The 57208-nt window shown below is 66.2% G+C and carries 48 protein-coding genes, 4 tRNA genes, 1 pseudogene and 1 riboswitch (2 of these 54 cut by a window edge); of the genes and pseudogenes, 30 read left to right on the forward strand and 23 right to left on the reverse strand.

Going from position 1 to position 57208, the window contains the following annotated elements:
* The 4 genes from QFZ57_RS01280 to QFZ57_RS01295 form a co-directional block, all read right to left on the reverse strand.
* Positions 1–499: the beginning of a hypothetical protein gene (locus QFZ57_RS01280; RefSeq protein WP_306897378.1), read on the reverse strand. 2375 nt of this gene lie to the left of the window's left edge; the window shows 499 of its 2874 coding nt (coding positions 1–499); the start codon lies at positions 497–499; its stop codon lies beyond the left edge, outside the window.
* Positions 499–1236, reverse strand: a complete 738-nt coding sequence (locus tag QFZ57_RS01285) for an ABC transporter ATP-binding protein (RefSeq protein WP_306897380.1) — start codon at positions 1234–1236, stop codon at positions 499–501. The genes QFZ57_RS01280 and QFZ57_RS01285 overlap by 1 nt, the downstream gene beginning before the upstream one ends.
* Positions 1233–1838, reverse strand: a complete 606-nt coding sequence (locus QFZ57_RS01290; RefSeq protein ID WP_306628685.1) for a PadR family transcriptional regulator — start codon at positions 1836–1838, stop codon at positions 1233–1235. Before QFZ57_RS01290 ends, QFZ57_RS01285 begins: the two co-directional genes overlap by 4 nt.
* Before the next feature lie 121 nt (positions 1839–1959).
* Positions 1960–2943 carry an NAD(P)H-quinone oxidoreductase gene (locus QFZ57_RS01295; RefSeq protein ID WP_306897381.1) on the reverse strand — a complete coding sequence of 328 codons (984 nt, stop codon included), beginning with the start codon at positions 2941–2943 and terminating at the stop codon, positions 1960–1962.
* 109 nt (positions 2944–3052) lie between these two features.
* Here QFZ57_RS01295 and QFZ57_RS01300 point away from each other — a divergent pair.
* A tRNA-Ser gene (locus QFZ57_RS01300) sits at positions 3053–3140 on the forward strand.
* 429 nt (positions 3141–3569) lie between these two features.
* Positions 3570–8093, forward strand: a complete 4524-nt coding sequence (locus QFZ57_RS01305; RefSeq protein WP_306897383.1) for an ExeM/NucH family extracellular endonuclease — start codon at positions 3570–3572, stop codon at positions 8091–8093.
* A gap of 72 nt (positions 8094–8165) precedes the next feature.
* Here the strand turns inward: QFZ57_RS01305 and QFZ57_RS01310 are convergent, their stop codons facing one another.
* Positions 8166–10097, reverse strand: a complete 1932-nt coding sequence (locus QFZ57_RS01310; RefSeq protein WP_306897385.1) for an FAD/NAD(P)-binding protein — start codon at positions 10095–10097, stop codon at positions 8166–8168.
* Positions 10098–10181: 84 nt separating this feature from the next.
* Between QFZ57_RS01310 and QFZ57_RS01315 the strand changes: the two genes are divergently transcribed.
* From QFZ57_RS01315 to QFZ57_RS01330, 4 genes are all read left to right on the forward strand, one after another.
* Entirely contained in the window at positions 10182–12530 is a 2349-nt protein-coding gene (locus tag QFZ57_RS01315; RefSeq protein WP_306897387.1) for a prolyl oligopeptidase family serine peptidase, read from the forward strand.
* Positions 12531–12535: 5 nt separating this feature from the next.
* The gene (locus QFZ57_RS01320; protein ID WP_306897388.1) at positions 12536–13066 is read left to right on the forward strand and encodes a GNAT family N-acetyltransferase; all 531 of its coding nucleotides are present in this window, start codon (positions 12536–12538) and stop codon (positions 13064–13066) included.
* A gap of 101 nt (positions 13067–13167) precedes the next feature.
* Positions 13168–13256 (forward strand) — tRNA-Ser (locus QFZ57_RS01325).
* A gap of 150 nt (positions 13257–13406) precedes the next feature.
* Positions 13407–14888: an MFS transporter gene (locus QFZ57_RS01330; RefSeq protein ID WP_306897392.1), complete on the forward strand. Its 1482-nt coding sequence runs from the start codon at positions 13407–13409 to the stop codon at positions 14886–14888.
* Here the strand turns inward: QFZ57_RS01330 and QFZ57_RS01335 are convergent.
* Complete coding sequence (locus QFZ57_RS01335) at positions 14812–17013, reverse strand: RecQ family ATP-dependent DNA helicase (RefSeq protein ID WP_306897394.1); 2202 nt, start codon at positions 17011–17013, stop codon at positions 14812–14814. The two genes, QFZ57_RS01330 and QFZ57_RS01335, sit on opposite strands and share 77 nt — an antisense overlap.
* A gap of 140 nt (positions 17014–17153) precedes the next feature.
* On the opposite strand from QFZ57_RS01335, the gene QFZ57_RS01340 reads away from it, so the two are divergent.
* The 4 genes from QFZ57_RS01340 to QFZ57_RS01355 all read left to right on the forward strand — a co-directional run bounded on the left by QFZ57_RS01340 (position 17154) and on the right by QFZ57_RS01355 (position 20842).
* Complete coding sequence (locus QFZ57_RS01340) at positions 17154–18572, forward strand: phosphomannomutase/phosphoglucomutase (RefSeq protein WP_306628692.1); 1419 nt, start codon at positions 17154–17156, stop codon at positions 18570–18572.
* Between the two features lie 6 nt (positions 18573–18578).
* Positions 18579–19076 carry a hypothetical protein gene (locus QFZ57_RS01345; protein WP_373461163.1) on the forward strand — a complete coding sequence of 166 codons (498 nt, stop codon included), beginning with the start codon at positions 18579–18581 and terminating at the stop codon, positions 19074–19076.
* 15 nt (positions 19077–19091) lie between these two features.
* Positions 19092–19541, forward strand: a complete 450-nt coding sequence (locus QFZ57_RS01350; protein WP_306897397.1) for an RrF2 family transcriptional regulator — start codon at positions 19092–19094, stop codon at positions 19539–19541.
* A 140-nt stretch (positions 19542–19681) separates the two neighbouring features.
* Complete coding sequence (locus QFZ57_RS01355; RefSeq protein ID WP_306897398.1) at positions 19682–20842, forward strand: globin domain-containing protein; 1161 nt, start codon at positions 19682–19684, stop codon at positions 20840–20842.
* A 151-nt stretch (positions 20843–20993) separates the two neighbouring features.
* Here QFZ57_RS01355 and QFZ57_RS01360 read toward each other — a convergent pair whose 3' ends face one another.
* Complete coding sequence (locus QFZ57_RS01360; protein ID WP_306628696.1) at positions 20994–22826, reverse strand: phosphoenolpyruvate carboxykinase (GTP); 1833 nt, start codon at positions 22824–22826, stop codon at positions 20994–20996.
* A gap of 277 nt (positions 22827–23103) precedes the next feature.
* Between QFZ57_RS01360 and QFZ57_RS01365 the strand changes: the two genes are divergently transcribed.
* From QFZ57_RS01365 to QFZ57_RS01385, 5 genes and pseudogenes are all read left to right on the forward strand, one after another.
* Positions 23104–23180 (forward strand) — tRNA-Arg (locus QFZ57_RS01365).
* A 76-nt stretch (positions 23181–23256) separates the two neighbouring features.
* Positions 23257–24744: a dihydrolipoyl dehydrogenase family protein gene (locus QFZ57_RS01370; protein WP_306897400.1), complete on the forward strand. Its 1488-nt coding sequence runs from the start codon at positions 23257–23259 to the stop codon at positions 24742–24744.
* 34 nt (positions 24745–24778) lie between these two features.
* Positions 24779–25502 (forward strand): annotated as a pseudogene (locus QFZ57_RS01375) (ABC transporter ATP-binding protein).
* The gene (locus QFZ57_RS01380; RefSeq protein ID WP_306897402.1) at positions 25499–27535 is read left to right on the forward strand and encodes a YhgE/Pip domain-containing protein; all 2037 of its coding nucleotides are present in this window, start codon (positions 25499–25501) and stop codon (positions 27533–27535) included. The pseudogene QFZ57_RS01375 and the gene QFZ57_RS01380 overlap by 4 nt, the downstream one beginning before the upstream one ends.
* On the forward strand, positions 27532–28176 hold the full coding sequence (locus QFZ57_RS01385; RefSeq protein WP_306897404.1) for a TetR/AcrR family transcriptional regulator: 645 nt from the start codon (positions 27532–27534) through the stop codon (positions 28174–28176). The genes QFZ57_RS01380 and QFZ57_RS01385 overlap by 4 nt, the downstream gene beginning before the upstream one ends.
* A gap of 571 nt (positions 28177–28747) precedes the next feature.
* On the opposite strand, the gene QFZ57_RS01390 is transcribed toward QFZ57_RS01385, so the two are convergent.
* Positions 28748–29752 carry an EamA family transporter gene (locus tag QFZ57_RS01390; RefSeq protein WP_306897406.1) on the reverse strand — a complete coding sequence of 335 codons (1005 nt, stop codon included), beginning with the start codon at positions 29750–29752 and terminating at the stop codon, positions 28748–28750.
* 72 nt (positions 29753–29824) lie between these two features.
* On the opposite strand from QFZ57_RS01390, the gene QFZ57_RS01395 reads away from it, so the two are divergent.
* The gene (locus tag QFZ57_RS01395) at positions 29825–30748 is read left to right on the forward strand and encodes a LysR family transcriptional regulator (protein WP_306897408.1); all 924 of its coding nucleotides are present in this window, start codon (positions 29825–29827) and stop codon (positions 30746–30748) included.
* Here QFZ57_RS01395 and QFZ57_RS01400 read toward each other — a convergent pair.
* The gene (locus QFZ57_RS01400) at positions 30717–31244 is read right to left on the reverse strand and encodes a SixA phosphatase family protein (RefSeq protein ID WP_306628703.1); all 528 of its coding nucleotides are present in this window, start codon (positions 31242–31244) and stop codon (positions 30717–30719) included. The two genes, QFZ57_RS01395 and QFZ57_RS01400, sit on opposite strands and share 32 nt — an antisense overlap.
* A gap of 358 nt (positions 31245–31602) precedes the next feature.
* Complete coding sequence (locus QFZ57_RS01405) at positions 31603–32469, reverse strand: winged helix-turn-helix domain-containing protein (RefSeq protein ID WP_306628704.1); 867 nt, start codon at positions 32467–32469, stop codon at positions 31603–31605.
* Positions 32470–33254: 785 nt separating this feature from the next.
* Between QFZ57_RS01405 and QFZ57_RS01410 the strand changes: the two genes are divergently transcribed.
* The 5 genes from QFZ57_RS01410 to QFZ57_RS01430 all read left to right on the forward strand — a co-directional run bounded on the left by QFZ57_RS01410 (position 33255) and on the right by QFZ57_RS01430 (position 40058).
* On the forward strand, positions 33255–33995 hold the full coding sequence (locus tag QFZ57_RS01410; protein ID WP_306628705.1) for a response regulator transcription factor: 741 nt from the start codon (positions 33255–33257) through the stop codon (positions 33993–33995).
* Between the two features lie 13 nt (positions 33996–34008).
* Complete coding sequence (locus QFZ57_RS01415) at positions 34009–35499, forward strand: sensor histidine kinase (RefSeq protein WP_306897413.1); 1491 nt, start codon at positions 34009–34011, stop codon at positions 35497–35499.
* Positions 35500–35587: 88 nt separating this feature from the next.
* Positions 35588–36919: a bifunctional glycosyltransferase family 2/GtrA family protein gene (locus tag QFZ57_RS01420; protein ID WP_306897415.1), complete on the forward strand. Its 1332-nt coding sequence runs from the start codon at positions 35588–35590 to the stop codon at positions 36917–36919.
* Positions 36916–39018 carry an ArnT family glycosyltransferase gene (locus QFZ57_RS01425; RefSeq protein WP_306897417.1) on the forward strand — a complete coding sequence of 701 codons (2103 nt, stop codon included), beginning with the start codon at positions 36916–36918 and terminating at the stop codon, positions 39016–39018. Before QFZ57_RS01420 ends, QFZ57_RS01425 begins: the two co-directional genes overlap by 4 nt.
* 160 nt (positions 39019–39178) lie before the next feature.
* Positions 39179–39333, forward strand: a riboswitch (cyclic di-AMP (ydaO/yuaA leader).
* Between the two features lie 5 nt (positions 39334–39338).
* Positions 39339–40058 (forward strand): hypothetical protein, encoded by a 720-nt coding sequence (locus QFZ57_RS01430; RefSeq protein WP_306897419.1) that lies wholly within the window; start codon positions 39339–39341, stop codon positions 40056–40058.
* 77 nt (positions 40059–40135) lie between these two features.
* Here the strand turns inward: QFZ57_RS01430 and QFZ57_RS01435 are convergent, their stop codons facing one another.
* Genes QFZ57_RS01435 through QFZ57_RS01445 form a run of 3 tightly spaced genes read right to left on the reverse strand, consistent with a single transcriptional unit; the run spans position 40136 to position 42021 of the window.
* A complete protein-coding gene (locus QFZ57_RS01435; protein ID WP_306628709.1) occupies positions 40136–40525 on the reverse strand; it encodes a glyoxalase superfamily protein in 390 nt (129 codons plus the stop codon).
* A gap of 44 nt (positions 40526–40569) precedes the next feature.
* Positions 40570–41205, reverse strand: coding sequence for a uracil phosphoribosyltransferase (gene upp / locus QFZ57_RS01440; protein WP_043451999.1), 636 nt, complete (start codon positions 41203–41205; stop codon positions 40570–40572).
* Positions 41206–41217: 12 nt separating this feature from the next.
* Entirely contained in the window at positions 41218–42021 is an 804-nt protein-coding gene (locus tag QFZ57_RS01445) for a phosphatase PAP2 family protein (RefSeq protein ID WP_306897424.1), read from the reverse strand.
* Between the two features lie 55 nt (positions 42022–42076).
* Here QFZ57_RS01445 and QFZ57_RS01450 point away from each other — a divergent pair, with 55 nt between their 5' ends.
* Positions 42077–42583 carry a nucleoside deaminase gene (locus QFZ57_RS01450; protein WP_306628711.1) on the forward strand — a complete coding sequence of 169 codons (507 nt, stop codon included), beginning with the start codon at positions 42077–42079 and terminating at the stop codon, positions 42581–42583.
* Here QFZ57_RS01450 and QFZ57_RS01455 read toward each other — a convergent pair.
* The 4 genes from QFZ57_RS01455 to QFZ57_RS01470 all read right to left on the reverse strand — a co-directional run bounded on the left by QFZ57_RS01455 (position 42580) and on the right by QFZ57_RS01470 (position 46667).
* Positions 42580–43680, reverse strand: coding sequence for a glycosyltransferase family 4 protein (locus tag QFZ57_RS01455; RefSeq protein WP_306897426.1), 1101 nt, complete (start codon positions 43678–43680; stop codon positions 42580–42582). The genes QFZ57_RS01450 and QFZ57_RS01455 overlap by 4 nt on opposite strands.
* A 2-nt stretch (positions 43681–43682) precedes the next feature.
* Entirely contained in the window at positions 43683–44078 is a 396-nt protein-coding gene (locus QFZ57_RS01460; protein WP_306897427.1) for a 6-pyruvoyl trahydropterin synthase family protein, read from the reverse strand.
* Between the two features lie 4 nt (positions 44079–44082).
* A complete protein-coding gene (locus tag QFZ57_RS01465; protein WP_306628714.1) occupies positions 44083–45123 on the reverse strand; it encodes a zinc-dependent alcohol dehydrogenase in 1041 nt (346 codons plus the stop codon).
* A gap of 74 nt (positions 45124–45197) precedes the next feature.
* Positions 45198–46667: an HNH endonuclease signature motif containing protein gene (locus QFZ57_RS01470; RefSeq protein WP_306897430.1), complete on the reverse strand. Its 1470-nt coding sequence runs from the start codon at positions 46665–46667 to the stop codon at positions 45198–45200.
* 148 nt (positions 46668–46815) lie between these two features.
* Here QFZ57_RS01470 and QFZ57_RS01475 point away from each other — a divergent pair.
* The 7 genes from QFZ57_RS01475 to QFZ57_RS01505 all read left to right on the forward strand — a co-directional run bounded on the left by QFZ57_RS01475 (position 46816) and on the right by QFZ57_RS01505 (position 50806).
* Positions 46816–46905: transfer RNA gene (locus QFZ57_RS01475), tRNA-Ser, on the forward strand.
* Between the two features lie 198 nt (positions 46906–47103).
* Complete coding sequence (locus QFZ57_RS01480) at positions 47104–47247, forward strand: hypothetical protein (protein WP_306897432.1); 144 nt, start codon at positions 47104–47106, stop codon at positions 47245–47247.
* Positions 47248–47343: 96 nt separating this feature from the next.
* A complete protein-coding gene (locus QFZ57_RS01485) occupies positions 47344–47511 on the forward strand; it encodes a hypothetical protein (RefSeq protein WP_306628719.1) in 168 nt (55 codons plus the stop codon).
* A 67-nt stretch (positions 47512–47578) separates the two neighbouring features.
* Positions 47579–47770: a hypothetical protein gene (locus QFZ57_RS01490; protein ID WP_306628720.1), complete on the forward strand. Its 192-nt coding sequence runs from the start codon at positions 47579–47581 to the stop codon at positions 47768–47770.
* 883 nt (positions 47771–48653) lie between these two features.
* Positions 48654–49043 carry a cupin domain-containing protein gene (locus QFZ57_RS01495; RefSeq protein ID WP_306628721.1) on the forward strand — a complete coding sequence of 130 codons (390 nt, stop codon included), beginning with the start codon at positions 48654–48656 and terminating at the stop codon, positions 49041–49043.
* Between the two features lie 194 nt (positions 49044–49237).
* Positions 49238–49573 carry a hypothetical protein gene (locus QFZ57_RS01500; protein WP_306628722.1) on the forward strand — a complete coding sequence of 112 codons (336 nt, stop codon included), beginning with the start codon at positions 49238–49240 and terminating at the stop codon, positions 49571–49573.
* Between the two features lie 741 nt (positions 49574–50314).
* A complete protein-coding gene (locus QFZ57_RS01505; protein ID WP_306628723.1) occupies positions 50315–50806 on the forward strand; it encodes a DUF805 domain-containing protein in 492 nt (163 codons plus the stop codon).
* Positions 50807–50933: 127 nt separating this feature from the next.
* Here the strand turns inward: QFZ57_RS01505 and QFZ57_RS01510 are convergent, their stop codons facing one another.
* From QFZ57_RS01510 to QFZ57_RS01525, 4 genes are all read right to left on the reverse strand, one after another.
* Positions 50934–51092, reverse strand: a complete 159-nt coding sequence (locus QFZ57_RS01510; protein WP_306628724.1) for a hypothetical protein — start codon at positions 51090–51092, stop codon at positions 50934–50936.
* A gap of 68 nt (positions 51093–51160) precedes the next feature.
* Positions 51161–51784 carry a class I SAM-dependent methyltransferase gene (locus QFZ57_RS01515; RefSeq protein ID WP_306897437.1) on the reverse strand — a complete coding sequence of 208 codons (624 nt, stop codon included), beginning with the start codon at positions 51782–51784 and terminating at the stop codon, positions 51161–51163.
* Positions 51781–52656, reverse strand: a complete 876-nt coding sequence (locus tag QFZ57_RS01520) for a hypothetical protein (RefSeq protein WP_306628726.1) — start codon at positions 52654–52656, stop codon at positions 51781–51783. The genes QFZ57_RS01515 and QFZ57_RS01520 overlap by 4 nt, the downstream gene beginning before the upstream one ends.
* Before the next feature lie 363 nt (positions 52657–53019).
* Entirely contained in the window at positions 53020–53556 is a 537-nt protein-coding gene (locus tag QFZ57_RS01525; RefSeq protein WP_306628727.1) for a GNAT family N-acetyltransferase, read from the reverse strand.
* Positions 53557–53767: 211 nt separating this feature from the next.
* On the opposite strand from QFZ57_RS01525, the gene QFZ57_RS01530 reads away from it, so the two are divergent.
* Positions 53768–54388, forward strand: coding sequence for a Rho termination factor N-terminal domain-containing protein (locus QFZ57_RS01530; RefSeq protein ID WP_306897441.1), 621 nt, complete (start codon positions 53768–53770; stop codon positions 54386–54388).
* A gap of 101 nt (positions 54389–54489) precedes the next feature.
* Here the strand turns inward: QFZ57_RS01530 and QFZ57_RS01535 are convergent, their stop codons facing one another.
* On the reverse strand, positions 54490–56745 hold the full coding sequence (locus tag QFZ57_RS01535; RefSeq protein WP_306901497.1) for a gluconokinase, GntK/IdnK-type: 2256 nt from the start codon (positions 56743–56745) through the stop codon (positions 54490–54492).
* A gap of 55 nt (positions 56746–56800) precedes the next feature.
* Positions 56801–57208: the 3' end of a D-mannonate dehydratase ManD gene (gene manD, locus QFZ57_RS01540; RefSeq protein ID WP_306628729.1), read on the reverse strand. Its footprint extends 822 nt past the window's final position; only the last 408 of its 1230 coding nucleotides appear in the window; its start codon lies off the right edge, out of view; the stop codon is at positions 56801–56803.

Consider the following 57208-nt stretch of genomic DNA (forward strand, 5'->3'; position numbering starts at 1 on the left):
GGGGCGCCCGCCCGTCCAGGAGGCGGAACTTGCCGGTGAAGGCCGGGTTGAGCGCATCCACTTCCCTGCCCTGCAGTGAAACGAGCGCCTCCCCCACGCTGGTGGTCAGCGTAAGCATCCTCTGCGGCAGGACTTCGTAGCCTGCGGGAATGACATCGCGCGGATCGCTTGGCCGGAAGTCCGGATCAGAGCGGCCGGTACTGGAGGCGACCACGGCGTCGTTGAGTGGGTCCTGGAGCGAGTCCGCGTTGGGAACCGGCAGGACGCTGAACCTTGCCTGCGTGTTGCCCAGTTCGTAACGGGCAATCTCCCCTGGTGTCCGCTGCGAGCTCTGGTAGAGGGTGGCGGCCCCGGTCAACCCGGCCACGGGCAACATGATCAGAAGGATGATGAGGAGCGACCGCCCCTTGTGGCGGACGATGTCGCGGCGGGCCAGCCGCAGGGCAACCCGATAGCTGCCCCGGCGGCCTCGTGGCACCGGAGCCAGGTCCACCGGCATCAGAGTCCGGCCTGCGTCAGGAGCATCGTGGGATCGTGCATGGCGGCGGCCTGGTCAATCACGCGTCCGTCCCGAAGGAATACCACCCTGTCCGCCCAGGCGGCATGCCTGGCCTCGTGGGTGACCAGCATGACCGCTGCGCCGGCGTCGGCCCGCGCCCGGAGGACCTCCATGACCCCCTGGCCTGTTGTTGAGTCCAGTGCACCGGTGGGCTCATCGGCCAGGATCAGCCGCCGCTTCCCAACGATGGCCCGGGCGATGGCCACGCGCTGCTGCTGGCCGCCGGACATCTGGTCCATGAAGCGGTCTGCCAGTTCCGGGATTCCCACCTGCCGGAGCACATCCGCGGCCTGCCGCTGGGCTTTCCTGGCTGATGTTCCGTCAAGTTCCAGCGGCAGCGCCACGTTTTCCGCGGCGGTCAGCGTGGGGACGAGGTTGAAGTCCTGGAAGACGTAGCCTACGGCGCGGCGACGCAGGCGGGCCAGATCATTCAGGCCCAGGCCCGCCAGGGGCACGGATTCCACGTACACAGCGCCCGACGTCGGCCGGTCCAGACCGCCGGCAAGGGCCAGGAGGGAGGACTTGCCGGAGCCCGACGGGCCCATGACCGCCACGAACTCCCCCGCGGAGATGGTGAGGTCAACGTCGCGGAGTGCGGCGACCGCCGTCGCGCCTTCCCCAAACGTCCTGCCAACCTTGGCGAGTTCAAGGACCTGCTGCGGCCCCTGCACGCTCACCGGCGGCTGTCCGCGTTGAGCGGGGCGTCTTCCGTGGCCCCATTGGATGGTTTCCTGGCTGCAGCAGCGGCCGCGGCCTGCGCCTGCTGGACCATCCTGGCTTCGCAGAGGTCCAGCCAGCGGACTTCCGCCTCGGTCTGGAAGATCAGGGAATCGAGGACCAGCAGCCAGGCGGTGTCCGTGGCGCGCTGGTTTGCAGCCGTGTCGCGGCGCGCTTTCGTGTAGTCCTGCAGGGCCCTGATGGACGCCACCCGCTGGGCCTGGATAATTGCCTGGACATCCACCCCGGGCAGGGTGACGGCGAGCGCGAGCTTGATGGCGAGCTCATTGCGCGGCGGGTTGTTCCGCTCCACGGGGGCAGCAAACCAGCTCCGCACCTCGGCCTTGCCGGCGGCGGTGATGCTGTACACCACGTGCCCTTCGCCGTCGTCGCCTTCCCTGGCCACCAGGGCATCGCGTTCCAGCCGGTCAAGGGTGGTGTACACCTGCCCGATGTTCAGGGGCCAGGTGGCTCCGGTGCGGTTCTCGAACTCGACCCGCAGCTGGTAGCCGTAGCGCGGCTGGTCCTGCAGCAGGGCGAGGAGGCTGTGGCGAATGGACATTTTGCTCCCCCGGGCTGGTCACTACCGGTATGCACAGGCCCCCAAGACCCGTGCATACCGCGTATAGTCACCCTAGCGCCCCGGACAGCGGGATGCAATACCGGGTATGCAAGGCGGCTTGCTACATAACCAGGAGGACCTTGCCCACATGGTCGCCGCTGTCGAAATAGCGGTGGGCCTCAGCCACCTGGTCCAGCGGGAATGTCTTGGCAACCAGCGGGCGGATCCTGCCATCGGCCACCAGCGGCCAGACGGCGTCCCGGACAGCAGCCATAATGGCACCCTTTTCCGCCACCGGCCTGGGCCTCAGGGCAGTGGCCACCACTGCCGCACGCTTCTTCAGCAGCAGCCCCAGGTCCAGCTCGCCCTTGGTGCCGCCCTGCAGGCCGATCACCACCAGGCGCCCGTAATCAGCCAGGGCGTCCACGTTTTGCTGGAGGTACTTGGCGCCCACCACATCCAGGATGACGTCCGCCCCCTTGCCGGCGTTCTGCCGGCGAAGGCTCTCCGGAAAGTCCTCCTCGGCGTAATTGATGGCAATGTCCGCCCCGAGGAAGGCTTTGGCGGTGCTGACCTTCTCGTCGGTACCGGCCGTGGCAGCCACCCTGGCGCCGAACGCCTTGGCGAGCTGGATGGCCATGGTGCCGATACCGCCGGTGGCCCCGTGGATAAGGACGGTCTCTCCCGGCTGCAGCTGCGCCGTCATGACCAGGTTCGAGTAAACCGTGGCGGCCACCTCGGGCAATGAAGCCGCAGTGACCAGGTCCACCCCTTCCGGCACCCGCAGTACCTGCTCGGCCGGAACTGCCACCTGCTGGGCGTAGCCGCCGCCGGCCAGCAGGGCCACCACCTTGTCCCCCAGCGAGAAGGGCTTGCTGACGCCTGGCCCAAAGCCCGCAATCCGACCCGACACTTCCAGCCCGGGGATCTCTGAAGCGCCCGGAGGCGGAGGGTAGAAACCCCGGCGCTGCTGGACATCGGCCCGGTTCAGGCCGGCAGCCACCACATCAATCAACACTTCACCCTGGCCGGGCACCGGAGCATCCACGTCCCGGACTTCCAGCACTTCCGGGCCGCCCGGCTCCGATATGTAGACGGCTTTCATGGACCTCTCCCGTTCCTGACTCAAATCCTGGCTGCAACCAGTGTGCACCGGACAGCTTCCCCGGCCCTGTTTTGTTGCAGGCAAGTGCCTATGAAACACTACTAGCTGAGGAAGGTTGTCCGAGCGGCCGAAGGAGCTGGTCTTGAAAACCAGTGTGCGGTAACCCCGTACCAAGAGTTCGAATCTCTTACCTTCCGCAAGGGAACCCCTGGCAGCCGGCACCGGCCGCCAGGGGTTTTTTGCTTTAAGCGGCCAGCCCCGTCCTGCCGTGTTGCGGAGACGTAAATTCTTTGGAGTAACCCGCCGCCAAACCCAGGACCCAAAGCTACCCGCGGGTATCGTTTGTGATTGCCGGCACACCCCCGTGTTCGCCGGCGCCATCACTCCCGCCAACAGCACCTCCGGTTCGGGCTACGGAAGCCCCGGGCCGGAGGGCGGGCCGCTCCGCTGGGGAACGTCCCGCCGAATGCACGCGCTAGCCACCCTGCGTTCATTCAGTGCTGTTGTCATGAGCCGGACAACCACTTGACCAGGAGCAGGACCCGGGCCGCAGTCCGATCGGCACAACCCGGACGCACTCCACCGGGTCCCCCCACCAGGGGACACCTCAATGAAAGTAAGAGCGGATGCATCAAACACCTTGGAAGTTAGCGCTGGGCACAGCGCTGTCCGCGGGGCTCATCGCCACCCCGCTGGCAGCTGTCCCGGCGGCCGCGGAGGTCTCAGCCGCGGCCGGCACCTCCCCCGTTGTCATCAACGAGGCCTACCTGAGCGGCGGCAGCAGCGGCGCCGCCTACAAGAACAAGTTCGTGGAGTTGTACAACACCTCCGACGCTCCCGTTTCCCTGGCCGGCTGGTCCGTACAGTACCGCTCCGGCACCGGCACGGCGGCTCCAACCGGAGTGGCTGCCCTGCAGGGCTCCATCCCCGCCAAGGGCTACTACCTGGTTCAGGGCAGCAGCAATGGCGCCACCGGCGCCGACCTGCCGTCGCCGGACCTCGTTGCCGGCGCCCTCAACTTCAGCGGCAGCAACGGCACCATCGTCCTCGCCAAGCAGCCCACCGCCGTCGGCCTTCCCACCGGCTCCGTGGTGGAAACGGCAGGCGTGGCTGACCTGCTGGGTTACGGCACCTCCAACACCTTCGAAACCCGGGCCGCCGCGGCACCTGCGTCAAACACCGACGTGAAGAGCCTCAACAGGACCGCCGGCACGGACAGCAACAGCAACGCCGCGGACTTCACCCTCGGTGCCGCCATCACGCCAACGTCCTCCGGCGGCGCCGCTCCGGATCCGACGCCGGTCCCCACCCCCGACCCGGCAGCCAAAGTCATCGCTGAGATCCAGGGCACCGGGACGGAAAGCCCCCTGACAGGCGCCACCGTCACCACCACAGGCAAAGTCACCGCAGCGTTCGCCACGGGCGGGCTCAACGGCTACTACATCCAGACCCCCGGCACGGGCGGAGACCTGACGGCCAGCAGCCATGCCGCCTCCGACGGCATCTTCGTCTACTCCCCCGCCACCGTGGGTTCGGTGCAGGCCGGTGACTATGTGCAGGTAACGGGCACCGTGGCTGAGTACTACGGAATGACCCAGCTCAACGTCACCGCGGCGTCGGGCCTCGTCAAGCTCACCGAAGCCGCACCCGAGGTCAAGCCCACCATCTTCACCCTGCCCGCCACCGAGGCTTTCCGTGAGTCATTGGAAGGCATGCTGCTGGCACCTCACGGACCCCTGACCGTGAGCGACAACTACAGCCTGAACCAGTACGGCGAGATCGGCCTGGCCGGCGGGACAACCCCGCTGGTGCAGCCCACCGCAGTGGCGCCCTACGGCTCAGCGGAGTACGCCGCCGTCGTGGCTGACAACGCTGCCCGCGGCATCAAGCTCGACGACGGGTCCAGCACCAACTTCCTCAAGGACGCCGCCACCAAGGCCGAGGTCCTGCCGTACCTCACCACCACGGACCCCGTCCGGGTGGGCGCACCGGTCAGCTTCGCCACCAACGTGGTGCTGGGCTACGCCAACAACTCCTGGAAGCTCCAGCCCCTGACCCACCTGACCGGGGCCAATAAGGCGGCGGTCCAACCGGCCACCTTCGGGTCCACCCGTACTGTGGCCCCCGCAGCCGTGGGCGGCAACGTGAAGATCGCCTCCTTCAACGTCCTGAACTACTTCCCCACCACGGGCGACACCCTGTCCGGGTGCACGTTCTACGAGGACCGCGAAGGCAACCCGATCACCGTCCGCGGCGGCTGTGACGCCCGCGGTGCGGCCAACGCGGAGAACTTCAAGCGCCAGCAGGACAAGATCGTCGCCGCGATCACCAAGTCGGGCGCCGACGTGGTGACCCTGATGGAAGTCGAGAACTCGGCCCAGTTCGGCAAGAACCGCGACGACGCCCTGGCCAAACTCGTGGAGGCCCTCAACATCCCCACACCCGGCATCTGGGACTACGTCCGCTCACCGGCCAACGCTCCGCCGCTGACGGACGAGGACATGATCCGCACCGCGTTCATTTTCAAGTTGGCCGTTGCCGAACCCGTGGGTGAATCCATCATCCACAACGACACCGTGGCCTTCGCCAGCGCACGCAAGCCGCTGGCCCAGGTGTTCAAGCCCGCCGGCGGTTCTGACGACAAAAAGTTCATCGCCATTGCGAACCACTTCAAGTCCAAGGGCTCGGCGGCAACGCCGGACGACACGGACAAGGGCCAGGGCGCGTCGAACCTCGCCCGCACCGCCCAGGCCAAGTCACTGCTGGACTTCGCCAACTCCCTGCAGGCCAGCAAGGGCACCGACAAGGTGTTCCTCATCGGTGATTTCAACTCGTATGGCAAAGAAGACCCGATCAACCTCCTGACCGGCGCCGGCTACGTCAACCAGGACGACAAGGCACGCAACGCTGACGGCTCAGCCAGGCACTCCTATCTCTTCGGCGGCCTGGTGGGCTCCCTGGACCACATCCTGGCTTCCCCGGCAGCCAACGCCGTGGTCACCGGAGCGGACATCTGGAACATCAACTCCGTTGAATCCGTGGCGCTGGAATACAGCCGTTACAACAGCAACGTCACCAACTACTATGTCCCGGACCAGTTCCGTGCCAGTGACCACGACCCCGTGGTGGTGGGGCTGGACCTGCCTTCCGCGCCTGCCAGCGTCGACCTCAATTTCCTGAACATCAACGATTTCCACGGCAGGATCGACACCAACACGGTCCAGTTCGCCGGCACCATCGAGAAGCTGCGCGCCGCGGCCGCTCCGGGCGCTACCGCGTTCCTGTCCGCGGGTGACAACATCGGCGCCTCCCTGTTCGCCTCCGCGGTTGCCAAGGACCAGCCCACCATTGACGTTTTGAACGCCCTGGAACTGAAGGCGTCTGCTGTGGGCAACCACGAGTTCGACGGCGGCTGGGCGGACCTGCGCGACCGCGTCATCGCGGGCGGCACCAACGCCAAGTTCCCGTACCTGGGTGCGAACGTTTACAGGAAGGGCACCACCGAACCGGTGCTTCCGGAGTACACGGTGCTGGACCTGAACGGCGTGAAGGTTGCCGTCATCGGCACGGTCACCCAGGAGGTCCCGTCCCTGGTGACGCCGGCCGGCATCGCCGATCTCGACTTCGGGGACCCCGTGGATGCCATCAACCGGGTGGCCGCAAAGATCACGGCGGACAAGCTGGCCGACGTGATCATCGTGGAGGATCACGACGGCGCCGGCTCCGGCGTGGTGGAAGGCGCCACTTTGGAGCAGGAAGTGGCAGCCGGCGGGCCGTTCGCGAAGCTGGTCACCGAAACGTCTCCCGAGGTGGATGCGATCTTCACCGGCCACACGCACAAGGAATATGCCTGGGACGCACCCGTGCCCGGCGTGGCAGGCAAGACCCGGCCCATCGTGCAGACCGGCAACTACGGCGAGAACGTGGGCCAGATCCAGCTGACGGTGGACACTGCCAGCAAGCAGGTGACCGCGTACAAGGCCGGAAACGTCAAGCGCACCACGGATCCAGCTGCTGGCCTGCTTGCCGCTTACCCGCGGGTGGCCGCCGTCGACGCGATCGTCAAGAAGGCCCTTGCGGACGCCGCTGTTGTTGGCAACCAGCCCATCGGCTCGGTCACCAAGGACATCACCACCGCGTTCACCGCCGATGCCACCGGTACCGCCAAGCGCGATGACCGCGGCAGTGAGTCCACCCTGGGCAACCTGGTGGCCGACTCCCTGCTTGATTCGCTGAAGCCCGCCGACCTCGGCGGGGCGGAGATCGGCGTCGTCAATCCCGGCGGGCTGCGCAACGAGCTGTACTACGCACCGGACGGCACCATCACCTATGCCGAAGCCAACGCGGTGCTGCCATTTGTGAACAACCTGTGGACCACGTCCCTGACCGGTGCCCAGTTCAAGACCCTGCTGGAACAGCAGTGGCAGACCAACCCGGACGGCACGGTTCCCAGCCGCGCCTACCTGCAGCTGGGCCTGTCCAAGAACGTGAACTACACCTACGACGCGGCCCGTGCAGCGGGTGACCGCATCACCTCCGTGCGCGTCAACGGCGAACTGCTGGACCCGGCCAAGTCCTACCGGGTGGGCACGTTCAGCTTCCTGGCAACCGGCGGCGACAACTTCCGGATCTTTACCGAGGGCACCAGCACCCGGGATTCCGGGCTGGTGGACCGGGACGCCTGGATCGGGTACCTCCAGAAGAGCAGCCCGGTTTCGCCGGACTTCGCCCGGCGTTCGGTGGCTGTCACCAACACCACCGCCGCCGGGGTCAGGCCCGGCGAACCGGTCACGCTGGCGGTTTCCAAGCTGGACCTGACCTCGCTCGGCAGCCCGGTGAACACGGCACTGTCCGCTTCGTTCATCGACGCCGCGGGCACGGTGACCGAACTGGGCACCGTTCCGGTGGCCGCCGGCACAGCGTCCGTGAACCTCGCGGTTCCCGCAGGTGCGCCGGAGGGAATGGCCACGCTGGTGCTTACCGCCGTCGAATCCGGCACCGTGGTGAAGGTGGCGGTACTGGTCGGTGCGGAGACCCCGGCCCAGCCGGTCTGCGTCCCGCCGGTCAAGCCCGCCCGCCCGGCTGATGTGAGGGGCCAGGCGAACTACGGGCAGGCCATGGCCGCCTACCGCGCCTGCCTGCGCGGCTAACCCCAAGATGCGCCATCACTTTTGGTCCCTATCCTCTGGGTTTAGGGACCAAAAGTGATGGCGCATCGGCAGTTAAGCCCTGCTGAGGATGGCGGCCGCGATCTCGTCAGCATCACGGAGGGTGCGCTGGCCGCTGCGGTAGACGGGACCGCCGGGCTGAAGGGCCTCGGCGGCGATCGCGGTGCCCCACTGGGCCGATGACAACTGCAACCCCAGCACGTACAGGCCTTCCGTCACGGACCCGTTGGCGGCAACCGGGCGGTACGGGTGGGGCTCCACATCCAAACCCGTGGACTCGACGGGAGCGCCCTCTGCGGTCATCATGAGCCGGGGCCGCACCAGCCCGTCGGACAGCAACTGCTCCAGCACCGGTGAATCGTTGGCCGATACCCGGTTTCCCGGCGCAAGGGCCTCCACCATGGTCCGTGCCCTCACCGGCGGACCCGCAACCCAGGGCGAGGAAGCCGTGAACATCGCGGATTTCCGGTCCACACCGAACTTGGGGTCCGGCCCAACAAAGCTGACCACCCCGGCCCTCGCCAATGCGGCGAGCTGTTCGGCACGCAGTGCCGGCGGCCCGCTGGCCAGGCCCTCCACGAACGACTCAAACCAGCCACGCAGCCCGGCGACCCATGACTCATCGGTGATGCCGCCGTCGGCCACTGCCGTTTTCAGGACGGCCCGCCCGTGGTGCAGCGCGCCGATGGCCATCTTGACCGGATCGTCCTCGCCCAGCGCCGAGCGGCGCGCATCATCCAGCAGGAATTCCACCACCGCGGCGTCGTGCTCGGCACGGGAGGCGAACGTCCGGCCGGCCAGCGGAGCGGCCAGCCCGGGCAGATCCAGTCGGTGCCGGGGACCCACATGGATGGCCAGGACGCTCTCCACACTGTCTTCCCAGTTCGCGGCACTGTGCGCGTGCGGCTGCAGGGCTTCCTCCAACGCTGCGAGGAACACCTCCGCGTCGGGTACTGCGCCTGGCTGCGAGCGCACCAGCGTTGAGTAGTAGGCCCACAGGGCGTCGCGGTGCAGCAGTGGCCACAGATCGTGGTCGAACGAGGGGCGGATACCGGCCTTCGCCAGCCGCTCCAGGGCCGCCCCGGTGAGGTAGCGGAGCGTGATGGACGAGGCGTAGTAGCCGTTGAGGGCTGCTTTCGCACGGTAGGGGGTCCCGCGCCGGGAGGCCGCAATAATCAGCGGTTCCTGGCCGGATGGTTCGTACTCGAGCCGGCTGCCCGTGGACACGAACTTCCCGCCGCGGCCTTCGGTGAGCTGTCCCATCGTGTCAAAGAAGTTCAGGCCCATCCCGCGGACCAGGACCGGTTCGCCCGCGGGGATCCGGGCCCAGTCCACGTCCGCGGGAGCCGCAGGGGGAAAGTACTGCAGGCCCAGCTGCCCGGCTGCGGCCTGCAGCCCGCGCTGTTCCGGATTCAGCCGGGACGGGATGTGCCCCAGGGCCAGCACTGCTGCGTTGGCACGGATCGTGGCACCGGTGGCCAGGCCGACGTCGAACCTTCCGTCCCCCGCGGGACGCACCGACAGGGCGGACGTTTCGTGGAAGTCAACCGTGACGCCGCCGGGAGCGTTGGCCAGTAATTCCTCCAGGGTGCAGCGAAGGTAGCGGCCGTACAGTGCACGGCTGGGGAAGTCATTCGAGCCCAGTACCGCTATTTCCGCCCGTTCGTCGTCAGTGAGGGCCGGCAGCGGGTCCTGCTGCTGCCGCATCCGCCATTGATCGAAGGTGGTGCCGGCGACCGGTGCCGGCAGCGACGGGTCCTCGGGAATCAGCGTGGGATAGAAGGACTGGGTGTTCATGAGGAACAGCCGGGACTGCCTGGGCTGCCAGACATGCCCCGGGCCTGCCGGGTAGGGGTCCACGACGTCGATGTGCAGCCGCACGGAGTCCCCTGCTGCGGCGGTGTGGGCGAGCAGCCGCTCCAGCACGCTGGTGCCACGGGGGCCGCCGCCGATGATGACGGCCCGGTTGCTCTGCGATAATTCCACGGCATCCAGCGTACGGGCTGAAAGCGGAGTCTGCGCTGGACGCTTGACTTGCCACTCCTGGGGGATGTTGTTTGGATGGGGCGCATGACCACCACAGCAGCTGATCAAGCGTCCGTTCCCGGCCCCGGCCAGGACAACTCCGGCACCGCATCCCGGGAAACTGCACCGGTGCCCGTCGATGAGAATGTGTGGCTGGAGGACATCTACGGCGCGGAACAGCTGGCCTGGGTGAAGGAGCAAAACTCCCGTACCGAGGACCTGTTGGAGGACGCCGGCTACGCCGAACTGGAGACCCGGATCCTGGAAGTCCTGGATTCCACGGACCGGATCGCCATGGTGGGCAAGCGCGGCGACTGGTACTACAACTTCTGGAAGGACCAGCAGAACCCCAAGGGCCTCTGGCGGCGCACCACCTGGGAGAGCTACCTCACCGATTCCCCCGAATGGGATGTCCTGCTGGACGTTGACGAGCTGTCCCGGACCGAAGGACAAGAGTGGGTGTTCCACGGCGCCACCTTCCTGCGGCCCGCGGCGGGCGAGCCCTACCGGCTTGCACTGCTTGCCCTCTCCCCCGACGGCGGCGACGCGAACCGCTACCGTGAGTTCGACGTCGAGGCACGCGGCTTTGTTGATCCCGCCCGCGGCGGGTTCGACCTGCCGACGGCGAAGGGCAACGTGTCGTGGCTGGATGCCGATACGCTGCTGGTTGCCTCCACCGCGGACGGCCTGCCCAAGACCGCGTCTTCTTATGCGCGCACGGCGGTGACCCTCACGCGCGGCAATTCCCTGGCCGCCGCCCCGCGCCTGTTCGAGGTGCCGGAAGGCCACATGATGGCCGTCGTGGCGCATGATTCCACGCCCGGCTTTGAACGGACCTTCGCCGTGGACTACATCGACTTCTTCAACCGGACCAACTTCGTGCTGCGCGACGGTGACTGGACGGCGATCGATGTGCCCACCGACGTGAACGTCAGCGCTCACCGGGAATGGCTGCTGTTCCGCCCGCAACAGGACTGGGTCCTGGGCGGCACCACCTACCCGTCCGGCTCCCTGCTCGCCGCCAACTTCGAGGACTACCTCGCCGGAACCCGGCAACCCACCGTGCTGTTCACTCCCGATGACCACACGTCGCTGCAGTCGTGGAGCTGGACCCGCAACTTCCTGCTCCTCAACCTGCTCAGGGACGTTTCCTCGGAAATCCGGGTGCTTGACCCGTCCCGGCCCACCGGCAGCGCGGCCGGCGGCTGGGCGGCCACTGCCCTTGACGCCTGCCCGCCGCTGCATGACGTGAATGCCTATGCGGTGGACGACGAGGACGACGGGCCGGCTGACGGCGGCGCAGGCGACGACTTCTGGCTCATCGCCACCGGTTTCACCACCCCCACCACCCTGATGCGGGGCACGCTGGAACGGGACGGGTTGAAAGAGGCCCTGCCGGAGGGGGCCGGGCTGAACGGGGACGGGCTGAACGGGGACGGGCTGAACGGGGACGGGCTGAACGGGGACAGCCTGGAAAAGAACGACGCCGGGACGTCCGGCGTGGTGAGCCGGCACGCGACCATCAAGACCTCGCCGTCGTTCTTTGCCGACAGCGACTACCAAGTGGAGCAGCACTTCGCCGTGTCCGACGACGGGACCCGGGTCCCGTACTTCCAGGTAGCCCCGCGGGGGCTGGTTTTGGACGGGCAGAACCCCACGCAACTGTCCGGCTACGGCGGGTTTGAGGTTTCACGGACACCGGCCTACAGCGGCACGGTGGGCCGGTCATGGCTGGAGCGGCGGACCACACTGTCGGACGGAAGCGACGGGAAGGCCCCCCACTCCCGCGGCGGAGTGTACGTGGTGGCGAATATCCGCGGCGGCGGGGAGTACGGGCCCGCATGGCACCGGGCCGCGCTGAAGGAGAACCGGCACCGCGCCTACGAGGACTTCGCGGCCGTGGCCCGCGACCTCATCTCGCGCGGCGTCACCTCGCCGCGGCGGCTGGGCTGCGTGGGCGGCTCCAACGGCGGCCTCCTGGTGGGGAACATGCTCACCCGGTATCCCGAACTGTTCGGGGCCGTCTCCTGCGGGGTGCCCCTGCTGGACATGCGCCGCTACACCAAGCTCTCCGCTGGCCATTCGTGGATTGCCGAATACGGGGACCCCGACGTTCCCGAACAGTGGGAGTACATCAGGACCTTCTCGCCCTACCACCTGCTCAAGGACGCCGTGGAGTACCCGGAGACCTTCATCTGGACGGCAACCTCCGATGACCGTGTGGGACCCGTTCAGGCGCGGAAGATGGCAGCCCGGATGCTGGCCATGGGCATCCCCAACGTATGGTTCCACGAAGCACTGGAGGGCGGCCACGCCGGCGCCTCCGATAACCGGCAGGCCGCCGCCCTGCAGGCCCGCAGCCAGCACTTCCTGTGGAAGGCGCTGGCAGGCTGAGCGCCATGGACCGGGGGCTTGTGGTCCGGCGGGCCACTGCCGGGGACATTGAGCGGCTGGCCCGGGTCCATGTCCAGTGCTGGCAGGAGACATACCGGGGCATGCTGTCCGATGCTTTCCTCGCTGCGGTGGATCCGGCGGACCGGCTCCGGCTGTGGCGCCACCTGCTGGACCGCCAGGAACCTGCCGAAGTGTGGGTGGCGTGCGACGGCGGGACGGTGGTCGGATTCGGCGGCGCGCGTTTGCTGCCCGCTCCCGGTTCCCCTGAAGGGCATCCGCCGCCGTCGTCCGGAGACCTGGAGCTGTGGGGGTTGTACCTGCTGGCGTCGCATCAGGGCCTTGGCCTGGGCCGCCGGCTGCTCGTGGCAGCCCTTGGCACCAATGCGGCGAGCCTGTGGGTGGCCGCGGGAAACAGCCGGGCCATTGGTTTCTACCGCCGCTTCGGCTTTGAACCCGATGGCATCGAGGACATCCTGCCTGACTGGGAAGACCTGCCGGAGATCCGCATGGTCCGCCCGGCGCAGCTTTTCCCGTAGGGGTGCCCGGGCTGCCGCCGGCATGCTCGGGGCTGAGCCCGGGACCGTTTTGCACTGCATGGCCGGATCTGCGTATCCTTGGTGGGCTAGGAATAGCAATTGGAGACGTGCCAGAGCGGCCGAATGGACTTCACTGCTAATGAAGGGTCGGGGTTAAACTCGACCGGGGGTTCAAATCCCCCCGTCTCCGCGTTTGGCCCCGGTCCCTGGACCGGGGCCTTTTGCGTTTCCGGGCTGCCGGTGACTCTTCTTGCCCGCTGTGGAGACGAGACGTTGGAATGCGCTGTCCGCCCAACGGACGCAGAAGGCGGCCGTTCCGGGTCGGTGGCAGGATTAGCGCATGGCGGCACCAAGCAACTCGCATCAACCCGACGGCACCGGGACGGCATGGAATCCGCGCCTGGCACTGTTAGTGGCGGCAACGTTCTTCATGGAATTCCTGGACGGCACGGTGCTCACCACCGCCATTCCCAGCATTTCGGCGGACTTGGCCGTTCCCGCCGTCGACGTCAACATCACCATGACCGCGTACCTGCTGACCGTAGCCGTCGGTATTCCCATCAGCGGCTGGCTGGCGGAACGGTTTGGCGCCAGGCGGATCTTCTGCACGGCCGTCGCCGTCTTCACCCTCGCTTCCCTGGCCTGCGCGCTCAGCCCGGACCTGGCCACGCTGACGCTGAGCCGCATCGCCCAGGGCGTTGGCGGCGCCATGATGGTCCCGGTGGGAACCCTGGTGGTCCTGCGCGGAACGCCGAAATCCGAATTGCTGCGCGCCACCGCATTCCTGGTATGGCCCGGGCTCCTGGCACCGGTGCTCGCACCGCTGGTGGGCGGGGCGCTCACCACGTACCTTTCCTGGCACTGGATCTTCCTGGTGAACATCCCCCTTGGCGCCGCTGCGTTCATCGCCGCCCTGCGCCTGGTTCCGCGGGCCCCCGGAGATCCCGGCCGGCGGCTGGACTGGCCCGGGATGGTCCTGACCACGGTGGGCGTGGGCGCACTGGTGGCGGGCCTGGAACTGGCAAGCAGCCACCCGGAGCTGCCCTGGGCCGGAATCAGCGCCGCGGCCGGAGTGGCCGCACTTACCGGTGCGGTGCTCTGGATGCGCCGGACTCCCCATCCGCTGTTCAACCTGCAGGTCTTCCACACCCGGACGTTCCGGGCCATGGCCACCGGCGGGTTCGTGTACCGGGTCACCATCAGTTCGGTCCCATTCCTGCTGCCGCTGATGTTCCAAACGGGGTTCGGCTGGTCACCGTTGCAGGCCGGTGCCATGGTGGCGGCGGTGTTCGTCGGGAACATCGGCATCAAGCCGGCCACCACCCCGCTGATCAGGAAGTTCGGCTTCAAGGCAATGCTGGTGTTCGCCTCACTGGCATCCGCCGTTACCTTCGCGCTCTGTGCGTTCCTGACGCCGGAGACCCCTGAAGCGTTGATGTTCGCACTGCTGGTGTGCAGCGGCGCTTTCCGCTCCATCGGTTTTTCGGCCTACGCCTCAGTCCAGTACGCGGACATCCCGCCGTCGCAGCTGACCTCCGCCAACACAGTGTCCGCCACCCTGGTGCAGCTGGGCACCGGCTCGGGAATCGCCATCGCAGCCCTGCTGATCCGGACCTTTGACGGGCTGGCCCTCGTACCGCAAGACCAGGCCGGGCCCTTCCGAGGCGCGTTTGTGGCGATGGCCGTCCTGATGCTGGCCAGCACAGCGGACAGTATCCTGCTCCCCCGGCATGCCGGGGCTGCCGTCAGCCGGCCTGGGCCAGAACCAGGGGAAGCACCGCTCCCGCCCCGGCCTGCCGAAGGGCGCGCCCCGCGACGGTAAGGGTCCACCGGCTGTCCGCCAGGTCGTCGATCAGCATGACTGTCTGGCCTTGGGCGGACTGCAGCGCGGCTTCGAGCTCCGGTCCCACCACCAGCCGGTCCCAGACCCCCGCCAGCCGGTAGGCGCTGTTGCCGCCGCGGCCCCCGGTGGGGCCGCCGTGTGCCAGCTGCAGCTCGCCGAGGTAGGGGATCCGCCCGATCTCGGAGATCCCCCTGGCCAGCGAGCCCACCAGCTGCGGTTTGCTCCGGGACGGCATTCCCACAATGGCGGCCGGCCGGCCCGCCCCGCTCCATCCCGGGTTCCGGCCGTCGCCGGTTCCCCATTCGCGCAGGACCTGCACGCACGCCTGAAGCATCCCGGGATCCACCGGCCGGTCCTCCGCGCCGGCCGCAAAGAGCTCCCGCAAGGCGCCGCCCCACCCGAGGTCCGTCAGCCGGGCCAGGACACGGCCCTCTGCAAGGCCTTCCCCCGGCTTGAGCTTCCCTTTCACCGGCACTCCCAGCCGGTCCATGCCGCTGGGCCACTGAAGGCGCGGTTCAAGAACGCCGCCCGCCCTGCTCAAGGTCTGGCTGGCCGCTGCTGTGGCATCGGCTGCCACGTCCGCGGGGAACCACTGGCCCGCGCAGTTGTCGCACCTTCCGCAGGGACGGGCCGTCTCATCATCCAGGACCGAGGTGATGTACTCCATCCGGCAGCCGGCGGTGTCCTGGTAGATCACCATGGAGTCCTGCTCGTCCACCCGTGCCTCGGCGATCCGGCCGTAGCGCTCCGCGTCGTAAACCCACGGCTGACCGGTGGACCGCCAGCCCCCGCCGACCCGTTCCACCGCCCCGTCCACCGACAACACCTTCAGCAGCAACTCAAGCGGCGTGCGGCGCAGGTCAACCCGGGCTTCCAGCGCCACCGTTGACAGGGCAGTTCCAGCCTCGGCCAAAGCGGTCAGCACGGCCGCGGCCTTCTCCTCCGAGGGCATGGACGCGGTGGCGAAGTACTGCCAGATGTCCCGGTCCTCTGCGCCGGGGAGCAGCAGGACGTCGGCGTTGGCAGCACCACGGCCGGCGCGGCCCACCTGCTGGTAGTAGGCCACGGGCGAGGACGGCGCGCCGAGGTGGACAACGAAGCCAAGATCGGGCTTGTCGAAACCCATCCCCAGGGCGGATGTGGCAACCAGCGCCTTGACCTGGTTGTCCTTCAGCAGTTGCTCGGCCCGCTCACGGTCCGCGGGATCGGTCCGCCCGGTGTAGGCGAGCACGTTGTGCCCTGCCTCGGCCAACAGGCGGGCGGTGTCCTCGGCCGCGGAAACGGTAAGCGTGTAAATAATCCCGCTGCCGGGGAGGTCGGCCAGGTGGGTCAGCAGCCAGCCCAGCCGCTCTTTGGAATCCGGCAGCGACAGGACTCCCAGCCGGAGTGAGTCACGGCCCAGGGAACCGCGGATTGTCAGGACTCCCTCGCCGAGCTGCTCTTCGATGTCGTGCACCACCCGCGAGTTGGCCGTGGCGGTGGTGGCCAGGACCGGCACCGAATCCGGCAGCCGTGCGATGAGGTCCGCGATCCGGCGGTAGTCGGGACGGAAGTCGTGGCCCCAGTCGGAAATACAGTGCGCTTCATCAATGACGAGCAGGCCGGTCCGGCGGATAAGTTCGGGCAGCTGGGTCTCCCGGAAGGCGGGATTGGTCAGCCGCTCCGGGGAGACCAGGAGCACGTCAACCTCGTCGCCGGCCAACTGCTCACGCACGGTGTCCCACTCCAGCTGGTTGGCGGAGTTGATGGCGACGGCGCGTACACCGGCCCGGGCGGCGGCGGCCACCTGGTCCCGCATCAGGGCAAGCAGCGGCGAGACGATCAGCGTGGGTCCGGCACCCCGGCGCCGCAGCAGCAGGGACGCCACAAAGTACACGGCCGACTTGCCCCAGCCGGTGCGCTGGACCACCAAAGCCCGCCGCCCGCCGTCGACCAATGCTTCGATGGCCTCAAACTGCCCGTCATGGAAGACCGCCTGCGGGTTGCCCACCAGCCCCTGCAGGACCTCAAGCGCCTCGGTATGGGTGGCCCCCGGCGCACCCGGACCTGCCTTATCTGCAACGGCGGTAGCGGAAACTGTGGAAGCGTACTGGTTATCGGCCATTGATTCAGTATCCCAGCACCCTCCGACACCCTGCACAGCGCACGGCTGCTATGTGGAAAGCGGGCGCAAAGCCGGACCTGTTACGGAAGCGCTCCCCAAACCACCTTGGCCGTGCGCGCCGCCCACGTAAGATAAAGCCCGTGACTAGCGAACAGACAACGACATTTGATCTCTCGGCATCCTTCAAGGCCTACGACGTCCGTGGGATTGTAGGCGAGTCGATCACCGCCGAAATCGTCGAAGCCGTGGGGGCCGCGTTCGTGGATGTCCTGCAGCTCGAAGGACAAACCATCGTGGTGGGCGGGGACATGCGTCCCTCCTCCCCCGAGTTCACCAAGGCCTTCGCCAACGGCGCCGCAGCGCGCGGCGCCAATGTGGAGCTGCTGGACCTGATCTCCACCGATGAGCTGTACTTTGCCTGCGGGTTCCTCAACCGCGCGGGCGCAACCTTCACCGCCAGCCACAACCCCGCCGAATACAACGGCATCAAGATGGCGAAGGCGGGCGCCGTCCCGATCTCCTCCGAAACCGGCCTCAAAGACATCCAGGCCCTCGCGGAGCAGTACCTGAACTCCGGGTCCATTCCCGCAGCCGGCACCCGCGGCCTCATCAGCGTCCGCGACGTGCTCAAGGACTACTCGGAGTACCTCCGCAAGCTCGTTGACCTCTCTGCGTCCCGCCCGCTGAAGGTGGTGGTGGATGCCGGCAACGGCATGGCCGGCCTGACCACCCCGGCCGTCCTGGGTGACACGCTGCTGCCCAAGCTGCCCTTCGACATCGTTCCCCTGTATTTCGAACTGGACGGTTCGTTCCCCAACCACCCGGCCAACCCGCTGGAACCGGAAAACCTCCGCGACCTGCAGGCCGCAGTCATCGAACACGGTGCGGACATCGGCCTGGCCTTCGACGGCGATGCCGACCGCTGCTTTGTCATCGACGAGAAGGGCGAGCCCGTCTCGCCGTCGGCCATAACCGGCATGGTGGCACGCCGCGAAATCGCCCGCGCCAAGGCCCAGGGCGAGGAACAGCCCGCCATCATCCACAACCTGCTCACCTCCCGCGCCGTCGCCGAACTCGTGGAGCACGACGGCGGACGCGCCGTCCGCACGCGCGTGGGCCACTCCTTCATCAAGGCAGTCATGGCCAAGGAAGGCGCAGTGTTCGGCGGCGAGCACTCCGCCCACTTCTACTTCCGTGACTTCTGGAACGCGGACACCGGAATGCTGGCGGCCATGCACGTCCTGGCAGCCCTGGGCGAGCAGGCGGGCCCGCTCTCCGACCTGGCCCGCGAATACGAGCCCTATGTCAGCTCCGGCGAGATCAACTCCGTGGTGGAGGACAAGCCGGCAGCGGTGGAGCGGGTGCGCCAGGCATTCGCGGACGAGGACCTCACCATCGACAACCTGGACGGCAGCACGTTCACCGCCAATGACGGCAGCTACTGGTTCAACCTGCGCCCGTCCAACACCGAACCGTTCCTGCGGCTCAACGCCGAGGCAACGGACCGGGCCACCCTGGAACGCATCCGCGACCGGGTCCTGTCCCTGGTGCGGGCCTAGCAGCGGATGATTGAACAAACGGGGCAGGCAGCGGACGGAAACAGCATGCAGGAGAGCTGGCGCGATTCCGTCTCTGACGCCACGGCTACGGACCTGGAGAACCTCCTGGGCACGGGCGTCAGCGCGGCCCAGGAGCAGCTCCAGCGCAACGGCGGCTTCCTGCCTTTCGCGCTGACAGTCCAGAACGACGGCGAGGTGCGGCTGGTTGCCGTCTCTCCGGCGGATGCCGCGGAAGGCACTGACGGGGACTTCGACGCCGATGCCATGATCCACGACCTGCAGGCCCTCCTCCGCCAGAACCGGGACGACTTCCGCGCCGCCGCCGTGGTCTGCGACATCCTGCTGGTGGAGGAGGATTCGGACGCCATCCACGTGGCCGCCGAACACCGGGACGGCTCCCTTTTTGCGGCCGTGCTGCCGTATGCCGCCAACGCAACCACCCAGTCGTGGGAATTCGGCGAGCTGGGTGCGGACGCCAGCGAGCCCGCCATCTGGGTGGACTAGACCGGGCCTGCAGCAATGAAGATCAACGCCTTCGCTGACGTCAGCCTGCGGGCACTCATGGTGCTCGCTGCCGTTCCGGACGGTGCGCTGCTGACCACGCAGAGCATCGCGGACTCGGTCGGGACTCCTTACAACCACGTGAGCAAGGCCATGGCCAAGCTGCGGAGCATGGGCATGATCGATGTTGTTCGCGGCCGCTCCGGCGGTTCCCGGCTCAGCCATGCGGGCCGCATTGCCACCGTGGGCCAGATCCTGCGGCAGCTTGATACCCGCACGGATCCTGCTGATTGCGTGGCGCCTGCCGGCGACTGCCCCCTCATTAATGAGTGCAAACTTCGCGGTGCTTTGGCGCGAGCCCGGGAGGCCTTCTACGCGGAACTCGACTCCGTGGTCATCGCGGACCTCCCCCAGGCCCGGCAAATGGCACCGGTCTTCCAGATGATCGGCCTCCGCCCGGGGCTTTGACGCCTCACTATCCGGGCGTCAGCTACCGGTTTGATTTCAAACTTCTACAAGGTGTAGAACTGAGGCAGAAATACTCGTATTTGAAATATGAGTTTTCCTCCCGCCGGACGAAGGCCCCGGCTACAACCTCAGGAGTTCAGATGCTCTCGGACAAATCCCGCCCCGTCATTGAGGCCACCCTGCCGCTGGTCGGCTCCAGGATCGGATCCATCACCCCCAACTTCTATGCCCGCCTGTTCGCGGCGCACCCTGAACTGATGGATGGTTTGTTCAGCCGCTCCAACCAGCGTTCCGGCAACCAGCAGCAGGCCCTCGCCGGGAGCATCGCAGCCTTCGCCACCCACCTGGTGAACAACCCGGGCACGCTGCCGGAAACCGTCCTTTCGCGCATCGCACACCGGCACGCGTCCCTGGGCATCACCGAGCCGCAATACCAGGTGGTCTACGAGCACCTGTTCGCGGCCATCGCCGAAGACCTGGCCGAGGTGATTACGCCCGAGATCGCCGAGGCCTGGACCGAGGTGTACTGGCTGATGGCGGACGCCCTGATCAAGCTCGAAAAGGGCCTCTACGCTGCCCAGGCCAATGACAGGATGTGGATGCCGTGGCGGGTGGCGGCCAAGGCACCGGCAGGAACCGGGTCCATGACCTTCACCCTGGAGCCCGCTGACGACACCCCGGTGACCCCCGCCCTGCCCGGCCAGTACATCAGCGTGAAGGTGGCCCTTCCGGACGGCCTGCGCCAGGTCCGGCAGTACTCCCTCTCCGGCGACGCGGGCACCAGCCGCACCTTCACCACCAAGCTGGACGACGGCGGCGAGGTTTCCCCCGTACTGCACCAGACTGTCCAGGTGGGCGACGTCGTCGAGATCTCCAACCCCTACGGCGAGATCACGCTCAAGGAGGGCGAGGGCCCGGTGGTTCTCGCTTCCGCGGGCATCGGCTGCACCCCCACCGCTTCCATCCTCCGCTCCCTCGCCGAGGCCGGCTCCGACCGCCAGGTCCTGGTCCTGCACGCGGAAAGCACCCTGGACAGCTGGGCCCTGCGCGGCCAGATGACGGACGATGTGCAGCGCCTGGACGGTGCCGAACTGCAGCTCTGGCTGGAGAAGCCGGTGGACGGTGCCAGGGAAGGCTTCATGTCCCTGCGCGAAGTGGACCTTCCCGCCGACGCCTCCCTCTACCTGTGCGGCCCCCTGCCGTTCATGAAGAACATCCGCAACGAAGCCATCAACGCCGGCATCCCGGCCACCCGGATCCACTACGAGGTCTTCGGCCCGGACATCTGGCTCGCCAGCTGATCCTCCCCTCTCCCGGAGTTTTTGGGCAGATACGAGGACTTGGACGGCCCGGAAGTCCCGTTAGCTGCCCAAAAACTCCGTTGCAGGACGACGGCGGCCCCGCACCTTCTCGAAAAAGGCGCGGGGCCGCCGTCGCTGGTTCAACCGAAGACTAGTGCTTGGCCATGCGTTCCTTGAGGGAGCCGAGCTCGGCGCGCAGGGCATCCGGGAGTGAATCCCCGAACTGGGCGTACCATTCCTCGATGGAGGCCAGCTCGGCATCCCACTCTTCACGGTCCACGCGGACAGCGTCCTCGACGTGGGCATGGGTAAGGTCAAGACCGGTGAGGTCCAGTGAATGGCCGGCGGGAACGAAGCCGATGGGGGTTTCGACGGCGTCCGCCTTCCCCTCGATCCGCTCGATGGCCCACTTGAGAACCCGGGCGTTGTCACCGAAGCCGGGCCAGGCGAAACCGCCGTCGGCGGTGCGGCGGAACCAGTTCACCAGGAAGATGCGCGGCAGGCGTGCGGGGTTGGCCTTTCCGGAGACGCTGATCCAGTGCTTCAGGTAGTCGCCGGCGTCGTAACCGATGAAGGGCAGCATGGCCATCGGGTCGCGGCGGAGCACCCCTACCTGTCCGGCGGCAGCGGCCGTTGTTTCGGAGGAAAGGGTGGAACCCATGAAAATGCCGTTGGTCCAGCTGCGGGCCTCAGTGACCAGCGGAACGGTGGTCTTGCGGCGGCCGCCGAACAGAATGGCTGAGAGTTCCACGCCTTCGGGGCTGTAGTACTCCTCGGCCAGCATGTCCACCTGTGAGATCGGGGTGCAGAACCGTGAGTTCGGGTGGGCTGCGGGCTTGTCCGAATCCGGCGTCCAGGAGTTGCCCTGCCAGTCGGTCAGGTGCGCCGGAACCTCGTCCGTCATGCCCTCCCACCAGACACCGCCGTCGTCGGTCAATGCCACGTTGGTGAAGATGCTGTGGCCCTTGGCGATGGCGCGCATGGCATTGGGGTTGGTGCCCCAGCCGGTGCCGGGGGCTACGCCGAAGAGGCCGGCCTCCGGGTTGGTGGCGCGCAGTTCGCCTTCCTTGCCGATCCGCATCCAGGTGATGTCATCGCCAAGGGTTTCGACTTCCCAGCCTTCAATGGTGGGGTCGAGCAGGGCAAGGTTGGTCTTGCCGCAGGCCGAAGGGAAGGCTGCGGACATGTAGTACGACTTCTTCTCCGGCGACGTCAGCTTGAGGATGAGCATGTGCTCGGCCAGCCAGCCTTCGTCGCGGGCCATGACTGAGGCAATGCGCAGGGCGTAGCACTTCTTGCCCAGGAGGGCGTTGCCGCCGTAACCGGAGCCAAAGGACCAGATGGACCGCTCTTCGGGGAAGTGGACAATCCACTTGTCCGGGTTGCACGGCCACGCGACATCTTCCTGGCCCGGGGCCAGCGGGGCGCCGAGGGAGTGCAGGGCCGGAACGAAGAAGGCATTGGTGGCCGTGATCTTGTCCAGAACCTCGGTGCCGATGTTTGCCATGATGCGCATGGAGGCAACAACGTAGGCGCTGTCGGTGATCTCGACGCCGAACTTGGGGTCCTCGGCGTCGAGGTGGCCCATGACGAACGGGATAACGTACATGGTGCGGCCGCGCATCGAACCGGCGAACAGGCCGCGCAGCTTGTCCTTCATTTCGGCCGGGGCCATCCAGTTGTTGGTGAAGCCGGCGTCACGCCTGTTTTCCGAGCAGATGAAGGTCTGCTCCTCAACCCGGGCAACGTCAGCGGGATCCGAGAAGGCTGCGAAGGAATTCGGAAACAGGTCCTGGTTGAGCCGGGTCAATGTTCCGGCAGCAACAAGCTCGTCGGTGAGACGGGTGTATTCCTCTTCGGACCCGTCAACCCAGTAGATGCGGTCCGGCTGCGTAAGCTCAGCAACCTCTTCGACCCATGCCAGCAGCCCGGCATGTGTGGTGGGTGCTTTCTCAAGCAGCGGCTTCTGCGCCAGATCGCCCATTGCAGTTCCCTTCCTCGGGTTCATCGGTGTGAGCTAAATGCTATGGTCCGGACCAGTGGAGTTTTTGGGGCGCTTGACTGACATCTCCGGTCACCGAAAGTGAATTCCGCGGAAAATAAGGGAATTATTGCCGCGAAAACGCGGATTAAGTGACAAAGGTCACCTATACCGGTCTAGTTGCGGAGATTACAGCCGGTTCGATTTGGCACGAGGGGCCCTGCTCGCGTAAAGTAATTCGAGGTTCGGGGAGAGCGGTTCTTCTCCCGGGACACGGAATGCGCCCATAGCTCAGCTGGATAGAGCGTCTGTCTACGGAACAGAAGGTCAGGGGTTCGAATCCCTTTGGGCGCACCAGTAGGGTCCGCACCGGTTCGCCGGTGCGGACCTTTTTTGTGCCATCAGGCCAGCCATCCCCGGCTAGGCTTTGGACATGATGCCCGACGCCACTGAGCGCGAATTTGATGTTGTTGTGATCGGCGCAGGCGCCGTGGGGGAAAACGTGGCTGGCCGCGTGGTCCAGGGCGGGCTGACAGCTGTGCTTGTGGAAGCCGAACTGGTTGGCGGTGAATGCTCCTACTGGGCGTGCATGCCTTCCAAGGCACTCCTCCGGCCCGGTACTGCGCTGCATGGAGCACAGACGACGCCGGGCGCCAAGGAGGCCGTCACCCGCACCCTCGATGCCGCCGCTGTCCTGGAGCGCCGGGACTATTTCACGTCCAACTGGCAGGATGACAGCCAGGTCTCGTGGGTGAAGGACACCGGCATCGATCTGGTGCGCGGCCACGCGTGGCTGACTGGGCCCAAGGCCGTGGAGGTGGCCGGCCTGGACGGCACGCAGCACCTGCTGAGGGCGCGGCATGCCGTAGTGCTCGCCACCGGTTCAACCCCCAACACCCCGCCCATTGAGGGGCTGGAGGACGTGCAGGTATGGGGAACCCGTGAAGCCACATCGGCGCGTGAGGTTCCGGAGCGTCTTGCAGTCGTGGGCGGCGGCGTGGCGGGGACCGAGCTGGCCCAGGCCTTCGCCCGCCTGGGGTCCAGCGTCACCCTGGTGGCACGCAGCGGGCTGCTGGGCAACTATCCGGAGGAGGCGTCGGCGCTGGTTGCAGCAGGCCTGCGGGCTGACGGCGTCGAACTCCGGCTGAATACCGCCACGGAGCGCGTCAGTGAGAACGACGACGGCACCCTCACCCTCAGCCTGGGCGACGGAACCACCGTCACGGCCGAGAAAGTCCTGGTTTCCACGGGCCGTCACCCGGCACTGGAGGGGCTGGGCCTGGAAAGCGTCGGCTTCGAACCGGACGAGTCCGGGCACCTGTCGCTGTCAACGGATCCCTCGGGCCTGGCCCAGGGTACGCCCGGCGACGAACCCTGGCTCTACGCGGTGGGAGACGCGGCAGGCAAGAACCTCTTTACCCACCAGGGCAAGTACGAGGCCCGCGTCACCGGTGACGCCATCGCCGCACGGGCAAAGGGCGAGCTCAAGGGAACCCCGGGCGACTGGACCCCTTATGCCCAGACGGCCAACCAGCACGCCGTGCCCAGCGTCGTCTTCACCGACCCCGAACTGGCCAGCGTGGGACGCACCCTGCAGGCGGCCAGCAAGGACGGGTACAACGCATCCTCCGTAGAACTGCCCATCCAGGTGGCCGGCTCCTCCCTGCATTCGGAGAACTATGAGGGCTGGGCGCAGCTGGTGGTTGATGAGGACCGCAGGGTGCTGCTGGGCGCAACGTTCGCCGGCCCGGACGTGGCCGAACTGCTCCACGCGGCCACGATTGCCGTGGTGGGCGAGGTGCCGCTGGACCGGCTCTGGCACGCGGTCCCCTCCTACCCCACCATCAGCGAAGTGTGGCTCCGCCTGCTGGAGGAGTATGGCCTCCGATTCTTATTTGAACTGACCAGTCAGTTCGGTTAGCCTTGATACAGACCGTTTCTGTGAAAGGCAAGCTTTGCTCTCAGCACACCAGCTCCAAGCCAAAGGACGCCGGGACCCGCTGCTTCCGCCAACCTCGCTGGCCGTGGGCCTCGGCGAACTGCTGCTCGTTACCGGCGACCGCCAGGACCAGCGCACCGCCTTGTCCTCTCCTGCTCAGCGGGCGGATGAAGGCGGCGGCCGGCCAGCTCAGCTGGGACGGGAACTCCCGGACCAAGCAGCTCCGCCTGGCCGCGTCCCTGGTGGACTCCCCCGGCGTCAACGAGCCCGAGGAGCACCTCAGTGTCCGCGACCTGGTGACCGAGGACCTGGCCCTGATACCGCGCCGCTACCGGGGGGCACTGCTCAGCGGCCCGTGGCTCAAGGTCAACCGCTTCGAGGACATCGCGGCCCTGTGGACGGAGCAGCTGGAACCCCAGCGGCGGCTTGAACTGCTGACGGCGCTGGCCCTTGCCAACCCCCGCACGGACCTGCTGGTGGTGGATTCCCCGGACCGGCACAGCGCCGATGAACTCACCTGGCTGCCGCGCCTCCGCGAGTTGGCGTACGACGCCGGGCGGCCGCTCGCCGTCGTTGCGGCAGTCAGTGCCGTCCCGGCGTCGTGGGACGGGCCGGTTGCCGTGATCGGCAACGCCGCGCCCGAACCCGCCCCCAATGCCCCGGCCGGCAAGCACTCCGCGGCGGCCGTACCTGCCCCCGAAGACCAGGAAACCACACTCGAAACCGAGGTTGCCAAGTGACTGTCCTGCGGCTGGCCCGCTCCGAACTCAAGCGCATGACCGGCGGGCTGCTGCCCAAGCTGACCATCCTGGCGCTGACCATGGTCCCGCTGCTTTACGGCGCGGTGTACCTCTACGCGAACTGGGACCCGTACGGGCACCTCAACAACCTGGACGCCGCCCTGGTGGTGGAGGACACCGGCGCCACCACTGCCGACGGCACCCGGCTGGAGGCCGGGACGAAGGTGGCGGACAGCCTGGTTGAAGGCAATGTGTTCCACTGGGTGCCGGTGGCCAGCTCAACGGAAGCCGATGCCGGGGTCAGCAGCGGGCAGTACGCCTTCGCGCTGAAGATCCCCAAGGACTTCTCGGCAAATCTGGTCTCCCCCGGCAGCTTCGACTCCGCCAGCCAGGCCATGTTGAACGTGACCACCAACGATGCGAACAACTACCTCCTGAGCACGATCGTGGACAAGCTGACCACGGCCGTGCACACCACTGTCGCCAAGGAGGTGGGCGAGGAAACCGCCAACCAGCTGCTCACCGGCTTCGGTACCATCCACTCCAAGATGGTGCAGGCTGCGGACGGGGCGTCCCGACTGGCCGATGGCGTGGCCACGCTCAGGGACGGAACGGTCACCCTCCATGAGGGGACCTCGGCCTTGAGCAGCGGGACGGACCAGTTGTACGCCGGCCAGCTGAAGCTGAGGGACGGCGCCAACCAGCTGACCGACGGCGCGGGGCAGCTCAGCAGCGGACTGTCAGTCCTTAAGGACAAGACGGCCACCCTGCCCACAGATACCCAGACACTCGCTTCCGGCGCCGCCCAGGTGGCCGCCGGGAACGCACAGCTGAACGCCAAGGTCCAGGACGTCGCGGCCCAGCTGGAAGCAGCGGACCAGGGGCTCCGCTCCCGTGTGGTGGAGTCCAACAGCAGGCTCGTAGCCTCGGGCGTCCTGACCCAGGAGCAGGCGGACAAGGTCCTGGCGGATTTCGACGCCGCCGCTGCCTCCAGCCCCGTAACAGCCGCCAAGAGCCGGATCCAGACGGACGCGGCCCAGGTCCAGCAGCTCGCCGATGGCTCCGAAGCCGTCAGTGTCGGCGCCGCCCGGCTGGCGGCCGGGATGCCCGCACTGAAGGACGCCATCGGGCAGGCCTCGGCAGGGGCTGACCAGCTGCACACCGGCGCCGCCGCGCTGGCAGCCGGTGAGCAGTCCGCCGTCGACGGCGCCGCCGGCCTTGCAGATGGAGCACACAAGGTGGATGCCGGCGCGGCCCAGGTCTCCGACGGCGCAGGCCAGGCCGCAACCGGCTCCCGCACGCTCGCCGACGAGATCGGAAAGGGCGCCGGCCAGGTCCCCAATCCAGACGACGCCCAGAAGAGCAACCTGTCGCAGGTTATGGCTGATCCCGTGGCGGTCAGCAATGTGTCGCAGGCCAAGGCCGGATCCTACGGCGCCGGGCTGGCGCCGTTCTTCCTCACACTGGCCATGTGGATCGGGATCTTCATGCTGGTCCAGGCCATGCGCCCCATCACGCAGCGGGCGCTGGCCTCCAACGCGCCGTCGTGGAAGATCGCGCTTGGCGGCTGGCTGCCCTTCCTGCTGGTCTCGGCGGTGCAGGCATCCCTGCTGACCCTGGTGGTGGATATGGCGCTGGGCCTTAACCCGGCGCACCCGGTCCTGATGTGGTTGTTCATGCTGGCCGCCGCCATGGCGTTCAGCGCGCTCATCCAGGGCGTGGTGGCGCTGCTGGGCTCGCCAGGCAAGCTGGTGGTGCTCATCCTGCTGGTGTTGCAGCTGGTGTCATCCGGCGGCACGTTCCCGTGGCAGACCACCCCGCAGCCGCTGCATGTGGTGCACCAGGTCCTGCCCATGGGGTACGTCGTGACCGGGATGCGGCACCTGATTTACGGTGGGGACCTGTCCATGATCGTCCCCACCCTGGTGGGCCTGCTGGGCTACACCCTGCTGGGCGCGGTTCTGTCTACCCTGGCGGTGCGCAAGAACAAATACTGGACCCTCAAGACGCTGAAACCGGAGATCGCGGTATGACCAGCGAACCCACGGCCGCGGCCAAAGGGCTTCGGCCCGCCCGGACCAATGCCACCCGCCAAAAACTCTTCGATGCCTCCATGGAGCTGATCGGCGAGCGCGGGGCGGCCGGCGTCACGGTGGACGAGATCGCCGCTGCGGCCGGGGTCTCCAAGGGCACCGTCTACTACAACTTCGGCAGCAAATCCGAGCTGATCGCGCAGCTGCTGCGGCACGGCGTGGACATCCTCAAGGCACGGCTGCTCGAGGCCGCCGATGTGGCGGGCACGGGCGACCCGTTGCTGGCCATGGAGGCGATGATCGGCCAGGCGATGGACTTCATGGCCGAATACCCCTCCTTCGCGCGCCTGTGGGTCAGCGAGAACTGGCGGATCCCCAGTGAGTGGCAGGGCACGTTCGCAGTCCTGCGCGGGGAGCTCCTGGAAGTGATCGGCCAGGCCGTGGAAAGGGTGGCCAAGGCCTACCCGGTGGACGACTCGGTGTCCAGGGGAAGCCTGGAGACGGCCATTTTCGGTGCCTGTTTCGTGGTGGGCCTTGACCGGCAGACGTACAACCCGGAGCGCACCCGTGACCAAAGTGTTGCTGCAATCATGGCCATCATGCGCGGCTACGTCCTCAAGGAGCGTACTCCTCGGGGATGATGGGGCATATGCGCCATACGGGGAAGAGCGGAAAGTTCGCGGTCGTCTGCGGTGTCGTCGCTGCGGGACTGCTGGTGCTCACGGCGATGACCCTCGCCGAGCCTGTCTTCCTGGCGTTCCTGGGCGCCCTCGGGCTGGCCTACCTCGCCGCGCTTGCCGAGATCCTGGTCAGGCGGAGGCGGTTTGCCCTGCTGGCCGCAGGCGCCGGGACTGCACTCGCCCTCGGCTTTTCCCTGGCGTTCCTCAGCACGTGGGAGCTGGCCTTCGGCGGGCAGTCCTCCTTCCTGGGCACGCCGCTCCCCACTGACGACCCCGACAACTATTTCCTGGGCGCCGCCTGCGCGCTGGCAGCCACCTTCGGGATCCTCTTCCTCGGTGCCTTGTGGCCGGGAAGGGGAAGGACGACGGCGGTCCACAGGCCTTCCTCCGCACGACGCGGGAGTCCTCAGGCAGCGCGTGCGGCCGCGCGGGGAGTTGCGAACGGGCAGGGCAGGGCAGCAACACAACGCCCCCGTCCCCCGATTGCCCCCCGGGCTGCCGCCGGGCCCGCTGGCAACCAAGCCGCTGCCCCTCAGCGGGCCTCCGTCACCCGCACCCCGCCCGGCGCCTCTCCGGCGGGAGCCAAGCGGCCGCCGTCGTCCGCTTCATCTTCAGCCAAGGCGGCACCCAGGTCCGGCAGCGGCTCCGCCTCCCGCCGCTGACGCCGCCTGCCTCCCCCGGTGAGCACCGCCGTCGCCACGCCGCCGAGGAGGAGCAGCCCGCCGGCCAGCTCCGTTGGCGACGGCACCTCCGCGAGGACCAGCCAGGCAGCGCTCATGCCCACCACCGGGACCAGCAAGGTGAACGGAACAACGGCCGACGACGGGTGGCTGGCCAGGAGCCGGTTCCAGATTCCGTAGCCCACCAGTGATGCGAAGACGGCGGTATACAGGGCGCTGAGCATGGTTGGGGCCTGAAGATTGGACAGCGAGTTCCACACGTTATCCGGCCCGTCCACCACCACCGACAACGCTCCCAGCGGGAGTGGCACTACGGCGCCTGACCAGACCACCAAGCCCAGTCCTGAGGCAGCCCTTGCCTTCCGGGCGATCACGTTTCCGGCCGCCCACGACAGTGCCGCCGCCAGGACAATGACCAGCGGCAGGAGCGGCGCCACGGCGCTTCGTCCCACCGCCACGAGGGCGAGCCCAGCGACGGCCAACCCAACACCAGCCAGCTGGCGTCCGCTGGGCCGCTCCCCCAGGAATCCTACGGCGAGCAGGACAGTCAGCAGCACCTGCGCCTGAAGGACCAGCGATGCAAGACCTGCCGGCATGCCGAGCGCCATGGCGAGGTAAAGAAGGCCAAACTGGCCCGCACTCATGAAAAGTCCGACGCCGATGATGGCTTTCCAGGACACGTCCGGTTTCCTGACAAAGAAGATCCAGGGGACAACCACCAGGACGAAGCGCATCGCGACGAACAACAGCGGGGGAAAGTCCTGGCCGCCGGCATGGAGCCCGATGTCGATGGCGACAAAGTTCAGGCCCCACAACAAGGCCACGAGTACGGCAAGGAGGGAATCGCGGAGGGTCACGCTCCTACTTTGGCAGAGGAACCAATGAAGTACCAGCGGCGGATTCAGCATTCGATCATGTAGGTTTGCTTCATGATTGATATTGGGTCGTTGCGCGCCCTCGCCGCCATTGAGCAGCACGGCACAGTCATTGCCGCCGCGGAAGCCATGCGGTTCAGCCCGTCAGCCGTCTCCCAACAGGTGAAGAAGCTGGAAAAGGAGACAGGCTTCGCCGTCCTGGAACGCCGGGGCCGCGGGGTTCTGCTCACCGAGCGCGGCCTGGCCCTGGCGGCCTACGGCCGGCGCATCCTGGCGGAGCTTGAGGAGCTGGAGTCCACGCTGCTGGCGGATCCGGCCAAGCCCAGCGGCAGCCTCCGTGTGGTTTCGTTTTCCACTGCCTGCCGGGGGCTGGTGGGTCCGTTGCTGGCACGGATTGCGCAGTCGGGGGCGGCGCTTGAGATTTCCGTCCTGGCGGAGGATCCCCGCGAGGCCGTGGCACGGGTCGCCAACGGCGAAGCCGACCTTGGCCTGGTGCATAACTGGAACTCCGTGCCACTGGTGATCCCGGAGCACCTGACACTGGAGTGGCTGTGCGAGGACGTGGCGGACGTCCTGGTCCACCGCAGCCATCCGCTGGCGCAGCGGCCCGACGTTGAGCCTGCACAACTTGTCGACGAGCGCTGGATCAGCACCCCGGCGGGAGCGATCTGCAATGAAGCCCTCCTGCGGATTTTCGCCGACCTTGGGCGGGTCCCGGATATCAGGGTTTACGACCCCGATTTTGCGACGCATATCGCGTTGGTGGAGCAGGGAGTGGCAATTGCGCTCGTACCCCGCCTGGGACGGCCGGCGCTGCCTCCGGATGTCATTGCCGTTCCGGTGGTCAACCCTGTCCAGGCGCGGCAGGTGGGGCTTGTCCATCGCAGGACCATGACGGCCAGCCCCGGCATCAGGCACACCGCGGCACTGCTGCGCGAAATTGCAGCTAGTGGGCGCGGGGAACCGCAAACCTCGTGATCCGCGCATCCTGCCCGTCGAGTTCCGCCCACGGCTTCTCCGTCTCCAGGACGGTGAGCGCATTGGTGGGAAAGCGGGTGGCGGCGTCCATGTAGGCGTCGTGGTCCGAATCCCGCGAGGCGAGGTGCATCGCGAGGTCCTGCACGCCGGGCAGGTGCGCGATCAGCATCAGCGTGGTGACAGTGTCCGGCACGTGGTTGACCACGGTGAGCATCCGGAGGGCAGAGGCTGCGTAAAGGCCATTTTCCAGCTTGGGTGTGGGGGCTTTGTCGCCGAGTTCGGAGCAGACCCAGGTGCAGGTCTGCCGGGTGCGCAGGGCGCTGGAGCACAGGATGAAGTCGGGGACGATGTTGTGCTTGAGCAGCCAGCGGCCGGCCAGCGGCGCTTCCCGGTGTCCGCGCTCCTCCAGTGGCCGCTCATGGTCGGCCACCCCGCCGGGCCAGTCAGCCTTGGCGTGGCGCATGATCACAAGGCGTCGAACATGGTGCGAACTCATGGCCCAAGCCTAGCGCCAGCAAAAGCACCAGGAAGCGCCACCGGCGGCCGTCACGCCAGGCACGCTTTGCGCAACCGCGAAGAACAGAATCGGCCGAATCCAAGGCCCAGCCACAGAACAACAGCTCAAAGCGTGCCCACAGTGACGCCAAGGACTCCCCAGCCGCGGAGGCACAGTGCACGGAGAGGCCCGGATGCGCAAGGAGGCATTTCGGTCAGGAGGTCGCTGCAGCGTAGCGGCACATCCCGAAAGCGCCGTTGTTGCGTGAGGAACGAGCGCAGGCGCAGAGGGATCGTGCCGCGAAAGCGAAAGCGACCGGCTCCCACCGGAGCAGGTCGCTTTCGGGCGGAAGTTAGACCTAGATCGAGTACTCCGGAGCGGCCCAGACAACAACCTCCGGGTGCTCGTAGAACCGGTAACCCTGGCCGCGGACGGTGCGCACGGTGTTGGCGAGGCGGCCCAGCTTGGAGCGGAGGCGGCGGATGTGGACGTCGATGGTGCGCTCGTTGGGCACTTCTTCGGCGTTGCGCCACAGGCCTTCGAGGAGCTCGTCGCGGCCCACGGTGCGGGTGCCGTTTTCGACGAGGTAGTTGAGGAGCTCGAACTCCTTGAAGGTGAGGTTCAGGGATTCGCCATCGAGGTGGACTTCGCGGCGGGCGAGGTCGATGAGCACGCCGGAGGGTCGCGGTTCCTGTGGCTGGGCAGGGCGGGTGCCTTCGTTGCGCTGGCGGGAGTTCACGGTGGGGTCGCCGAAGGTGGAACGGACGACGTCGAGCGCGGAACCGGGGGTGCCGGCGGGGGCTACTGCCACCGCAGCGTAGCTCTCGGCACCGGAGACCAGTGACTGGGCGTACGCGCGGATTTCCTGCGCGAGTTTGGCGATGGAGGTTCCGGCCGCCGCCGCGGTCTCCTCGTCAATGCCCATGTAGAGGACGAACCCGCGGGCCACGTTCTCGTTGGCTACCGGACGGACCTGGTTTGGCCCGGCCACAACAGGGGTAGGGGCGGTAACAGGCGCGGACTCTGCGGGGTGCACGGCGCGAAGCTGGCCGTAAGAGTTGGGGTTGTATCCCTGCGGGGCGAAACCCTGGCCGGGGAAGCTGCTTCCGGAGGTGGATGGAGCGAGCGACGGACGCGGACCGAAACCGGGCCGGAGGCCGGACGGCTGTCCTGCCTTGGCGGCGTTACGGACTGAGATGTGGACGTATCCGGATGCAACTGACATTTTTGCTTACCTCAATGTGAAATGGCCGTCTTGGCGGCTCGAATGCTGGCTTCCCCGTCACGCGGACCGGGGAGGGGCGCCCGACGCTGGGCTTGGGGGCGACGAATGCCTAGGAACTTCGGCGGGTGGGAAGGTCAGGCGTGCATTCGACAACAGCGCATGTCGGCAGCAGCGGATGTGCTGGGCCAATATTCTGCGGCTGCAGGTGCTGTTGAGTTCTTGTTCACATTGGAAGTGTGCAGCGTAACAATGCGAACTTGCAAGTAACAATGGACCCGGCCGTCCGCATTGTGAGACGAAACGCCGAATTGTGCCGCAGATCACTATTTCGGAAGACGCAGAGAATATCGATGCTTATCCGGAGAGGCACCTTCTATTGGACCGTTTATAGAATATTCTTCGGTCCATCGCTTTCTGAACGAATCCCGCTGAAATTCAATCGCTTGACATAGAATCGGCCGGACAATGGGGTCCACTGTCCAGCCGATTTTCTTCTTCCCGCTGATTTTCCGCTGACCTCTGGTCCTGACGTGCCTTAAACCAGGGGCACCATTGCTCGGCTGTGCGTCGGCTGCTGCGGCCAAGCGCTGCCGGCTGCCATTGGGTGTGCCTCACGAAGAGCCGGCCGGCCCATGTGATCCCCGCTTCCTTCGGCGGGACTGACCTGGCCGGCGGCGCATGGGCAGGCAGCACTTGGCGCAGCCCCAGGTGGCTAGGCTGGAGCTCACAGCTGGAACACAGCAAGGGCAAAGCAGCGGCAAACCGACAGATCGGAGAGTTGTCCCATGGCATCCCCGCACTCCATGACCAACAACCTTCCCCAGCTCACCCACCCGGACGGTTCCCCGATCCGTGCCCTGGTGGTGGATGACGAGCCGAGTCTTTCCGAGCTGATGAGCATGGGCCTGCGGATGGCGGGGTGGTCCGTGGCTGTGGCAGCGGACGGACCCACTGCCGTCAAGCTCGCCAAGGACTTCCATCCCGATGTCCTCGTGCTGGATGTCATGCTGCCCGGGTTCGACGGCGTGGAGCTGCTGGGCAGGATCCGCGCCTTTGCGCCGGAGGTGCCTGCGCTCTTCCTGACGGCGAAGGACGACGTCCAGGACCGGATCGTGGGACTGGCTGCCGGCGGGGACGACTACGTCACCAAGCCCTTCAGCATGGAGGAAGTCCTGCTGCGCCTGCACCGCCTGGTGCAGCGTTCCGGGGTGGCCGCCATGGACACCGCCGAACTGGTGGTGGGCGACCTGGTGCTCAACGTGGACACCCGCGAAGTCACCCGTGCCGGCGAAGGGATCCAGCTGACGGCAACACAGTTTGAGCTCCTCCGCTACCTGATGGAAAACCCCAAGCGAGTTGTGAGCAAGGCCCAGATCCTGGATCACGTGTGGAACTACGACTTCGGGGGCCAGGCGAACATCGTGGAGCTCTACATTTCCTACCTGCGCAAGAAGATCGAAGCCAACCATCCGCCGATGATCCATACCGTGCGCGGAGCGGGCTACGTCATCAAGCCCGCAGACTAGCCAAAGGAAACGCGTGTCTCTTTCCGGTGTCCCCCGGCCAACAGGCCGCTCCTGGTTCAACCCCGCCACGTGGCACCTCCGTACCCGCTTAATCCTGCTGTCCATGGCGCTTTTGGTGGCAATCTCCAGTGCGATCGGCGTGGTCAGCTACGCCTCCATGGATGTGGTCCTCACCAACCAGCTGGACGCACAGCTGGCCCTGGCGTCCCGCGGCAGGCCGCCGGAAGGCAACCCCTCAGGGCGGCCCGACCCCCTCGATGCGCGTGGCCAGAGTGTGGGAACGCTCAACGCCAGGGTGGTGGGTGGCCAGGTCAGCCGGGAAGCAGGATTCCTTTCCTCTGACGCCACCCGCACGGCCCTGACTTCTTCGGATGTTGCTACTCTCCAGGCACTCCCCCGCAATGGCATACCGTTGGACCGCAAGCTGTCCAACGGCGACTACCGGGTCATGGCCACCACGACCCCCTACGGCGACGTGGTGATTACAGGCCTGCCGCTGGCAACGAAACAGAGCACAGAGGCCTCACTGGTGCTCACGATGGTGCTTGTATCGCTGGGCGGCCTGGTCCTGATCGGGCTGGCCGGCACCGCATTGATCCGCCGGACCATGCGGCCGCTGGAACAGCTGTCCGACGTCGCCACCAAGGTGTCCAAGCTGCCCCTCGACGCCGGCGAGGTGGCGCTCGCCGTGCGCGTTCCACCGTCCGCAGCGCATCCCACTACGGAGGTGGGCAGCGTGGGCCATGCCCTGAACCTGATGCTGGACAACGTCTCCAGCGCGCTGGAGGCCCGGCAGCGCAGTGAGATGAAGGTGCGCCAGTTTGTCGCGGACGCCTCTCATGAGCTCAGGACGCCGCTGACCGCCATCCGCGGGTACACCGAGTTGATGCGCATGACCGAAACCTTCACCGAGGACGGCCGGAAGTCGCTGGGGAGGGTGCAAAGCCAGTCGGAGCGCATGACCGCGCTGGTGGAGGACCTGCTGCTGCTGGCCCGGCTGGACGAGGGCAAAGCAACCGAAACCACGGATGTGGACCTTACCCAGCTGGTGGTCGAAACCGTCAGTGACGAAAAGGTCATGGCACCGGACCACGTCTGGCAGCTGCAGTTGCCCGATGAACCCCTCACGGTCCGGGGGGACACCGCCCAGCTCCACCAGGTGCTGGCCAACCTGCTTTCCAACGCCCGGAAGCACACACCGGCCGGCACTACGGTGACCACCGGCGTGATGCGCTCGGCCGACGGGAGCGTGGTGGTCACGGTCACCGACGACGGGCCCGGCATCCCCGCCGAATTCCAGGGCAGCATCTTTTCGCGCTTCACCCGGGCGGACGCCGCGCGCTCCGGTTCCGCAGGCTCCGGCTCCGAAGGCTCGTCCGGCCTGGGCCTTTCCATCGTGGACTCCATCGTGGCGGCCCATGGCGGCACCGTGGAACTGGTCTCCCGACCGGGCAGGACCGAGTTTGCCGTCCGCCTTCCAGCAGCGGGCCCCGCCACGTCCTGACACTTCAAAATCCGGCCAACAACATTTGCACAGGCACGTCACAGGTTGTGCCTAAAGCCCTCAAATCCGGCGGCGCCAACCTTGATTCATGACGCTCACCGACTCCACTTCAGGAACCCTGCCGGAAGTCGCGGCGCCACCGGGATCCCGGGGGCGTGCCGTACGGCGCGCGCCCGTGGACACGCGCACCACCGTCCCGGTCCTGGATGTCACCCTCCCCGTCTTCAATGAGGAACGCGACCTTGAGGAATGCCTCCGCCGACTCCACGGACACCTGCTCGATGCGTTCCCGCACAGCTTCCGGATCACCGTGGCGGACAACGCCAGCACGGACGGGACCCTGAAGATCGCCGAACGGCTGGCCCGGGAGTTCCCCGAGCTCGCGGTGGTCCACCTTGACGAGAAGGGCCGCGGCAACGCGCTGCGCAAGGTGTGGCTGGCCTCCCCCTCGCCGGTCCTGGCCTACATGGACGTGGACCTTTCCACGGACCTCGCTGCCCTGCCCCCACTGCTGGCGCCCCTGATTTCCGGGCACTCGGACCTGGCCATCGGCACGCGGCTGACCCGTGGCTCCCGTGTCGTCCGCGGGCCAAAACGGGAGTTCATCTCACGCAGCTACAACCTGATGCTTCACTCCTTCATGGGTGCACGGTTCAGTGACGCCCAGTGCGGGTTCAAGGCCATCCGCGCCGATGTCGCCCGGCAGATCCTCCCCTACACCGTGGACAACTCCTGGTTCTTTGACACCGAGCTCCTGGTCCTCGCCGAACGCTGCGGCCTCCGCGTCCACGAGGTCCCCGTCGACTGGATCGACGATCCCGATTCCAGCGTGGATGTGGTGCGCACGGCACTGGCCGACGTCCGGGGAATGACCCGGCTCACCCGCGACCTGGTCTACGGCCGCATCCCGGTACCGGAGCTGCGCGCGGCACTGGCACGGGGTCCGCTTCCGGCGTCGTCGCGGGCCGGCGAACAAACGCGCGGCAGCAGCCTCTTCGGCCAGCTGGTCCGGTTCGCCGCCATCGGCGCGGCCTCAACCCTGGCCTATCTGCTGATCTTCGTGTCCTGCCGGGGTTTCATGGATCCGCAGCCAGCCAACTTCCTGGCGCTGCTGATCACGGCAGTGGCCAACACGGGCGCCAACAGGCGCTTCACGTTCGGCATCCAGGGCGGCAACCCGGTCCGGCACCACTTCGAGGGGTTGATCGTGTTCGGCATCGGCCTTGCACTCACCTCGGGCGCACTGGCGTTGGTGCACCGGACGACGACGCCTGACCGGTGGGTGGAAGTCCTCACCGTTGTGGCGGCGAACTTTGCGGCCACGGCGGTGCGGTTCCTGCTGTTCCGGCTGTGGGTGTTCCGGGAGCGCAGCAGCAGGACCACGAAAGACGCCACTTCGACAGAAACGGCAGCATCATGACCTCCACCGTCTCCCCGACGGGCGCCGGCTCAGGAGCCGACCAGCAGCCGTCGCCATCCGGCTACGCTGTGTCCTCCCCCAGCGCCGTTGAGCCCACATCCCGGTGGACCCGCTACGCCTTCGGCGACCAGCCCCGCTGGGTGCGGCCTTCGGCCGCCGGGCTGCTGGTGGCCACGGCGGTCCTGTACCTGTGGAACCTGGCAGCAACAGGCTACGGAAACTCGTTCTATGCCGCGGCCATCCAGGCCGGCACGAAGGACTGGACGGCGTTCCTCTTCGGATCGCTCGACGCCGGCAACGCCATCACCGTCGACAAGCCGCCGGCGGCACTCTGGATCCCCGCCCTCGCAGGCCGCATTTTCGGTTTCTCGCCACTGAGCATGCTGGTCCCGGAGGCACTCATGGGAGTAGCCGCCGTCGGACTCCTCTACCTAACCGTCAAACGCGTCTCCGGGCCGGCCGCGGGCCTGCTGGCCGGCGGCGCCCTGGCGCTGACGCCGGTGGCTGCACTCATGTTCAAGTTCAACAACCCCGACGCCATGCTCACCCTGTGCCTGGTGCTCGCGGCCTACTTCACCACCCGCGCCATGGAGCAGGCGGGCTGGAAGTGGCTTGCTGCTGCCGGCGCAGTGATTGGCCTGGCGTTCCTCACCAAAATGCTGCAGGGCTTCCTGGTTGTTCCGGCGCTGGGCCTGGCCTACCTGTGGGCGGCGCCCACGTCGCTGGGGCGCAGGCTGCTGCACTTGCTGGGCGCCCTGGCCGGAATCGTCGTTGTGGCCGGCAGCTATATCGCGCTTTTCCAGCTGACGCCGGCCTCGGAACGGCCGTACATGGCCGGGTCCAGCACCAACAGTTTCCTGGAACTGACCTTCGGCTACAACGGGCTGGCCAGGATCACTGGTTCCGGCGAGGGCATGCCCGGCGGCACCGGGGGTGCTGACGGGGGCCCCGGCGGTGCTTTCGGCGGCGGCAACACCGGATTCGGAGGTGCGGCCGGCCTGCTGCGGGTGTTCGGGACGAGTTTTGGCGGAGAGGTGTCCTGGCTCTTGCCTGCTGCCCTGTTCCTGCTGGTGGCAGGCCTGTGGTTTACCCGCCGGGAAGTCAGAACTTCCCCAAGTCGTGCTGCGCTGATCCTGTGGGGCGGCTGGCTGCTGGTCACAGCGGGCGTCTTCAGTTTCATGAGCGGCATCGTCCACCCCTACTACTCGGTGGCCCTGGCACCGGCGATCGCAGCGTTGGTGGGTGTCGGCGCAGTGCGACTTTGGCGCGGACGGGCCTACTGGCCGGCCCGGATTGTCCTGGCCGTGGCCGTTCTGGGAACCTCCGCCTGGTCGGCGGTCCTCCTGAACCGCGACGCATCGTGGCTCCCCTGGCTGCGCGTCGCCATCGTCGTCCTTGGTGTCCTCGCGGCCGCCGCAGTCCTCCTCCGCCTGGACTCGGTGGGCGCCTCCGGACGGTTCCGGCGGGCCGGCGCGGCCGCCGTCGTCGTCGTCGTATCCCTCCTGGCCGGAGGACTTGGGCCAGGAGCCTGGACCCTCGCCACTGCCGCCGCCGCGCACTCGGGCTCCATTCCGACGTCGGGGCCCGCGGGTTCGTCCGCGGGCGGCTTCGGCAACCGTGTCGCCGGGTTCGGCGGCAACCGGACCGATGGCAGGGATGCCGCCACCGACGCGGCTGCCGGAGCTGACGGTCTTGATCCAGCCAACGGCCCAGGCGTCGGTCCCGGGGGTGGCGACGGGGCGGGTGGCCTTGGTGGTCCGGGCGACCCGGCCGAAGGAACCGCCGATGCCGCGGTGGCTGCACTGCTGAAGGCCACCACCACAAAGTGGTCCGCCATCGTCTCCGGCGCCAGCCAGGCAGCCAGCCTGGAACTAGCGACGAATACCAACGTCATCGCCCTCGGCGGCTGGAATGGCGGGGATCCGTACCCCACGCTCGCCGAGTTCCAGGGCATGGTGGCCAGGGGCCAGATCAGTTACTTCATTGCAGGCGGCGGCGGCATGGGCAGCCGGGGCAACTCCGCGGTGGCTGCCTGGGTGCAGGCCAACTTTCAGGCCCAGACCGTCGGCAACTCCACCGTCTACCAACTCACCAAGTAGGACGTACCGAACCAACCGCACCCATTCCCGCAATTCGACGCGCGCACCATCGTGACTTCCGTTACCTAAATGTGACTTTGGCGCGGTCTTCCTGTACCGTCGATTGGGTGCGGTCCCCGTTCGGGCCGCATATCCCGGGTTGACGCCAAGCTCTGCCGCTTCCCCTGGGATTCCGATTGAGCAACGGCAGAGGCGGGGGACCCACCGTCCCGGGCGACTGAACGCCCTTGGGGTTAAGCCAATACGTGATCTTTCCGTATGGCCGGATGCCCTCATCCGAACCCGACAGCTAACTCCGCAGGTGTGAGAGGCGATCAATCATGTCCAAAAACACGGCAGAAGCACGTCTGCTGCAGGCCAAGGCTAAACACCGGGCCACGCAGCAGGCCAAGAAAACCACCCTGGGCCGCCGCGCGGCCGTCCTTGCAGCATCCTGTGCGGTGCTGTTGGGGGTAGGCGCGGCAGGACAGGCCACCAGCAGCATGACCCCGGCGTTGTCCACCGGGTCCAACTCTTCCGCTGCAGCGTCCGACGCGCAAATGAGCATCGAGAAGAGCGAGATCCGCTCCAACCCGGCAGCGACCCCCGCACCCGCTGCCATCAGCGTGGCACCCCAGGCAGCCGAACCGGCCCCCGCAGCAGCGCCGCAGGCCCCCGCAGCCGAAGCGCCGGCGCCGGCCCCCGCGCCCGAGCCGGCCCCCGCGCCCGAGCCGGCCCCCGCCGTCGCGGTTAACGATCCGGCCGGCGCACAGGCCTACGCTGCCAGCCAACTGGCGACCTTTGGCTGGGGACCGGAGCAGATGCAGTGCCTGCAGACCCTGTGGACCAAGGAGTCCGACTGGACCACCACGGCCACCAACTCCAGCAGCGGGGCGTACGGCATCGTCCAGTCCCTGCCTGCGGAGAAGATGGCCAGCGCCGGCGCCGATTACCTGACCAACTACCGGACGCAGATCAACTGGGGCCTGGACTACATCAAGAAGAGCTACCAATCCCCGTGCGGTGCCCTGGACTTCCACCTGGCACACAACTGGTACTAAGCACCACCACGGCAGCCAACCCCAGCGCCGTTACCAAAGCCGCGGGCCGCATCACTTGATGCGGCCCGCGGCTTTCGTTAACCGGCGCCCTGCCCGTCGCTCCGCCACGGGATGTACTGGACAGACCACTTGTTTCCGTCCGGATCGGCGAAGTAGACGAAGTGGCCCCAGTCCTGCACGTCCACATCGCTGACATCCACGCCGTTGTTCTTCAGATGGTCATGCGCGGCTTTGATGTCGTTGACCACCAGTTGCAGGTTGGATCCCGTGCCGGGAGGGGCATCGGTAAGTCCTTCGCCAATGCAGATGGAGCAGGCCGAACCTGGCGGCGTCAGCTGCACAAAGCGGATGGAGTCCGAGGGCCGCTCGTCGAAATCGGCGTTAAAGCCCACCTTGTTGACGTAGAAGTCTTTGGCACGGTCAACGTCGGATACGGGGACAAAGACAAGTTCGAGTTTCCAGTCCATCCGGACAGGCTAACGGCGGGATCTGTGGATAAAAAGGGTGAAACCTACCCTGCGATGCCGTAGAGCCGGTCGCCGGCGTCGCCCAGGCCCGGGACGATGTAGGACTTCTCGTTGAGCTTCTCGTCAATGGAGGCCAGGACAATATGCACGTTGGCCCCTGACAGCTCCTCCTCCAGCCTGGCCAGGCCCTCGGGGGCGGCCAGCAGGCAGATGCAGGTGACGTCGGACGCGCCGCGCTTGAAGAGGAACTTGATGGCCTCGCGCAGGGTACCTCCGGTGGCCAGCATGGGGTCCAGGACGAACACCTGGCGGCCGGTCAGGTCCTCCGGAAGGCGCTCCGCGTACGTGATGATGTCGAGTGTCTCCTCGTCCCGGGCCATGCCCAGGAAACCCACTTCAGCGGTGGGAACCAGCTTGGTCATGCCCTCGAGCATGCCCAGGCCCGCACGCAGGATGGGTACCACCAGCGGGGTGGGCTTGGTGAAGGCAGTACCGATGGTGGTGCTGACCGGCGTCTCGATGGTGACGGGCTCCGTGCGGACCTCCCGCGTGGCTTCGTAGGCCAGCAAGGTCACCAGTTCTTCCGTCAGCTGGCGGAAGACCGGCGACGGCGTGTTCTTGTCCCGCAGGACGGTGAGCTTGTGGGCGACCAGGGGGTGGTCAACAACGAGAGTGCGCATCCCCCAAAACTATCATCCGGCGCTGTCCTTCCCACGTCCGGAGGGCCCGCCGTCGTGCACTTCCTCGGCCACCACGTCGCGGATTATCGGACGGTCGAACGACGGCGCTGCGCCGGCGTGCTCGCGCCTGCGGACCAGGTGGAACAGCCGGTGGGCCAGAATCACCACACCCACCCAGGTGAGGCCCAGCAACCACCCCGCCATGACATCCGTGAGCCAATGGTGGCCCAGGAATACCCGGCTGAGGCCCATGGCGATGATGAAGATCGCACCGGCCGTAATGGCCGTGACGCGGACCCGCATTGTGTAGAACTGGAGGCAGATGAGGTACACCACCAGGCTGATCACCACGGTGGTGTTCAAGGTGTGGCCGCTGGGGAAGGATGGCGTGTCCTCGTAAGGCGGAACGGCGTCCGCGTGGTCCGGACGGGTACGGCCCACCAGCTTCTTGCCGAAGGTGGTGGCCGAGACGGAGGCTGCCGCAGCGCCGCCGATGAGGACCAGAGGGCGCCAGTTCCGGCTAAGGAAGGTCAACCACGCCGTGAGGACGCTGGCGAGGATGGGCATTCCAATGCCGCCGCCGATGTTCGTGAAGCCGGTGGCGAACGCGTCGAGTCCAGGACTGCGCACGCTTTCGGCAAAGGCCAGGGCGGGCTTGTCCAGGTTGGCCAGCCCCGCAGAGTCCACCACGTCGTCATAGACCTCGGCCCCGAGCAGCGCAAGGGACACGATGACCACACCGCCCACCAGAATGGTGAGTATCAGCGCCGCGTACGGTTTGAACCAAATACTTAAACGGTCCCGAAGAGTGTCCATGGTGCCTCCCGGCATCGGTAAGTAACCTGAGTAACCCCGAAACTATCATTGAGCCATGCCGTTGCCCGAAAAGATACACGACGCCTGGATGGGCCTTGCCCTGGCGGAGGCCCGTCGGGCGCTCGCCACCGAGGACGTGCCCATCGGCGCCGTGGTGATAGGGCCCGACGGCGACGTGCTGGGTTCCGGCCGCAACCAGCGGGAGGAATTGGGAGACCCCACCGCCCACGCCGAGGTCGTGGCCATCAGGGAAGCGGCCGGGCGACTGCAGGAACGGGCACGGCTCGACGGCGGCCGGGGAGACGGATGGCGGTTGTCCGACTGCACCTTGGTGGTCACCCTGGAACCCTGTGCCATGTGTGCCGGCGCGATCGTCCTGGCCCGGATCCCCCGGGTGGTGTTTGGGGCCTGGGACGAGAAGGCGGGCGCCGCCGGATCGGTCTTCGACATCCTGCGCGAGCGCCGGCTCAATCACTGGGTTGAGGTGTATCCCGGGGTCCGCGAGGAAGAGTGCGCCTTGCTGCTGCGCGAGTTTTTCGCCGCCCACCGGAGCATCCTTTAGTTCTGCTGCTCCGCTTGTTCGTCGCCTCCCAACAGCGCCAGCACCCTCTGCGCGGTGCTATTCCAGCCCGGCAGCCTCGTCCGCGCATCCAGCGCTGCTGTCCGCCAGCTTTCCCGGGTCCCTTCGTCCACCAGCCACCGGCGCAGGGCATCGGCCAGCCGGCCAGGACTCTCCTGTCCCCCGGCGGGAAGGGGAAGCGCTGCCCCGGGAAGGCGGGGGTCGCCGTCGGCCGTTGCCAGTCCAGCCATACCAAGCGCTTCCACTGCCCCTGTCCCTTCGCGAACCAGTACCGGGATGCCGTGGGCCAGGGACTCGGTGACGGCCATGCCGAAGGCCTCGGCCCGGGATACCAGGAGGCTGAGGTCTGCCCGTGCCCATTCAGCTTCCAGTGCTTCTCCTGCGAGTTCACCGGTCAGCCGCACCCGATCCTCCAGACCATTGACCGTGACAGCAGACCGGACCTCCTGTGCGTAGCCCGGGTCTGCCTTGTCAGAGCCCACGAAGGACGCAGTCCATGGGAGGTCCTGGACCCGGGCGAGTGCCTCCACGGCCAGCAACTGGTCCTTGTTGGGCAGGAGCGCAGCCACGAATACCAGATGCGGAGGTTGGGAACCCGTGGCTTGAGGCGCCGTTTCTACGCCGGGGAGGGCGACATTGGCCTGTGGAAGCCCCCGTTGCACCAGGGCAGTTGCCGCCCAGGTGCTGGTGCAGATCAGGCCCGTTGCCGCCCGGAGGGCCCGGGCTTCGCGTTTCAAGGCTGCAGCCCCGGAACTTTCTGCAACAGGCATATGCACCAGGACCCATGTTTGCTGCCCTGCCTTTGCCGCGAACTCCAGTTCATCCGGGGCACCAACCGCAACCAGCCCGTCCACCACGGCCACTGATCGCCCGGTGACCGCATCCGGTTCCCATGCTCCCAGAAGGGTACCCAGCCGGCGTCGTTCCTTGGCGCCGCCGTCCGGCCAGTTGCCCTCCACAGCGATCACTTCCACCTCGGCGCCGAGTGCCTGCAGACCGGCAACCAGGCGGGCGTTGTAGACGTTGCCGCCGGAGCTGTGGCGGATGTTGCCGGGAACCAGCAGCCGGATGGGGCGCATGGCTAGGCGGTGAGGTCCAGGGAATAGGTGGCCCAGGCGTCCGGATTTTCGCGCAAGGTGACGTCGATTCCTGCGAGTTCGCGGCCGTCGTCGTTGTCCTTGATCTGGGCTGCGACTTTCTGGGCGATGTATTCGGCGAGGGCCTCGGTGGTGGTGAGCTTGCCTGCGAAGTCCGGGTGCTCGTCCAGGTTGCGGTAGTTCAGGCCGGCGAGGACTTCCTCGAGGATGGTCCCGGCGGCACCAATGTCCAGGACGATCGCGTCGTCGTTCAGGGCGCGACGGCGGAAAGATACTTCCGCAACGAAGGTTGCCCCGTGGAGGCCCTGGGCGGGACCAAATGCCTCACGGGGAAGGCTGTGGGCAATCATGAAGTGGCGGCGGATGGTCAGGCTGAACATGGGTTTACCTCAAGTCTTCCGGGTTGTTGGTGGCTGGGCTGGCTGCGGGACTGCTGCCCGGGTACTCGACGACGTGGCACAGGGCTGCCAGGCTGCCGTCCGCCAGGCTCTGGACAACATCTGGCAAGTCCTCGAACCGGGATGATCCGGTCAGGAATGCATCGAAGACGGGGTCCTTGAGCAGCGACACGGCGAGGTCCAGGCGGTCGGCATTGGTGCGTCGGTGGCGGCGGGCACGTGCCACCATGCCCACCTGGCTCGCCCTGATGGACAGCCGCCTCGCGTGGAAGTCCTCCCCCAGCGGCACGGTGACCTCACGGTTGGCATACCAGGACATCTCGATGACGTCGCCTTCATCGCCGACGAGCTGCAGGCTTCGCTCCAGGCCTTCCTGTGATGCCGAGCAGTGGAACACGATGTCGCAGTCGGCCAGGGCCTCATCCGGCTGTGCGAATTCCACACCCAGGGTGTCCGCCAGCTGCTTCCTGCCGGGATCAAGGTCCACCAGCTGCAGGCGCTGCAGCGGAAAGGTGCGCAGCAGCGTGGCCACCATGCCGCCCACCAGGCCGGCGCCCACCACGGCAATCCGGTCGCCCAGTCGCGGACCGCCTTCCCACAGGGCATTGACTGCTGTTTCCACTGTGCCGGTGAGGACCGCGCGCCGGGATGGAACGTCGTCGGGAATCCTGGTCAAGGAGTCCACCGGGACCACGTACAGGTCCTGGTGGGGGTTCAGGCAAAAGACACGCTGGCCCTTCCACTCGTCCGGCCCTTCCTCCACCACCCCGACGGACAGGTACCCGAATTTCACAGGCCCGGGGAACTTACCCTCCTGGTGCGGGGCCCGCATCTCTTCTGCGACCCGCGGCGGCACGGCCCCTGCATGGACCACCATTTCGGTGCCCTTGCTGATGCCGGAGTACAGGGCGCGGACCAGAGCTTCGCCGGGCCCCGGGGCGGGCACCTCTTCGGCCCGGAGCTCGCCGTGTTCCTTGGCAGTGGTCCAGTATGCGGTTGCATGGATCGGAGTCTCTGAATTTGTCATCTTGCTGATGAATCTAGCCGGACGCGCGTGGACGGGGAAAGTCCGACGGCGGGTGGCGGGGTTTCGTGGCGCGTTCACGAGGCGAGGTGCTGAAGGAGTGCTTCTTCGAGGAGGCTTCGTGCGCCGGGCAGGGACCTGGGTGGCCAGTGGGTTGGTTCCCAGTCCTGGTGTTCGCTTGTGTAGTGCCGCCCGGTGGGTGAGATCCAGCCGGGTGGTTCGTTCTTGCTGGCCGGGGTGGGTGTCCAGCCGGTGGTGTGCCGGAGTCTGTGGTGCTTGGGGCAGGGTTGTCCCAGGTTCGAGATCCCGGTGGTCCCGCCGCGGTGCCAGGCGAGAATGTGGTCGGCGTCGTTGTCCAGGGAGTTGTTGCTGCAGCCGGGGAACGGGCACTTGCCATCCCGCATCCGCAGCCACGCCCGCATCGCGCCCGTGACCCGGTAGCTTTTCCGGCCGATCTCCAGCGGCGCCCCGTCCCGCGGGTCCACCAGCACCCGGTGGAACGACCCCGCCCCGTCCGCCACCAGCGCCCGCGCCATCGACGGCGGGATCGGACCGAACCCATCCAGCACCGCCGGTTCATCCGTCAACCCCAGCAGGGAAAACACCGGAACCGTAACCAGCACCTGGGCCCGGACCGGCGACGACGGGTAATCCTGCCCGGCACCGGCGGTGGCGCCGCTTCCACCGGGCCCGGCACCGGCAGGGGCAGCGGTGCTGCTGGTACCGCTTCCGTGGGTGGTGCCGCTGCTGAGAAGCGCTGCAGAGAAATTATCCGCCCGGAGTTGGGGCATGGTGCGGGGTTCATCGGGGCCTTGCAGGCCGCGGGCGATAGCGGTGAGCCGGTTCCAGCCGGCCAGGGCCTGGTCCGCGGGCAGGTACGCCGAGAGCCAGGCCATCCCGTCCTGGTCCGGCCGGCACTCCACCCGCCGGTCCGCGAGTCCTTTGGCGTGGCGCTTTTCGATGCTCCCGGCGTGATGGCGTTCCCGCCAGGTCCGGGCCTTGGCCCTGAACCGGTGCGCCGGCATCTCCCCCACCGGGCACCCCCGCGCAGGATCCGCAGCGTCCGGGTCCAAAAAGTGCGCCTCCAACGCCGCCGCCCCGGCCGGATCCAGGCCCGCGGCCTCATCGGCCATGACCACCGCGTGCTGCCACGACAGGTCCCCGGCAAACAAGGCAGCCAGGGTCCGCGGCAAACCGGACATCAGGGCATGGGAGGTGGCCAGAAACGAACCCGCAGCCCGCGGACCAAGAGCCAACACACACCCGATCTCCGCCGCGACCGCCATCTCCTGCGCCACCACCGGCACATCCGGTCCCGCAACAGCAAAAGCAGTCTCCGCGTACTTCACCGCAGCCTTCGCCTTCAACCCCGCGAACCCCGCCTCCACCTGCCGCGCACCGGCAAGAATATCCAGGCACCCATCCGCCAACCCCGCCAACGGATCAGCCTCCGAAAACCCCTCACCCGCCCCGTCCGCCTCCGCATTCAACACAGCAAGAGCAGCACGGATATCCCCAAACGCCTTCACCACCGCCGCTTTCCCCATAAACACATCATCGAGGGAGGGTCTGACATTTTGGATCTGGCTCGATCCCATACACTGCGCAGCTCAGGGTTGAGGCGTTCCCCGCAGACAGCGCTGGGCTGCACACGTTTTGGGGATGTCGGCCTCGCTCCGGTACCCTATTGAGGTTGGTGACGTGTCCGAGCGGCCGAAGGTGCAACACTCGAAATGTTGTTTGGTGTAAAAGCCAACGTGGGTTCAAATCCCACCGTCACCGCCAATGAGAAAGGCCCTGCTTCCCTTGTAAACAAAGGGAAGCAGGGCCTTTTGCTTTGCCCGATTTTTGCCCCGCAGTAACGCAGCGGTAACAAAGATTTACGGTGCAGACGCCCACGCCTCAAGAACGATCAGGTCAGCCGTAGCCGTCGATCTTGGCTGCCTCCGCCTTATACCGTCGCATCTTCCGTCTTTAGGCGTGATGAGTGCACCCCCTCGCATGAGGGTGAACTACCCGCAACTACACAGCAAGAGGTCGGTGATGCACCGTGAACTTTTGCTCGCCGGCGTCACCTTCGCCGCCAGGGCAATTCTCTCGCTCCGCACCTCGAACTCGGGCATCTAAACAAGCAGTCAGGACGCACCTGCACCAACGGCATCAGCTCACCGGTGACCCAGCAGCTCGCATAGCCTAGGGTCAACAACTATTTGGGGGTAGCAAGTGAATCTAAGTCCGGCTTTTGGCATCATTGGCTCTCTGTACGCGGTCTTCATGATCGTGCTGGCCGTCTTGGCGGTGTACGCACTGGTCCTGGCCATCATTTTCCTACGGCTGCGCATCGCCGAGCTGAAGCGGGCGGCCCGGGCTGGGCAGACCAGGGACAACTGATGCGGCGCACACACAGCGCCTGGCTATTCCTTACCGCCGCCCTGATGCTGCCTACCGGGTGGTGGGCTTGGAATCTTGGGGCAGGTTCTCCAAGCCCGAATACCGAAGCGATGAGGACCTTTACACGCTCCTCGCACTGTGCGGCGCAATACTGCTGCTGCTCGGTTTCATCCTGGTCGTGACCGCGATCTTCCTCGGCCTCCAAAAGATCGACAAGATGACCAGTGACCGCTTCCTGGAGCAGGCGCAGCCTGCATAGGAGTCCGAGGTTCCATGACTCAGACCAAACGCCGGGCACCGGATCCGGAGTGGGTGCTGTTGTACCGACAGGGTATTCCTGCGCCCAAGATTGCTGCTGGGTCCGGCGTCGCTGAATCTGTCGTGCGCTACCACCTGGCAATCGGGGCGAAGCAGGACCCTGGCCTACGGGACACGCACGCACAAAGCAGCACTCCCCAAACCGCCCCAGCGTCTGACCGAGCCAGGCCAACGGAACCTGGCTGACATCCTGACGTTCCATGAGTCCGAGGGGCGGCTGCCAATCAGCGGCAGGACCCAGCACGAATCTACTCTGGCCGGCTGGCTCACCCGGCGTCGCAAAGACGCAGCCGCCAGCGTCATCTCCCCCCGCCTACGCTCTAGCCCTAGACGCAATCCCCGATTGGCGGTGCTACCCCACCAAGCGGGACGCCGACGCCCCCGCTGGAAGCAACGCCTGAACGAGGTCATTCCCGACTGGCGGCAAGGCCGGCCGCGACGGGGCGCCAACAGCACGCGAAACGACGGCGCTGGAATTGGACATCGCTGCCCCCCGCACCGGTAAGCCTGTTTAACTGAATCCACCTCCTCCGACTGGTCCCAGCCAACCACTGAACTCTCCGCCACCTCCTCCTTCGCCGCTATCGTCGTCCTTTCCGCAGCGGAGAGAGCGCTTATACAGGCTGCCGTCGTCGGTGTGTTCGACGTGCCATTCATGCCTGTATTCAGTTTGCATAGCAGGGCCCCAAACATGACCTTCTCCGATCCGTGCAGGCAGCCGCTCTCGCAAGTCCATAATGGCCCTCGTGCAGGCCGGGCGATACTGCTAAACACTGAAGAGGGCCACCTGCCCCAAATGGAATCAACGAAAGTGTGGAAGCAAAGTGGCAAAACCAGAAGTCGAGTTCACTCCAACGTCATCAGTGCAGTTCACGCCCTGCGCCCCACACATCGACGGGCTTTCTGAAGCAGTCCTGGCTCGTGATGAGGGTACCGGCTGCGTCACCCGCATCCTGAAGTTTGAGCCGGGAACGGACACATCACCAAACGGTGTCCTAGTCCATGACTTTTGGGAAGAGGTATTCATCTTCGAAGGTTCACTCGTCGACAAGAGTCTGAACCGCAGCTTTAGTGCGGGCGACTGGGCTACCCGCCCACCAGGCATGAAGCATGGTCCCTGGGTCTCGGCATCCGGTGCCAAACTGTTCGAGGTCCGCTATTACGAACAAAATGTCAGCGCCACGGAGGAGGCCGCAACCCTCCAGGAGCAGTAGGAAACAAGCATGACACCGGCCCGCAAACACTCCGGCGAGACCCTGCGAGCCAGCAAATACAGCCACCGCCTCAAGAGGGCTGAGTACGCACTGCCCAGCGAAACCAACTCGACCTGGCACTCCCGGGAACCGTACGGCGATAAACACTGGGCGGCCGTTGCCTGGATGTACGAGGACGAGGACCACTCGACGGCTTGCTAGCCAGACACAAGAACCTGCGGGCCGTTACAGACCTGTCAGCGTGGGATGGCGTGGAAGGTGTCTTCGTCATGGTCCTCGACCGCTACAAGCAGGTCTACATCGGCCAGGCGCTGGACATCCGCTCCTGCGTCAAGAGGCACTGGAGCGGGACCAAGCAGTCCGACCGGCTGATCTTCCCGGATAAGCCATCCTCCGTGCTGCCCATCTACTCGTTCCGGGCTCTGGACACCAGCCGCATCTTCGCAGCCTTCCTGGGTTCCATCGTCCCTGGGCGTTGGCGGACTCCTGCATCGCTTACGCCGGGAAAGCTGGTCGGCTTGGCAGGGTGAAGAAACTGGCCGGGTCGTCGGCGCCGAGCAGGTCGTGGTGGAACACGATGGCGTCCACCGGACGGGTATCCACAAAGAACACAGCAACATCGCGGGAGTGAACGACGGTGTACCGGACTGGACCGTCGAGCCACGAGCCAGGAGTGGATACCGGTGAACTCCTCGACGAACAAATCGTCACCTAGCAGGCCGCGCTGATCGAGCGGATTCTAGACCAGATGCCAGGCGAGATCCATCAGTTCATGGATGGCCGCCTCCACCGTTGGAGCCGTCATGACTCCATCGTCCTCCCGGGCACTGATAGGAAGGCGGTCGAGGGGTGGGTGCGTCCTGAGCGCGTGTGGCCAGCCCGGTTAGACTGGACCGGGTAAGGACGGATGGGGGATCCAAGGGCGGCTTGCGCCGCTGTTCCGCTGGTCGGGCGCAGCAAGCGAATCCAAGGAACGACCGTGACCTTCTTCCAGGACTACCCAATACCATCGCTGCCTCCCCGCCCACGGACTCCGCGGTTCACACCGCCTCCCTGGGCCGGAGCACCCCGGTACGAGCTGCCCGCCGTCGTTCCTGTGAATCAATTCATCCACAAATCCCCGGCCATCGTGATGGCCCTTGAAGCCATCCAGGTCTGCTCCACCGGATGCGTCTTTGTTCAGTCGGTCCACGGGCCGCCAAGCTAAGAGGAAGACTACGAGCTCACGTACGATGAACAGCGTCTTATCACTCTGGTCTTTGGGGGAAACTTTGACCTATCCGCAATACCCGCAGCAGCAACAGCAACAGCCTTACTCAGCAGCAACGGGCGGTGAACCGCCGCTTTGGGCGCCGTACTACGGGGCTCCTATCGCGGCGGCCGTCAAGCGCTTCTTCAAGAAGTACGCGACGTTCTCCGGGCGTGCCAGCCGCAGCGAATACTGGTGGTGGACCTTGGTCTCCGTGAGCGTCAGCATCGTTCTAAGCCTCATCATGTCGGTGATGGGAATGCCGGACTCCGACGGCCAGAGGCCCGAATTTGGTGCAGGAGCGGCCGTCGCCGTCAGCCTGTTTGGGCTCTGGTTTCTGGCACTTATCGTGCCATCCATTGCCTTGACCGTGCGGCGCCTGCACGACAGCAACAAGAGCGGCTGGTGGTACTTCATCAGCGCGGTTCCGATTGTTGGGGGAATCATCCTGCTGATCTTCGTCCTCCTGCCGCCTGATCCTGCAGGCCGGCAGTACGACCAGCCAACCAGTTAGTCGCCAGCGCCCAACGCTTTGAAGGCCCCACTGTCAGAACGACAGTGGGGCCTTCTGCTGTGCCAGGGCAGGGAGCACTTGCCGGGATACAACCCCGGTCCGTTTATGCCAGCGCCCGTGCGACGTCCTAGCCGGCGGACTTCAGCAGGTTGTTCCGTGCTCTGTCGCAGCGCCTGGTGGTCCGCGGATCAGCATGGCCCATGCTGTCCTGCAAGGCGTGCAGCGAGGTTCCGCTGTCCAAAGCGATGGTTGCGAAAATTCTCTCTGCCCTCAGGTCACTGTGCATGGGCCGGCCTGCCCTGGTAAGCAACTCGTCAGTGGAGCGAGGACCATAAGGTGGACCAGTGTGATTTGCTACGGCGGGCCAGCGATTGCAGCAATGGCCGCATGCGGCCGGCTGCCGCAGTCATGCCGTTTTTCTACGTTCAAGACCGCAAAGCCGGCTTCCTGCAAGGTCAAACTCATTTGTCCTATTGACCAGTGGTACGCCTTGGTGACTGCATGGCCTAACACTTCTCCGGACTTGCCCGGGAAAAAGCCAACAAGCAGGTGCCCTTGTGGCCTGAGAACGCGTCGGAGTTCGACGAGAACCTGGGGCAGCTCCGCCGGGGCCAGATGAATCAGTGAATACCAAGCCAACGCGCCAGCCAGACTGTCGTCGGCGAGATCGAGAGCACGAAGTGAGGCAACCCGGAAGGGCACGTGCGGGAAGCAGCTGCGGGCGCTGTCGATGAATTCGGGGACCAAGTCAACGCCGGAGATGTCGACCCCCTGCCGGTGGAGAAAGCCAGCCCATTGCCCGGGGCCGCAACCGGCGTCGAGCACCGGTCCGTCGATGCGCGCTGCCCATCGTGTTATTGCTAGTCGGTCCAGTTCGTGCGTGTCCTCGATAGAGCCAAGCCGGTTCGTGTATTCGGCGGCGACTGCCCCGTAGGCTGCCCGGACAAGTTCATCGCCCGCCGGTGGAAGACCCGTCACGAGTCGCGCGGGGGGAAGGAACGTGCACGCTCCAAGGCGTCCCAGAGATTGCTGACCACGCGCTCCGACTCCGCGGTTCCAACGTCGGCAAAGGACCCCCACCCGCCGTACAAAGTGGAAGCCTCTGCAGCGGCCTCTCGGAGACCGTGCGCATCGTTGACCCCCGCGAACAGCACGTCCAGCCAGTCGGCGGTCTGGTTCCGCCCTTCGTCGTGCTCGGCGCGGGCTACAGAGCGTACTTCTGCAATTGCGGAGATGATGTCATCCCGCACAGATTCAACGGTTATCCGCTCGCTACCCATGAGGGCCATTCGGCGGTCGGCGCCGGACGGCGCCGATCTCGAAGTGGCTTCCCACCATCGGAAGCTGCCGGGAATCAGTCCTGCCAGCAATGCCAGTCCGAAGATGAAGCACAACAGTCCCAGGAAACCGGCGATCCCCTCCTTCATCGGTCCCGCGATGAGGAAGGTGCCCACGCTGAGACCCACTACTCCGCAGCCGAGACGCCAGGCGCGGTTCGCCTTCGTGTTCACCTGGTATCGGGGGACCCCATACTTCCGCCGTTCTCCTCCACCGTTTCCCGGCGGAATAGGAGCTGTGCGAGTGGGCCCCTCCACGACGCGGCCGGCTTCGTCCACCCACCGGCCTGTTCCTGTTTCCGGGCACTGGGCGTGCACGCTTTCGTCGACGGTGGCGAAATCCGCCGGGTAGCCCCGGTACATCATCTTTGAGAGGTCCACGCCAAAGTCCACGCGGCCGTCTGCCCAGTAGGCGTCGTAGCGGACAAGGCGGACCGGACGGTGCAGCCACCGCGAGGGTCTGATGAACGCCGTCGCTCGAACAGCGACAGGATGATCTGCGGTTTCGGGCATGGACCGATCGTTACACATTGACGAAGACCAGACGCGATTCCGGCTGAACTGGGCGCGGCTGGTCCTGGCCTACCCTTGTGTCCATGGGGGAATTGCTGGGCTGAAGAAAGTTGACCAGTGGGATGCGCGGCTCCTTTAACCAGTGTCGGCATTGTCAGTGGGATTTTCGGAGGCGCGGCATTACTCATCCACGGCACACCGATTGCATTTTGGGCAGGGCCCGTCTTGGGCCTTACCACTTTCCTCGCGATGTTCCTGTACCTCCAGCGATTCGGACGCTTCCACAACCAAACGAGGGAAACGGCTACCTGATCGTCAGGACACCGCGTTCAACCCGGGCGGTCCCCAGTGGTGTCGAAGCGCCTAAAGGATCCGCTGATACATCCGGTGGTCCTGCCATTGGCCGGCTATCCGAAGGTAGCTGCGGGCAGTGCCGTACGCCTCAAAGCCGTTCTTTTCCAGCACCCTTTGGGATGCGGTGTTGTGCACCAGAGTTGCGGCCTCGAGTCGGTGGAGGCCCAGGTCAGATTTCGCTATATTCACGGCCGCAGCTACTGCCGCCGTCATGAGCCCTGCCCCTTGGGCTGTGTGGGAGATCCAGTAGCCCAGATGGGCATTCTGGAATGCACCCCGGACGATTGAACTGAGTGTCAGCAGCCCGACGATACCTTCATTTCCTGCCAGCACCATGGGAAGTGCGGTGCCTGACTCGAGTTCAGTCCGCCGGTTTCCAATCACTTCCCGCTGGCCCTCGACGGTGTAAAAATCCTCCGCCCTGAGCGGCTCCCATGGTGCGAGGTGGGACCGGTTCGCTTGAAGCGCCGCTGCCAGCGCTTCCGCATCCGACTCCTGGACAGGGCGGAGCACAATACCCTCGGAAATTTCGCAGGAGAAGTCCACACGCTCACACTACGCGGCTGCCGGATGGTGGACGGAGGCACCAGGAGATCGACGACGGCGGCGCCCAAGTTCCTGCCTCCCAACCCCGCGTCGTCGAGCAGCTGCGCTTGACGCCACATCGGGCACAGGCTAGAAAAGTAAGCAGCCTTATTATTTGTCGATTTCGGCCAAGAGTATTTCTGCCAAGAGTTCAGCAAAGGGAGGACATGCCATGAGTGACAAGCCCGGTAATCAGACACCCAACACCCCTGACGTGAGTGAGACGGAACTGCGCAAAATGAAGGTGGACGAGCTCCGGCACGAGGCCAGGGAAGAACACATCTCCGGTGCATCCGGCATGCGCAAGGAAGCGTTGGTGAAAGAGGTGGCCCAAGCCCGGCAGGAGGGCGCGGAACGCGGCCAGAGCGGAGATGCCGGTTCCAAAGCGGAGGACGCCGAAGACCTGGGTGCCGGCCCCGACGGCGGCAAGATCCGCTACGGGGATGACTCGTCCAAGTCATTGAAGTATTCGCAGGAGATCACTTCCACCGATGAGGAGCCCGAACGCGAAGGCCGCAGCCTGGCAACCACGCACCATGAAGTCATCAGGCAGTGGGCCGAAGAACGCGGCGGGGTACCCGCCACGGTTGAAGGCACTGAGCATGGCGACCACCTGGGCGTCCTGCGCATCGATTTCCGGGACAAGGACACCAACCTTCGCCAGGTCAGCTGGGAAGAATGGTTCAAGACCTTTGACGACCGCCGCCTGAACTTCATCTACCAGGAACAGCGGACCGATGGCAGCCAGTCCAACTTCTTCCGGCTGGAGAACCCGGAACGCGAGGACGCCTAAGGGCACCCGGAAACCAAAGCACCGAAGCGAAACGCCTGGCCGGGCACAGCGGGAAGCAAAAACCTCCTGCCGTGTCCGCCAGCCGCCGCTTTGCGGAGTTGCTACAGCCGGGTGTCGAACGACCCGCAGAACACGTTCTCGTTGAACGTGCCCTGGAATTCGGACTTGCCCTGGATCTTTTCCACCGCAGCCCGGATGGCTTCCCGTGTTCCCGCGTGCGCGTGGATTGCAGTCTTGACCATGGGCACGTCAATCAGGTGGTTCGGCTGGTTCAGGGACACGAACACCGTGGGCACCTCCGTGACGTACCACGGGATCTCCGCAGCCATCGGCGAGGACCACTTGATCCGGATGGCCGCCTCCTGGGCGAAGCCCTTGACGTTGGCGAACACAAAGGCGGCGTCGTACTTCTCCGCGTAGTCCCCTGTGGCCTCCTCGGACAACACCCGCATGAAGTTCATGCCCGTCTCCCCCGCCGCCTCACGTTGCTCGGCAGTCCGGAACACAAACACCTCGAACCCGGCGGCTTCGAGTTCCTCCCTCACCGCGTCCAGGTAGGCCAGCGGGTCAGCGCGGGTGAAGTCCGCGCCACCGGAAATGCCGTACAGCCGGATTCGTGGATGGGTCGCCGGCGTAATGGGCAGGTTCCCCGCGGTGTCCTTGACCAGTGTCACCGTCTTGTCAGCGATCTCGGCGGCAATGGCGCGGTGCTCAGCACAGCCAATAACGTCAAGTGCCTCGGACGGAGGAACCAACTGATCAACAGCCTTGAGGTGCAACCCCAGCGACGCCTTCAAGCCCAGGATCCGCCGCAGGGCATCATGCAGCCGCTGCTCCGTGATGACGCCGGACTTGTACCCGTCCAGCATGTACTGGAAGTCCTCGGCCGGGTTTCGGAAGAACAGGAACATGTCACAGCCGGCGGCGATCGTTGCCGGCACGAGGTCCTTCCGCTTCCTCGCCTGGGTGAGGCCCACCATCTGCGAAGCGTCCGTGAGGACCAGCCCGTTGAAGCCGAGCTCACCCCGCAGGAGGTCCTGCAGCAGCTCCGGAGACAACGTGGCCGGCAAAACGTCAGCATCCCCAAGGCCTGGCCGGAAATGCCGGGAGACCTCGGACGCCCCAATGTGCCCCACCATGATGGACTGCACGCCGTGCGCAATCATCTCCCGGTACACGTGCCCGTAGGTCCGGTTCCACTGCTCATAGGAGAAAGTGTTGTAGGACGTGACCACGTGCTGGTCACGCTCATCGATGCCGTCACCGGGGAAGTGCTTCATGGCACAGGCCGTGGGCGATTCGCTGATCCCGTCGAAGTATTCCTTCGCCCGCTCCACGACAATCTCTGGCGTGTTGCCAAAGGAACGCGTGGAGATGACAGTGTTCCGCCAGTTGTAGTGGATGTCCACGATCGGCGCGAAGGCCCAGTTGCACCCAAGGGCCGCCGTCTCAACCCCGGCCACCTGCCCCATCTGCCGGGCAATGTTCTTGTCCGGGTGCGAACCCGCCTGCAGGTGCGTGGACACGAACGTGCCGTCGTCGCAGCTGCCGGCCCCGCCCATCTCCGGGTTGGACGCAACCAGCAGCGGAATCCGGGACTTGGACTGCGCGTAGCGGATGTGCTCCTGGACGGCGGCGGAAGGCCCGGGCCGGTACCGCATGCCGCCCACGTGGTAGTTCTCCAGCACGCCGTCGAGGTACCCGGGCGAGTAGTCATTGTTGTGGTTGATGAACAGCTGCCCGATCTTTTCCTCGAGCGACATGGCACCAATGGTGCCCTCCACCCAGGCGATCGCGTCGGCGTCGAGATTGAACGGCGCTGCGGCGAGGTCGACGTCGAACTGCCGCGGCCGGGTGCGGGGCGCGCCATTGGAAGGACGTACGACGGCGGCAATCCCCTTGAGTGCCTCAGCCACCACTTCCGCGACGGGGGCGGCGATGTCCACCACCACGCCGCGTTCGTCTTCCTGCAGCGTTTCCAGCGTGGCGAGCTGGGATTCGAGCAGCGCGGGTGGCATGAAGTGGCCGGTGCGTCCTTCAGTCCGCGCCTTCAGCACTTCTTTGGTCCCGTGCAGGTGCAGGAAGAGGGTGTCCGGCGCCTGCTCGCGGATGGCGTCGCGGTAGCTGCGGCGCAGGGCGGAGCAGGCAAGCACCATCCCGCCATCCCCCGCGGCAGCCAGTTCACGGCCCACCGTCGCCAGCCAAGGCCAACGGTCTTCGTCCGTCAGCGGCGTGCCCGCTGCCATCTTGGCAACGTTCTCCACCGGGTGGAGGGAGTCGCCGTCGAGGAACGGGACGCCCAGTTCACGGGCCACGAGGTCGCCGATGGTGGTCTTGCCGCAGCCGGAGACGCCCATGACCACGACGCGGGGTTTGGCGTTTCCGGGTTGATTGTTGCTCACGGTTTTCCTCTTACCAGTCGTGGACGGTGCCGTCGACCAGGCGGTTGTAGGGCAGGTAGGCCTGCTGGTAGGGGTAGGCTGCGGCGGCTTCTTCGTTGAATTCGACGCCGATGCCCGGCGTCTCGCCCGGGTGCAGGTAGCCGTCGGTGAACGTCATGGACTGCTCGAAGACCTCGTTCGTCTTGACCGAGTGCTGCATGTATTCCTGGATCCCGTAGTTATGAATCGCCAGGCCCACATGCAACTGCGCCGCGAAGCCCACCGGGGAAATATCCGTGGGCCCATGGAAACCGGACTTGATCTGGTACTGCGCGGCGAAATCCATCACCTTCTTCAACGGCGAAATACCGCCGAAATGCGTGGACGCCGCCCGCACATAGTCGATCAACTGTTCCTTGATCAGCGTCTGGAAGTCATA

It is taken from the genome of Arthrobacter sp. B1I2 (assembly GCF_030816485.1).
Classification (GTDB): Bacteria; Actinomycetota; Actinomycetes; order Actinomycetales; family Micrococcaceae; genus Arthrobacter.

Excerpts from the sequence above, each read along its gene's own strand:
- QFZ57_RS01290 (WP_306628685.1), bottom strand. The coding sequence starts at position 1,838 with ATGTCCATTCGCCACAGCCTCCTCGCCCTGCTGCAGGACCAGCCGCGC.
- QFZ57_RS01295 (WP_306897381.1), bottom strand. The coding sequence starts at position 2,943 with ATGAAAGCCGTCTACATATCGGAGCCGGGCGGCCCGGAAGTGCTGGAA.
- QFZ57_RS01305 (WP_306897383.1), top strand. The coding sequence starts at position 3,570 with ATGCATCAAACACCTTGGAAGTTAGCGCTGGGCACAGCGCTGTCCGCG.
- QFZ57_RS01315 (WP_306897387.1), top strand. The coding sequence starts at position 10,182 with ATGACCACCACAGCAGCTGATCAAGCGTCCGTTCCCGGCCCCGGCCAG.
- QFZ57_RS01320 (WP_306897388.1), top strand. The coding sequence starts at position 12,536 with ATGGACCGGGGGCTTGTGGTCCGGCGGGCCACTGCCGGGGACATTGAG.
- QFZ57_RS01330 (WP_306897392.1), top strand. The coding sequence starts at position 13,407 with ATGGCGGCACCAAGCAACTCGCATCAACCCGACGGCACCGGGACGGCA.
- QFZ57_RS01335 (WP_306897394.1), bottom strand. The coding sequence starts at position 17,013 with ATGGCCGATAACCAGTACGCTTCCACAGTTTCCGCTACCGCCGTTGCA.
- QFZ57_RS01345 (WP_373461163.1), top strand. The coding sequence starts at position 18,579 with ATGATTGAACAAACGGGGCAGGCAGCGGACGGAAACAGCATGCAGGAG.
- QFZ57_RS01350 (WP_306897397.1), top strand. The coding sequence starts at position 19,092 with ATGAAGATCAACGCCTTCGCTGACGTCAGCCTGCGGGCACTCATGGTG.
- QFZ57_RS01355 (WP_306897398.1), top strand. The coding sequence starts at position 19,682 with ATGCTCTCGGACAAATCCCGCCCCGTCATTGAGGCCACCCTGCCGCTG.
- QFZ57_RS01360 (WP_306628696.1), bottom strand. The coding sequence starts at position 22,826 with ATGGGCGATCTGGCGCAGAAGCCGCTGCTTGAGAAAGCACCCACCACA.
- QFZ57_RS01370 (WP_306897400.1), top strand. The coding sequence starts at position 23,257 with ATGATGCCCGACGCCACTGAGCGCGAATTTGATGTTGTTGTGATCGGC.
- QFZ57_RS01385 (WP_306897404.1), top strand. The coding sequence starts at position 27,532 with ATGACCAGCGAACCCACGGCCGCGGCCAAAGGGCTTCGGCCCGCCCGG.
- QFZ57_RS01395 (WP_306897408.1), top strand. The coding sequence starts at position 29,825 with ATGATTGATATTGGGTCGTTGCGCGCCCTCGCCGCCATTGAGCAGCAC.
- QFZ57_RS01400 (WP_306628703.1), bottom strand. The coding sequence starts at position 31,244 with ATGAGTTCGCACCATGTTCGACGCCTTGTGATCATGCGCCACGCCAAG.
- QFZ57_RS01405 (WP_306628704.1), bottom strand. The coding sequence starts at position 32,469 with ATGTCAGTTGCATCCGGATACGTCCACATCTCAGTCCGTAACGCCGCC.
- QFZ57_RS01410 (WP_306628705.1), top strand. The coding sequence starts at position 33,255 with ATGGCATCCCCGCACTCCATGACCAACAACCTTCCCCAGCTCACCCAC.
- QFZ57_RS01420 (WP_306897415.1), top strand. The coding sequence starts at position 35,588 with ATGACGCTCACCGACTCCACTTCAGGAACCCTGCCGGAAGTCGCGGCG.
- QFZ57_RS01425 (WP_306897417.1), top strand. The coding sequence starts at position 36,916 with ATGACCTCCACCGTCTCCCCGACGGGCGCCGGCTCAGGAGCCGACCAG.
- QFZ57_RS01430 (WP_306897419.1), top strand. The coding sequence starts at position 39,339 with ATGTCCAAAAACACGGCAGAAGCACGTCTGCTGCAGGCCAAGGCTAAA.
- QFZ57_RS01435 (WP_306628709.1), bottom strand. The coding sequence starts at position 40,525 with ATGGACTGGAAACTCGAACTTGTCTTTGTCCCCGTATCCGACGTTGAC.
- upp (WP_043451999.1), bottom strand. The coding sequence starts at position 41,205 with ATGCGCACTCTCGTTGTTGACCACCCCCTGGTCGCCCACAAGCTCACC.
- QFZ57_RS01445 (WP_306897424.1), bottom strand. The coding sequence starts at position 42,021 with ATGGACACTCTTCGGGACCGTTTAAGTATTTGGTTCAAACCGTACGCG.
- QFZ57_RS01450 (WP_306628711.1), top strand. The coding sequence starts at position 42,077 with ATGCCGTTGCCCGAAAAGATACACGACGCCTGGATGGGCCTTGCCCTG.
- QFZ57_RS01455 (WP_306897426.1), bottom strand. The coding sequence starts at position 43,680 with ATGCGCCCCATCCGGCTGCTGGTTCCCGGCAACATCCGCCACAGCTCC.
- QFZ57_RS01460 (WP_306897427.1), bottom strand. The coding sequence starts at position 44,078 with ATGTTCAGCCTGACCATCCGCCGCCACTTCATGATTGCCCACAGCCTT.
- QFZ57_RS01465 (WP_306628714.1), bottom strand. The coding sequence starts at position 45,123 with ATGACAAATTCAGAGACTCCGATCCATGCAACCGCATACTGGACCACT.
- QFZ57_RS01470 (WP_306897430.1), bottom strand. The coding sequence starts at position 46,667 with ATGGGGAAAGCGGCGGTGGTGAAGGCGTTTGGGGATATCCGTGCTGCT.
- QFZ57_RS01480 (WP_306897432.1), top strand. The coding sequence starts at position 47,104 with ATGAGTGCACCCCCTCGCATGAGGGTGAACTACCCGCAACTACACAGC.
- QFZ57_RS01510 (WP_306628724.1), bottom strand. The coding sequence starts at position 51,092 with ATGCACAGTGACCTGAGGGCAGAGAGAATTTTCGCAACCATCGCTTTG.
- QFZ57_RS01520 (WP_306628726.1), bottom strand. The coding sequence starts at position 52,656 with ATGCCCGAAACCGCAGATCATCCTGTCGCTGTTCGAGCGACGGCGTTC.
- QFZ57_RS01530 (WP_306897441.1), top strand. The coding sequence starts at position 53,768 with ATGAGTGACAAGCCCGGTAATCAGACACCCAACACCCCTGACGTGAGT.
- QFZ57_RS01535 (WP_306901497.1), bottom strand. The coding sequence starts at position 56,745 with ATGGGCGTCTCCGGCTGCGGCAAGACCACCATCGGCGACCTCGTGGCC.